46 protein-coding genes (2 of these 46 cut by a window edge) are annotated in these 57,671 nt (G+C 67.4%); 18 read left to right on the top strand and 28 right to left on the bottom strand.

Annotated elements, in window-relative coordinates:
* From ACW6W5_RS10215 to ACW6W5_RS10190, 6 genes are all read left to right on the top strand, one after another.
* A protein-coding gene (locus ACW6W5_RS10215) for a TonB-dependent receptor (RefSeq protein ID WP_152151702.1) crosses the window boundary here: on the top strand, positions 1-975 show its 3' portion. It extends 1,221 nt beyond the left edge of the window; the window shows 975 of its 2,196 coding nt (coding positions 1,222-2,196); the start codon falls outside the window, past its left edge; its stop codon occupies positions 973-975.
* A gap of 115 nt (positions 976-1,090) precedes the next feature.
* Positions 1,091-1,525, top strand: a complete 435-nt coding sequence (locus tag ACW6W5_RS10210) for a MarR family winged helix-turn-helix transcriptional regulator (protein ID WP_152151700.1) — start codon at positions 1,091-1,093, stop codon at positions 1,523-1,525.
* Entirely contained in the window at positions 1,522-2,763 is a 1,242-nt protein-coding gene (locus ACW6W5_RS10205) for an MFS transporter (protein ID WP_226956596.1), read from the top strand. Before ACW6W5_RS10210 ends, ACW6W5_RS10205 begins: the two co-directional genes overlap by 4 nt.
* A 100-nt stretch (positions 2,764-2,863) precedes the next feature.
* Entirely contained in the window at positions 2,864-3,430 is a 567-nt protein-coding gene (locus ACW6W5_RS10200) for a TetR/AcrR family transcriptional regulator (protein ID WP_121041399.1), read from the top strand.
* Positions 3,427-5,112, top strand: a complete 1,686-nt coding sequence (locus tag ACW6W5_RS10195) for an MFS transporter (RefSeq protein WP_152151698.1) — start codon at positions 3,427-3,429, stop codon at positions 5,110-5,112. Before ACW6W5_RS10200 ends, ACW6W5_RS10195 begins: the two co-directional genes overlap by 4 nt.
* Before the next feature lie 8 nt (positions 5,113-5,120).
* Positions 5,121-6,305 (top strand): HlyD family secretion protein, encoded by a 1,185-nt coding sequence (locus ACW6W5_RS10190; protein WP_152151696.1) that lies wholly within the window; start codon positions 5,121-5,123, stop codon positions 6,303-6,305.
* A 268-nt stretch (positions 6,306-6,573) separates the two neighbouring features.
* Here the strand turns inward: ACW6W5_RS10190 and ACW6W5_RS10185 are convergent, their stop codons facing one another.
* From ACW6W5_RS10185 to creB, 7 genes are all read right to left on the bottom strand, one after another.
* Complete coding sequence (locus ACW6W5_RS10185) at positions 6,574-7,059, bottom strand: Fur family transcriptional regulator (RefSeq protein WP_019184450.1); 486 nt, start codon at positions 7,057-7,059, stop codon at positions 6,574-6,576.
* Positions 7,060-7,075: 16 nt separating this feature from the next.
* Positions 7,076-8,479, bottom strand: a complete 1,404-nt coding sequence (gltX, locus tag ACW6W5_RS10180) for a glutamate--tRNA ligase (RefSeq protein WP_152151694.1) — start codon at positions 8,477-8,479, stop codon at positions 7,076-7,078.
* A 119-nt stretch (positions 8,480-8,598) separates the two neighbouring features.
* Positions 8,599-10,185, bottom strand: a complete 1,587-nt coding sequence (locus ACW6W5_RS10175; RefSeq protein WP_152151851.1) for a M28 family metallopeptidase — start codon at positions 10,183-10,185, stop codon at positions 8,599-8,601.
* Between the two features lie 100 nt (positions 10,186-10,285).
* Complete coding sequence (locus ACW6W5_RS10170; protein WP_152151692.1) at positions 10,286-10,717, bottom strand: hypothetical protein; 432 nt, start codon at positions 10,715-10,717, stop codon at positions 10,286-10,288.
* Positions 10,718-10,726: 9 nt separating this feature from the next.
* Positions 10,727-12,046, bottom strand: a complete 1,320-nt coding sequence (gene creD / locus ACW6W5_RS10165; protein WP_121041389.1) for a cell envelope integrity protein CreD — start codon at positions 12,044-12,046, stop codon at positions 10,727-10,729.
* Between the two features lie 92 nt (positions 12,047-12,138).
* Positions 12,139-13,596, bottom strand: a complete 1,458-nt coding sequence (gene creC, locus ACW6W5_RS10160) for a two-component system sensor histidine kinase CreC (protein ID WP_152151690.1) — start codon at positions 13,594-13,596, stop codon at positions 12,139-12,141.
* 2 nt (positions 13,597-13,598) lie between these two features.
* Positions 13,599-14,288, bottom strand: a complete 690-nt coding sequence (creB, locus tag ACW6W5_RS10155; protein ID WP_121041385.1) for a two-component system response regulator CreB — start codon at positions 14,286-14,288, stop codon at positions 13,599-13,601.
* Positions 14,289-14,333: 45 nt separating this feature from the next.
* Between creB and ACW6W5_RS10150 the strand changes: the two genes are divergently transcribed.
* The 4 genes from ACW6W5_RS10150 (at position 14,334) to ACW6W5_RS10135 (ending at position 20,105) form a co-directional block, all read left to right on the top strand.
* Entirely contained in the window at positions 14,334-15,191 is an 858-nt protein-coding gene (locus tag ACW6W5_RS10150) for a 23S rRNA (adenine(2030)-N(6))-methyltransferase RlmJ (RefSeq protein WP_121041383.1), read from the top strand.
* A 126-nt stretch (positions 15,192-15,317) separates the two neighbouring features.
* Positions 15,318-15,863 (top strand): GNAT family N-acetyltransferase, encoded by a 546-nt coding sequence (locus tag ACW6W5_RS10145; protein WP_019184458.1) that lies wholly within the window; start codon positions 15,318-15,320, stop codon positions 15,861-15,863.
* Positions 15,864-15,941: 78 nt separating this feature from the next.
* Positions 15,942-19,409, top strand: a complete 3,468-nt coding sequence (gene mfd, locus ACW6W5_RS10140; protein ID WP_152151688.1) for a transcription-repair coupling factor — start codon at positions 15,942-15,944, stop codon at positions 19,407-19,409.
* 114 nt (positions 19,410-19,523) lie between these two features.
* A complete protein-coding gene (locus ACW6W5_RS10135; protein ID WP_152151686.1) occupies positions 19,524-20,105 on the top strand; it encodes an HD-GYP domain-containing protein in 582 nt (193 codons plus the stop codon).
* An 84-nt stretch (positions 20,106-20,189) separates the two neighbouring features.
* On the opposite strand, the gene ACW6W5_RS10130 is transcribed toward ACW6W5_RS10135, so the two are convergent.
* Positions 20,190-22,283 (bottom strand): M13 family metallopeptidase, encoded by a 2,094-nt coding sequence (locus tag ACW6W5_RS10130; RefSeq protein ID WP_152151684.1) that lies wholly within the window; start codon positions 22,281-22,283, stop codon positions 20,190-20,192.
* Between the two features lie 174 nt (positions 22,284-22,457).
* Here ACW6W5_RS10130 and ACW6W5_RS10125 point away from each other — a divergent pair, with 174 nt between their 5' ends.
* Positions 22,458-22,880, top strand: a complete 423-nt coding sequence (locus ACW6W5_RS10125) for a hypothetical protein (RefSeq protein WP_152151682.1) — start codon at positions 22,458-22,460, stop codon at positions 22,878-22,880.
* Between the two features lie 95 nt (positions 22,881-22,975).
* On the opposite strand, the gene gpmA is transcribed toward ACW6W5_RS10125, so the two are convergent.
* On the bottom strand, positions 22,976-23,725 hold the full coding sequence (gene gpmA / locus ACW6W5_RS10120; protein ID WP_038689579.1) for a 2,3-diphosphoglycerate-dependent phosphoglycerate mutase: 750 nt from the start codon (positions 23,723-23,725) through the stop codon (positions 22,976-22,978).
* Between the two features lie 87 nt (positions 23,726-23,812).
* On the bottom strand, positions 23,813-24,829 hold the full coding sequence (locus ACW6W5_RS10115) for a cation diffusion facilitator family transporter (protein ID WP_152151680.1): 1,017 nt from the start codon (positions 24,827-24,829) through the stop codon (positions 23,813-23,815).
* Between the two features lie 143 nt (positions 24,830-24,972).
* On the opposite strand from ACW6W5_RS10115, the gene ACW6W5_RS10110 reads away from it, so the two are divergent.
* A complete protein-coding gene (locus tag ACW6W5_RS10110) occupies positions 24,973-26,397 on the top strand; it encodes a diguanylate cyclase (RefSeq protein ID WP_152151678.1) in 1,425 nt (474 codons plus the stop codon).
* 131 nt (positions 26,398-26,528) lie between these two features.
* On the top strand, positions 26,529-27,662 hold the full coding sequence (locus ACW6W5_RS10105; protein WP_152151676.1) for a metallophosphoesterase: 1,134 nt from the start codon (positions 26,529-26,531) through the stop codon (positions 27,660-27,662).
* Between the two features lie 47 nt (positions 27,663-27,709).
* On the opposite strand, the gene ACW6W5_RS10100 is transcribed toward ACW6W5_RS10105, so the two are convergent.
* The 4 genes from ACW6W5_RS10100 to ACW6W5_RS10085 form a co-directional block, all read right to left on the bottom strand.
* Positions 27,710-27,985: a hypothetical protein gene (locus ACW6W5_RS10100; RefSeq protein ID WP_152151674.1), complete on the bottom strand. Its 276-nt coding sequence runs from the start codon at positions 27,983-27,985 to the stop codon at positions 27,710-27,712.
* A gap of 69 nt (positions 27,986-28,054) precedes the next feature.
* A complete protein-coding gene (locus ACW6W5_RS10095) occupies positions 28,055-30,748 on the bottom strand; it encodes a protein kinase domain-containing protein (RefSeq protein WP_193222757.1) in 2,694 nt (897 codons plus the stop codon).
* Entirely contained in the window at positions 30,745-31,347 is a 603-nt protein-coding gene (locus ACW6W5_RS10090; RefSeq protein WP_121041365.1) for an ECF-type sigma factor, read from the bottom strand. The genes ACW6W5_RS10095 and ACW6W5_RS10090 overlap by 4 nt, the downstream gene beginning before the upstream one ends.
* A gap of 81 nt (positions 31,348-31,428) precedes the next feature.
* Positions 31,429-33,402 (bottom strand): oleate hydratase, encoded by a 1,974-nt coding sequence (locus tag ACW6W5_RS10085; protein WP_152151670.1) that lies wholly within the window; start codon positions 33,400-33,402, stop codon positions 31,429-31,431.
* Between the two features lie 219 nt (positions 33,403-33,621).
* Between ACW6W5_RS10085 and ACW6W5_RS10080 the strand changes: the two genes are divergently transcribed.
* From ACW6W5_RS10080 to ACW6W5_RS10070, 3 genes are all read left to right on the top strand, one after another.
* A complete protein-coding gene (locus ACW6W5_RS10080; protein WP_152151668.1) occupies positions 33,622-34,008 on the top strand; it encodes a BlaI/MecI/CopY family transcriptional regulator in 387 nt (128 codons plus the stop codon).
* Positions 34,005-35,504 (top strand): M23/M56 family metallopeptidase, encoded by a 1,500-nt coding sequence (locus ACW6W5_RS10075; RefSeq protein WP_152151666.1) that lies wholly within the window; start codon positions 34,005-34,007, stop codon positions 35,502-35,504. The genes ACW6W5_RS10080 and ACW6W5_RS10075 overlap by 4 nt, the downstream gene beginning before the upstream one ends.
* 114 nt (positions 35,505-35,618) lie before the next feature.
* A complete protein-coding gene (locus ACW6W5_RS10070) occupies positions 35,619-37,793 on the top strand; it encodes a TonB-dependent receptor plug domain-containing protein (RefSeq protein ID WP_152151664.1) in 2,175 nt (724 codons plus the stop codon).
* Here ACW6W5_RS10070 and ACW6W5_RS10065 read toward each other — a convergent pair whose 3' ends face one another.
* Together ACW6W5_RS10065 and ACW6W5_RS10060 are read right to left on the bottom strand one after the other, a co-directional pair.
* Positions 37,794-38,927, bottom strand: a complete 1,134-nt coding sequence (locus tag ACW6W5_RS10065) for a fatty acid desaturase family protein (RefSeq protein WP_121041355.1) — start codon at positions 38,925-38,927, stop codon at positions 37,794-37,796. It lies immediately after the preceding gene.
* A gap of 2 nt (positions 38,928-38,929) precedes the next feature.
* Positions 38,930-40,003, bottom strand: coding sequence for a ferredoxin reductase (locus ACW6W5_RS10060; RefSeq protein ID WP_152151662.1), 1,074 nt, complete (start codon positions 40,001-40,003; stop codon positions 38,930-38,932).
* 93 nt (positions 40,004-40,096) lie between these two features.
* On the opposite strand from ACW6W5_RS10060, the gene fabR reads away from it, so the two are divergent.
* Positions 40,097-40,759 carry an HTH-type transcriptional repressor FabR gene (fabR, locus tag ACW6W5_RS10055; RefSeq protein ID WP_026069985.1) on the top strand — a complete coding sequence of 221 codons (663 nt, stop codon included), beginning with the start codon at positions 40,097-40,099 and terminating at the stop codon, positions 40,757-40,759.
* A gap of 100 nt (positions 40,760-40,859) precedes the next feature.
* Here fabR and ACW6W5_RS10050 read toward each other — a convergent pair whose 3' ends face one another.
* From ACW6W5_RS10050 to ACW6W5_RS10000, 11 genes are all read right to left on the bottom strand, one after another.
* Complete coding sequence (locus ACW6W5_RS10050) at positions 40,860-41,222, bottom strand: glycine zipper 2TM domain-containing protein (protein ID WP_102789149.1); 363 nt, start codon at positions 41,220-41,222, stop codon at positions 40,860-40,862.
* A gap of 128 nt (positions 41,223-41,350) precedes the next feature.
* Positions 41,351-42,307: a transaldolase gene (locus ACW6W5_RS10045; RefSeq protein ID WP_458233643.1), complete on the bottom strand. Its 957-nt coding sequence runs from the start codon at positions 42,305-42,307 to the stop codon at positions 41,351-41,353.
* A gap of 16 nt (positions 42,308-42,323) precedes the next feature.
* Entirely contained in the window at positions 42,324-43,514 is a 1,191-nt protein-coding gene (locus ACW6W5_RS10040; RefSeq protein WP_121043526.1) for a CaiB/BaiF CoA transferase family protein, read from the bottom strand.
* A gap of 137 nt (positions 43,515-43,651) precedes the next feature.
* Positions 43,652-45,517: a glycoside hydrolase family 127 protein gene (locus ACW6W5_RS10035; protein WP_226956698.1), complete on the bottom strand. Its 1,866-nt coding sequence runs from the start codon at positions 45,515-45,517 to the stop codon at positions 43,652-43,654.
* Positions 45,514-47,703 (bottom strand): formylglycine-generating enzyme family protein, encoded by a 2,190-nt coding sequence (locus ACW6W5_RS10030; protein WP_152154054.1) that lies wholly within the window; start codon positions 47,701-47,703, stop codon positions 45,514-45,516. The genes ACW6W5_RS10035 and ACW6W5_RS10030 overlap by 4 nt, the downstream gene beginning before the upstream one ends.
* Positions 47,704-47,740: 37 nt before the next feature.
* On the bottom strand, positions 47,741-48,694 hold the full coding sequence (locus tag ACW6W5_RS10025) for a ribokinase (RefSeq protein ID WP_152154052.1): 954 nt from the start codon (positions 48,692-48,694) through the stop codon (positions 47,741-47,743).
* Positions 48,691-49,992 carry a serine hydrolase domain-containing protein gene (locus ACW6W5_RS10020; protein WP_193222862.1) on the bottom strand — a complete coding sequence of 434 codons (1,302 nt, stop codon included), beginning with the start codon at positions 49,990-49,992 and terminating at the stop codon, positions 48,691-48,693. Before ACW6W5_RS10020 ends, ACW6W5_RS10025 begins: the two co-directional genes overlap by 4 nt.
* A gap of 99 nt (positions 49,993-50,091) precedes the next feature.
* Complete coding sequence (locus tag ACW6W5_RS10015) at positions 50,092-52,266, bottom strand: TonB-dependent receptor (protein WP_152154048.1); 2,175 nt, start codon at positions 52,264-52,266, stop codon at positions 50,092-50,094.
* A gap of 244 nt (positions 52,267-52,510) precedes the next feature.
* Positions 52,511-53,392, bottom strand: coding sequence for a LysR family transcriptional regulator (locus ACW6W5_RS10010; RefSeq protein ID WP_102789143.1), 882 nt, complete (start codon positions 53,390-53,392; stop codon positions 52,511-52,513).
* A gap of 93 nt (positions 53,393-53,485) precedes the next feature.
* Entirely contained in the window at positions 53,486-55,933 is a 2,448-nt protein-coding gene (locus ACW6W5_RS10005) for a sodium:solute symporter (protein WP_121043514.1), read from the bottom strand.
* A gap of 85 nt (positions 55,934-56,018) precedes the next feature.
* Positions 56,019-56,876 carry an HpcH/HpaI aldolase/citrate lyase family protein gene (locus ACW6W5_RS10000; RefSeq protein WP_152154046.1) on the bottom strand — a complete coding sequence of 286 codons (858 nt, stop codon included), beginning with the start codon at positions 56,874-56,876 and terminating at the stop codon, positions 56,019-56,021.
* 311 nt (positions 56,877-57,187) lie between these two features.
* On the opposite strand from ACW6W5_RS10000, the gene ACW6W5_RS09995 reads away from it, so the two are divergent.
* On the top strand, positions 57,188-57,583 hold the full coding sequence (locus ACW6W5_RS09995) for a barstar family protein (RefSeq protein WP_152154044.1): 396 nt from the start codon (positions 57,188-57,190) through the stop codon (positions 57,581-57,583).
* A 64-nt stretch (positions 57,584-57,647) separates the two neighbouring features.
* Here ACW6W5_RS09995 and ACW6W5_RS09990 read toward each other — a convergent pair whose 3' ends face one another.
* A protein-coding gene (locus tag ACW6W5_RS09990) for an ArsR/SmtB family transcription factor (RefSeq protein ID WP_152154042.1) crosses the window boundary here: on the bottom strand, positions 57,648-57,671 show its end. 573 nt of this gene lie beyond the right edge of the window; the window shows 24 of its 597 coding nt (coding positions 574-597); its start codon lies beyond the right edge, outside the window; it ends in the stop codon at positions 57,648-57,650.

The raw sequence follows: 57,671 nt of genomic DNA, 5'->3' as shown, positions 1-57,671 counted from the left end.
TTCGTGCCGGATACCGCGACCAAGAACATCGGCCTGTTCGTATTGCAGGAAAAGCAGTTCGGCCCGTTCAAGCTGGAGCTCGGCGGCCGCCATGACCAGGTCAAGCTGGACCCGACCGGTGATTACCGCGCCCGCACGTTCGGCGCCACCAATCTCTCCGCCGCCGGTATCTGGACGCTCAACGACGCCGTCGACCTGCGCTTCGGCATCGACAGCTCCGAGCGCGCCCCGACCAACGAAGAGCTCTACGCCGCCGGCGCGCACATCGCCACCCGCTCGCTGGAGATCGGCGATGCGAACCTGAAGACCGAACGCGGCCAGCGCGTCGAGCTGGGCATCCACACCCACAGCGAGCGCGTCGATTTCTCCGCCTCCATCTACCAGACCAGGTTCAAGGACTTCATCTACCTGGCCGACACCGGCGTGGTCGAATCGCTGCCGGTCCGCCTGTGGACCCAGCAGGACGCCACCTTCAAGGGGGCCGAAGCCGAAGCGCTGTTCCATCTCTTTGAAGGCAACGCTGGCGATTGGGACCTGCGCGTGTTCGGCGATTACGTCAACGCCGAACTGGATGGCAGCGGCAGCCGCAGCGTCGACATCGCCGTCCCGCACGGCGACCACAACCACAACTACACGGTGGATCTGGCCAACACCGGCTACCTGCCACGCATCGCCCCGGGCCGGGTCGGCGCGGACCTGCGCTGGGCCAAGGATGGCTGGCGCGCCTCGGTCGGTGCCGTGCGCTACAGCAGCCAGAAGGACGTCGCCCAGAATGAAGAGCCGAGCAACGGCTACACCCTGGTCGACGCCCACGTCGCCTACCGCTGGGACCGGACCGACAGCAACAGCTACGAAGTCTTCCTGGACGGCAGCAACCTGACCAACCGCGAGGTCCGCCCGCACACCTCCCTGCTGCGCGACTACTCCCCGCTGCCGGGCCGCGGCGTGGCATTCGGGATCCGCGCGTACTTCTGATCGATTCACTGGGTGGTTGCTTGACCCGAGGGGGCCGAAAGGCCCCCTTTTTTTGTGCTTGACGAACTACGTGCATATGCACGTATCATCCAGCCACCCACCCCGGCACACGCCCATGGACCCGCTGACCCAGAGCCCCTGCACCTGCTTCCGCCTGCGTCGCGCGGCACGCCGGCTCTCGCAGATCTATGACGCCCACCTCGCCCCCGCCGGGCTCAGCCTCAACGCCTACTCCATCCTGCGTCGCGCCCCCGCACCGCGGCAACTGGGCGATCTGGCCGAGGCGCTTGGCATGGACCGCACCACGCTCACCCGCAACCTCAAACCGCTGCTCACCGCCGGCTGGCTTGAACAACGCCGCGGTGATGACGCCCGGCAACGCCTGATCGTCATCACCGCTGCCGGCAAGGCCTGCCTTCGTCGCGCGCGCCCCCTGTGGCAACGGGCGCAACAGGAAGTGGAAACCACCTTCGGGCCCACGCCGACCGCCCGGCTCAACGCCCTGCTCGACCAACTCGACCACGCCCTGCCCACCGGAGCCGACGCATGAGTACGTCAACCACTGCTACCCGCGCACCCGCCATGCACTGGGGCCTGCTGGTCGCCGCCTCCGCCATCCTCATGGTCACCATGGGCGTGCGCCAGACCTCCGGCCTCTACGTGGACCCGATCCACCGCGGCACCGGCGTGAGCATCGTCGAGATCAGCTTCGCACTGGCCGTCGGCCAATTCGTCTGGGGCGCGGTGCAACCCGTGTTCGGGGCCATCGCCGACCAGCGCGGCGCGTTGCCCGTGCTCATCTTCGGTGCCCTGCTGCTCGCGGCCGGGCTGCTGCTCGCACCGCTGCTGACCAGCCCGCTGGGCATGACCTTCACCCTCGGCCTGCTGATGGCCGCCGGTGCCGGCGCCGGCAGTTTCTCCGTGCTGATCGGCGCGACCGCCCACCGCCTGCCGGCCGAAAAGCGCTCGTTCGCCGCCGGCCTCATCAATGCCGGCGGCTCGCTGGGCCAGTTCGTGTTCGCGCCACTGGTCCAATGGATCATCGGCACCGCCGGCTGGGCGCGGGCCATGATCACCATGGCAGTGATCACTTTGCTCTCGGTGCCGCTGGCCTGGCCGCTGCGACGTCGCGCGGGCGACCATGCGCCCACCGCCGGCGCCACCGATGACGGCGGTCTGCCCGCACAGCTGCGCATCGCCGCACGCGATCGTAGCTATTGGTACCTGCATCTGGGCTTCTTCACCTGCGGCCTGCACATCGCCTTCCTGGTCACCCATCTCCCCGGCGAAATCGCGCTGTGCGGGCTCTCGCCCACCGTCGCCTCGTCCTCCATCGCGCTGATTGGCCTGTTCAACGTCGCCGGCAGCCTGATCATCGGCGCCCTCGGCCAGCGCTACCGTATGAAGTACCTGCTGTTCTGGATGTACGCCAGCCGCGCCGTGATGATCGGGGTCTACCTCGTTGCGCCGCCTACCCCGCTCACCTTCTACGTGTTCTCCGCCGCGCTCGGCTTTACCTGGCTGGCGACCGTTCCGCCCACCGCCGGGCTGGTCGGCAAGCTGTTCGGCCCGCGCTACCTCGGCACCCTGTTCGGCCTGACCCTGCTCTCGCACCAGTTGGGCGGTTTCTTTGGTGCATGGCTCGGCGGCCTGGCGCTGGCGCACACCGGCAACTACCTGTGGATGTGGTACGCCGACATGGGCCTGGCCGTGCTCGCCGCGCTGATCAATCTGCCCATCCGCGAAGCCCGGATGGGCGGCTGTCACGGCGTGCCCGCGCCGCGCTGAGCTCACCCGCCCTCGACATTGCCCAGCGCGCGCCAACCGCGGTGCGCTGAAAGCGACGCAGGCCCTTTCCCGCCGGACAGTTCTGTCCGATGATGCGCGTATGCCTACCCAACGTGCCGACGCGGCCGCCCGCCGCGCCCAGATCCTCGACGCTGCCGATGCCGTGTTCGGTCAGCATGGCGTGACCGCCCCGCTGGACCTGGTGGTCGAGCGTGCCCAGGTCGGCCGGGCCACGCTGTACCGCAACTTCCCTGACCGCGCCGCACTGGTCGAGGCGCTGCTCCAGCGCACGGTCAACCGCATTGCGCGGCAGGTGCAGACCCTCGGCGACCGCGACGACGCATTGTTCGACGTCCTCGAAGGCATGGCCAACCGCATCGTCCAATCGCCTGCCCTCTCCGATTACTGGCGCGCGGTCGATCCTGATCAGATCCCGATCCGCGCCGCCCGCGAAACGATCGTCGAACTGCTGCGCGAACCGATCGCCCGCGCGATCGCCGCCGGCCTGTGCCGCCCCGATCTGGAAACGACGGACATTTCACTCATCTCAGGCATGCTGGGAGCCGCGCTGCGTGGCAAGACGCGTGACGAACGCGCCCGGCTGGCCACGCGCGCCCTGCAATTGCTGCGTGGCGGATTGCGGGGGCCTGCCGACGGGGAGGGATGATGCCGCAGTACCTCAAGCCGGTTCCGGACTGGGAGGAGCACGAAAAACCGACCCTGCCGGGCTCGGCGTCGATGCCGTGGCATCCGCCGCACCGCCGCCTCGCCTACGCCCTGGTCGCGCTGCTGGTCGGCATCACCGGCGGCCTGGGCAATGCCCTGGTCAGCGCCAACCTGCCGTTCCTGCAGGGCCAGCTCGGGCTCACTCCGGCGCAGGGCAGCTGGCTGGTGGCCGCCTATGCGATGGTCAACGTGACCGCCAACCTGCTCGCCTTCAAGTTCCGCCAGCAATACGGCATCCGCCTGTTCGCCGAGATCGGGCTGGGCCTGTACGCCGCGCTGGCGGTGCTGCATCTGTTCGTCGGCACCTTCGAAACCACCGTGCTGATGCGCGCGGCCAGCGGCTTCGCCGGTGCCGCCTGCAGCACCCTGGGCACGCTGTACATGCTGCAGTCGCTGCCGCGCAAATACACCGGCAACCTGCTGGTGATCGGCGTGGGCATCTCCCAACTTGCGGTACCGATCGCGTGGCTGGTCTCGCCGGGCCTGGTCGACACCGGGCAGTGGCACAACCTGTATCTGTTCGAGGCCGGGCTGGCGCTGTGCGCGTTCGCCGCCGTGGTGGTGCTCAAGCTGCCGCCGGGGGCGCAGATCAAGGCGTTCGAACCGCTCGACTTCCTCACCTTCGCGCTGCTCGCCCCTGCCGTCGGCCTGCTGGTGGTCGTGCTGGCGCAGGGCTACACCCGCTGGTGGCTGGATACGCCGTGGCTGGGCTGGGCGCTGGTCGCCTCGATCGCGCTGTCCACCACCGGCTTCATCATCGAGCACTACCGCCGCAACCCGTTGCTGCAGACGCGTTGGCTGGCCAGCCTGCCGGTGATCCACTTCATCATCGGTGCGTTCCTGATCCGCTTCCTGACCACCGAGCAGTCCTATGGCGTGGTCGGCCTGATGCGTACGCTCGGGATGGGCCCGGACCAGATGCGCCCGTTGTTCGCGGTGATCCTGGCCGGCGTGATCACCGGCATGGCCGCCAGCTCGCTCACCTTCGGCCCGAAGCGACTCATTCCGCAGTTGTTGATGGCCATCCTGCTGCTGGGCAGCGCGGCCCTGCTCGACCAGAGCCGCACCAGCCTGGATCGCCCGCACGACTTCTTCGCCAGCCAGTTCCTGGCGTCCGTCGGCGCCGGCATGTTCATGGGGCCGCTGATCATGCTCGGCATCACCCAGGCGCTGAAGCAGGGCGTGGACCACATGATCACCTTCCTGGTCACGCTCTCCATCACCCAGACCCTGGGTGGCCTGGCCGGCTCGGCCGTGCTGGGCACGTACCAGCTGCACCGCGAGCAGGTGTACTCCGGTGCGCTGGTGAGCCAGCTGGATCCGGCTGACAACGTGGTTGCCCAGCGCTTGAAACAGCAACAGCAGCTTTACGCCAGGCTGATCACCGACCCGGTGCAGCGCAGCGCGCAGGGCACCGCGCAGCTGGCGCAGATCACCCGTCGCGAAGCCAACGTGCGCGCGTTCAATGACGTGTTCGCGCTCAGCGGCCGCGTGGCGCTGGTCTTCCTTGGCTGGTTGCTGCTGCTGGCGGTGCGCACCGCCGTGCTCAAGCAGTGGCGCAAACGCCACGCGCCGACACCTCCCCTTTCCGCGCCGACGCCCGCCAGCGTCGCGCCCCGATGAGCCCGCCCATGTCGACCCAACCCCCGCACGACGATACCGCCCCGGAAAACGTCAACCCACCGCCGCCGACCGACGCTGCGCCCGCCCCTGCGCCGCCACCCGCGGCCGCCCCCTCTGGCGTGCCCAAGTACCTCAAGCCGAGCCTGCGTGCGGTGATCATCATGATCGTGATCGCCCTGATCGGCATCGCGCTGATCCTGCGTGCCTGGTCACTGTGGCCGTTCGAGACCTCCCGGGTGACCACGGACAACGCCTACGTGCGCGGCCAGATCACCGTGCTCGCGCCGCAGGTCAACGGCTATGTCACCGAGGTGCTGGTCAAGGACTTCCAGCACGTCAAACAGGGCGAACCGCTGCTGCGCATCGACGACCGCATCTACCGCGAGAAGGTCGTCCAGGCCGAAGCCGACCTGGACAGCGCCAAGGCCGCGCTGGCCAACTCCGACCAATCCCAGGCGCAGAACCGCGCGCAGATCCAGGCCGCGCAGGCCAACCTGTCTGCTGGCCAGGCCGAGCTCTCGCGCTCGCGTACCGAACTCAAGCGCTACGAAGAACTCGCCGACCAGCAACTGGTCGCCCTCAACGACCGCGACAAGTTCCGCACCACCACGCAATCGGCGCAGGCCAGCGTGCTGCAGTCGCAGGCCCAGATCCGCATCGCCGAAGAAACCCTGACCTCCACCCAGGTCGCCCGCAAAGGCCTGGAAGCCCGCGTCGAGACCGCCCAGGCGCAGCTGGAACTGGCGAAGATCGACCTCGCCAACACGGTGATCCAGGCGCCGCGCGACGGTCAGGTCAGCGAAGCCTCGGTGCGCCTGGGCCAATACGTCACCGCCGGTTCGCAGCTGCTGTTCCTGGTGCCCGATGCCCTGTGGGTGATCGCCAACTTCAAGGAAGGCCAGACCTGGAAGATGCGCATCGGCCAACCGGCCACCTTCTCCGTGGATGCCTTCGATGGCCAGAAGCTGCACGGCCACATCGAACAGATCGCCCCGGCGACCGGCTCGGAGTTCAGTGTCCTGCGTCCGGACAACGCCAGTGGCAACTTCACCAAGGTCGTCCAGCGCCTGCCGATCCGCATTTCCATCGACCCCGATCAGCCGCTGTCACCGCGTCTGCGTCCTGGCATGTCGGTGATCGTCAGGGTGGATACCGCCGCCGAAGGGCGCGAGCCGGCCGATGCGAAGCCGTGACGCGCCTGCGCGCAGAACGCCAACGCCGTTCCCCACCCCAGTCCGAAACCGTCGGGAAGCGAGTTGGGCAGCCTGGAACGGGACCGTTGGAGCGGCATGGATGCCGCTCACGAGCCCCCAAGGATGGGTTTACGGCGCGTCCCGCTCCAGGTTGCCCGGCTCGCTTCCGCAGCGGGAAACAGAGTGGCTGCTTTCGCAGCAGAAACGAAAAAGCCGCGCAGATGCGCGGCTTTTCAACATCAACTGCGTACCGACCAACGGTCGGTACCTACCCCGCACAGCGCGCGCACAGGCCATGCACTTCCAGCGTCTGCGCCTGCGGCTGGAACCCCAGCTCCTTCGCCCGCTTCTCCAGCTGGCTGACAATCTCCTTGTCCTCCAGCTCCACCGCACTGTGGCAACTGTTGCAGATCAGGAACGGCACCGAATGCTGCGCACTGCTCGGATGGTGGCACGCCACGAACGCATTCACCGATTCCAGCTTGTGCACGAAGCCGTTGGCCATCAGGAAATCCAACGCGCGGTATACCGTCGGCGGAGCGTCGGCACCGACGCCCTTGCCGTTGCGCACCCACTCCAGCAACTCATACGCCTTGACCGGCTTGCCGGCCTCGGCGATCAGGCGCAGTACGTTCGCGCGGATCGGCGTCAGCCGCAGCCCGCGTTCCGAGCACACGCGTTCGACCACCTTCACGAAGTCGGAGGCGTCGTGAACGTGATGGTGCGGAGCGGTACAAGCGGTCTTTGCGGACATGCGCGGTCTCCTGTGGTCAGGCCGTCGGTACTTTAGTGAGTGCGACCTCGATGCGTTTCAAGGCCTCTTCACGCCCGGCCAGGAACACGGTCTGCGAGATGTCCGGGCTGACCTGGGTGCCGGTGATGGCCACGCGCAGCGGCTGCGCCACCTTGCCCATGCCGATCTCCAGCGCCGTGGCCACGTCGTGCAGTGCCGCCGAGACGCTCTCCACCGTCCATTCCCCGGCCGCGCCCAACAGCTCGCGGGCCTTGCCCAGCGCCAGTTCCGCGCCCGGCTTGAAGTGCTTGGCCACCGCGGCTTCGTCGTACTCGGTCAACGGCTGGTACCAGACCACCGCCTTCTCGGCCATTTCCTTCAGCGTCTGCACACGATCGCGCAGTGCCACCACCACGTCCGCCGGCGCCGGACCGGCGTTCAGATCCAGGCCCAGCTTGTTCAGCTGGTAGACCAGGTGCGGGGCGATGTCGGCCGGCGCTTCAGTCTTCAGGAAGTGCTGGTTGACCCAGCCCAGCTTGGCCATATCCAGGCGCGCGGCCTTGGAGTTGCAGTTGGTCACATCAAACAGATCGATCAGCTCCTGGCGGCTGAACAGCTCCTGGTCGCCATGCGACCAGCCCAGGCGGGCCAGATAGCTCAGCAGCGCGTCGGGCAGGTAGCCGGCGTCCTTGTACTGCATCACGTCGGCCGCGCCGGTGCGCTTGGACAGCTTGGCGCCCTGCTCGTCCAGGATCATCGGCATATGGCCGAACTTCGGCACGGGGGCGCCGATGCCCTCGTACAGATTGATCTGGCGCGGAGTGTTGTTGATGTGGTCGTCGCCGCGGATGACCTCGCTGATGCGCATGTCCCAATCGTCCACCACCACCGCGAAGTTGTAGGTGGGGAAACCATCCGGGCGGAAGATCACCATGTCGTCCAGCTCGCTGTTGGCGATCTCGATGCGGCCCTTGATCAGGTCATCGAACACCACCGTGCCATCGAGCGGATTCTTGAAGCGGATCACGCGGTTCGGGTCGTCCTTGTACGGCAGGCCCAGGTCACGCGCAGCGCCGTTGTAACGCGGCTTTTCCTGCTTGGCCATGGCGGCCTCGCGCATCGCGTCCAGTTCTTCCCTGGTCTCGTAGGCGTAGTACGCCTTGCCATCGGCGACCAGCTGCTCGGCCACTTCCAGATAGCGGGCCACGCGCTGGGTCTGGTAGATCGGGCCTTCGTCATAGCCCAGGCCCAGCCACTCCATCGCCTCCAGGATCGCGTCGATCGCGCCCTGGGTGCTGCGCTCGCGGTCGGTGTCTTCGATGCGCAGCACGAATTCGCCGCCACGGTGACGGGCCTCCAGCCAGCAGTACAGCGCCGTGCGGGCGCCACCAATGTGCAGGTAGCCGGTGGGACTGGGGGCAAAACGGGTGCGGCAGGTCATGGAGGGCTCAGGGCGGGAAACGGAATCCCGGCAATTTTACCCCGCCCCGGCCGCAAACCGGGCACTCCCTGCCCGGCATGGCGTGGGCAGCCCTTTCCAGGCCGCCCACGCGGTAGCCCTCAGGGCGTCAGCAACGGCTTGCGCGGCAGCTTTTCATCGCGCATGGCCGCGTTGTAGACGAACGAGGCCACGATGGCGGCGGCCTGCTTCAGGTCTTCCGGCTCGGCGTGGTCCCACGTGTCCAGGTTGCTGTGGTGGACGTTGGTGAAGTAGTCCAGGCGGTCCTGGATGAACTGGAACCCGGGCAGGCCGACGCGATCGAATGCGATGTGGTCGGTGCTGCCGGTGTTGCGGGTGGCCACGGTGGTGGCGCCCACATCGTGGAATGGGGCCAGCCACGCTTCGAAGATCGGCACCACGGCCAGGTTCTCCTGCGCGTAGATGCCGCGGAAGCGGCCCGAGCCGTTGTCCATGTTGAAGTACGCCGAGAACTTGTCGTAATCACGCTGGCGCTGCAGGGCGCCGGTCGGCTCACGCATCGAGGCCGGCAGCGTGAGCTGCGCCGGGTCGGTCGGCTCGGGGTAGCGCGCGAAGTGCTTGGACACGTAATCCTGGGAGCCGATCAGGCCCTGCTCCTCGCCACTCCACAGCGCCACGCGGATGGTGCGCTTGGGCTTGGCACCCACCGCCTTGAGGATGCGCATGGCTTCCATCATCACCGCCACGCCGGCAGCGTTGTCGGCCGCACCGGTGCCGGTGTGCCAGGAATCCATGTGCGCGCCGAGCATCACGATCTCATCGGCCTTGCCACTGCCGCGGATCTCGGCCAGCGTGTTGTAGCCGGGCTGGTCCTGCGTATCGGTGAAGCGGGCTTCGACATTCACGCGCAGCTTGACCGCGTGCTTCTGGTCGACCGCCCGCACCAGCTGGTTGTAGTGCTCGGCCATCATCGCCAGCTCGGGCACGCCGACCGGTTCACCGGCCTTGCGCGAGCCACCGCCACCGACACGGATGATGCCGTTGTCCCAGCCGCTGATGCTGATCGTGGCCAGCACGCCCTGCTCGGCGAAGAAGGCGTTGGTGGCGCGGGTCAGTTCCTGCTTCTCCAGATATTCCTTGGCCTTCTTGGCACGGTCGGCCTTGGCATCGGCGACGTCCTTGGGCACCGCGAACACCTGCAGCTCCGCCAGGCCGGCATCATCGTGGCGATGCGAATCGGACTTGGTGGCCCGTTCGTAATCGCGTGCATCGTTGAGCAGCAGGATCCTGCCGGCGAGCTTGCCCTTGTACTGATCCAGGTCGGCGAGCTTCTTGATCTCGACCTTGATCACCTCGCCCTCGACCGGGCCGTTGGTGCCCGGGGTCCAGGCCTTCGGCAGCGCATACAGCGGCGCCACGCGCGGGCTCAGCAGTTCCACGCTGGCGTTGCTGAACTCCCAGCCGCGGCCGAACGCATCGAAGGCTTCGTCATGGACGTTGACCAGGCCCCACTCATTGAACTTGCTGCGGGTCCAGGCGTTGGCCTCGCCCATCGCGGGCGAATTGGTCAGGCGCGGGCCGATCTGCTCGGTCAGGTGGCTGAAGGTCGCCATCACCTGCGACCGGTGGAAGGCTTCCTGGCGGATGCGGCTGACCATGTCCAGGTCCACCGTTTCCTTCGTCTGTGCATCGGCGACGCCGCTCAATGCCAATGCCACGCTCAACATGCCCCACTTGAACACGATTACCCCTGCCTCTCGGCCAGACCACGAACAATCCCCGAGTCTATCGAGGGTGGCCCGCGCGCCCCCGGGCCAAGAGTCATGGTCATTCCATCCAGCCGTACCAGAGCTGGCCACGGCCAGGCAGGATCAGCAACCAGCGGCTGCGGTCTTCCGAGGCGCTGGCGTAGACCGCTGCATGCGCCGGCCAGCCCGCAGGCAACCCGCGGATGCCGACCTCACGCAACGCCTGTGCACCCTCACGCCACGGCCGATAGTCGCCACACCAGTGCGGCAGCGGCAGGCGCCCGCGCGCCTGCCGTGCCTGTTCCAGAAAGCGCAGCCCGTGCACGGTGATCGCCTCGCAGGTGGCCGGTGCCAAGCCGAAACGCAGCAGCCCCGGCGCTGCCGGCACCCCAGGCAGTGCCCTCAGCGGTGACGGCCATCCCGAGGCCTCGCCCTCCAGCAGCGAGGCCACCTCCAGCCGGGCGGGCAGCGCCCGGCGCACACGTTCGTGCAGACAGCGGTGCAAGCTCATGTCCGTTCCTCAGCTCAGCCGCGCGCCGAGTTCGTACCAATCGACCCGGCGGGTCACCCACATCACCGCGGCCAGCACGCCGAACAGCAGCAGCGAGCCCATCAGCAGCGCGTTGTTCTCCGAGATCAGCAGCCCATACAGCGCGCCATACAGGGCACTGAGCATCACCGCAAAGCCCAGGCCGCGTTTCCAGCTCTTCAATACGCCGGACAGATACACGGTCTGGATGCCGATGCACGCCAGTGCCGAGAGCGCATAGGCCTGCCAGAACGCGATGTGCTCGGAGAGGCTGAGCAGCAGCAGGAAGAAGATCGCCAGCGCCAGGCCGACCATCAGGTACTGCAGCGGGTGGATGCGCAGCTGCTTGATCAGCTCGAACAGGATGAAGCCGACGAAGGTGAGCAGGATGAAGAGGATGCCGTACTTGCTGGCGCGGTCGGCCTGGGTATACACATCGACCGGATTGACCAGCTCCACGCTCACCGCTTCAGCGTCGATGTCCGGGCGGTTGCGCAGCTGGTGCTGGGCACGCGAGGCCAGCGAAGACACCGCCCACTGGGCGTCGAAACCCTGCGCGTCCACCTTGCGTTCGTTGGGCAGGAAGCTGCCGCCGAACAGCGGGTGCGGCCACGGCGAGCGCAGCGCGATGCGGCTGTCATCGCCCACCGGCACCACCGACAGCGACCGGGTGCCATCCAGCACCAGCTCCAGCTCGACCTTGCTGCCCTTGAGCACGCCACCCCGTTCATCCGCCAGGCCCGGCAAGCCGACATGCAGGCCGGTGCCGATGCCACTGACGCCGCCGGCATCGGGCAACAGCGTCACGGCGTTGCCATCCACACGCAGGTTCGGCGAACCGACCAGGCCACGCACATCGGCGATGCCCACGGTCAGGAAGGGCGTGCCATACACGCGGCCTGCTTTCACCGGGTAGTCGTCATCGGCGAACGCGGCGCTGATCGTGGCCTTCCAGCTATAGACCGGCACGCGGAACAGGCCGACACGGCGCTCGTCCGGCTGCATCACGCCGTCCACCGTGAGCGTGGCCGGCATCTGCAGCCACTGGCCCTGCTCGACCTGCTTTTCCTTCTTCTTGGTGCCGGCCGCATCCACCACCTCGACCTCGCGGGTCTCGGTCCACGGCACCACCCGGATCGGGCCGGTCAGAATCTGCGCGCCGGCGCGGCTCTGCGCCACGCGCTGGTAAGCCTCGTCGCGGTACGCCTCACGCTCGCGGATCACGCCCTTGATCAGGCTCAGCGGAATCAGCAGCAACAGGATCAGCCCGCCGACAATGGCGAACCGCAACAGCATCTTCAGGGATTTCATGACCCGTCCTCGGTTGGGAGGGGGCCAGCTTCCCGCGCGCCGGTGTGCGGGGTTTGTGCCGAGTTTGAAGTCTATGTGAAGTGCGGCGGCGGTCAGCGCCGCGGCGGTACCGAAGGCAGCCGCAAGGGCAGCCACAACACCGCCTGCGCACCGCCGCCATCGCGGTTGCGCAGGCTCACACGGCCGCCGTGCAGGCGAGCCACTTCCTGCACGAACGACAGGCCCAGGCCGGAGCTGCGCTGGCCGGTGCCGGGCCGTGCCAGCGAATAGAAGCGCTCGAACACGCGATCAAGCGCGTAGTCCGGCACGCCACTGCCGCGGTCGGCCACGGTCAGTGCGATGCCCTCACCTTCCGCACCAGCACCGAGCGTGATAGTGCTGCCGGCCGGTGAGAAGGCCACGGCATTCTCCAGCAGATTGTTGAGTGCCTGGCGCAGCAGATAGCCATCGCCCTGCACGCTCTCGGCCTGCGCCTCCACCGCGATCGTGACCCCGGCGGCCTGCGCACGCACCGCCACCGCGTCGGCGGCGGACTCCAGCAACGCCGCCAGTGCAAGCCGCTCGTGCTTCTGCAGCCAGCCGTACTGCTCCACCTCGGCCAGCGCCAACAGCTTGTCGATGGTTTCGGTGAGGCGCTGCGCCTGGCCTTCGATACTGCGGGCGAAATGCGCCCGATCCGCGTCCGGCAACGGTTCCTGCAGCAGTTCGGCCGCGCCGCGGATCGCGGCCAGCGGGCTCTTCATTTCATGGGTCAACGACTGCACATACTGCTCGACGTAGGCCTTGCCTTCCAGCTTGCGACGCATGGTTTCCAGCGCCTGGCCCAGATCGCCGATCTCATCGCGGCGCGGCTTCGGCGGCGGCACCGGCTCACCGGCGCTGACCGCCTTGGCATAGCGGTTGAGCCGGTTCACGCCGTGCATCAGCCACGCGGTCATCAGCAGGCCGATCAGCGCCGAGAGACCGATCAGCCAGGCACCGCGCTTCATGATGGCGCGCTGGCTGGCGGCGATGAAGGGATCGATGCTGCGGTTGGGTTGGGCCAGGCTGAGCACACCGATCAAGCGGCGCCCATCGGCCGGATCGAAGATCGGCGCGGCCACGTGCATCACCGAGTGGGTGTCGTCACCGGGGGTTTCCGGACTGGAGCGCGCGCCGTACTCGCCGCGCAGCGTCCGGTAGACATCGTTCCAGCGTGAGTTGTCGCGCCCCACATCGCGGCCGGTCGAGTCGTACACCACGATGCCCTTGGCATCGGTGATGGTGACCTGGTAATCCAGCGTGCGCTTGGGAAAACGCCACACCATCGCTTTCGGGTCGCGGCGCTTGGCACGCGCCAGATCGGCGACGAAGCGGCCGTCGCGGATGTGCCCGGCCTTGAGGTCTGCCGCGGCCATTTCCGCCAGCACGTTGGCTGCATCGACCAGCGTGGACTCCATCGCCTGGCGCACGCCGGGCTTCACTTCGTTGACGAAAATGCGCATCACGAAGAACGCGGCGATACCCACGATCAGGAAGAAGCCCAGGAACAGTTTCAGGCCCAGCCGCATGCCTACACCTCCAGTGCGTAGCCCAGGCCACGGTGGGTACGGATCGGGTCGGTCTCGGCACCGGCGGCACGCAGCTTCGCGCGCAGGGTTTTGACGTGGGTATCCACCGTGCGGTCGGCGCTGTCGGCGTCGCTGTCCCAGCCGCGGTCCATCAGCTGGGCGCGGCTGAGGATCGCGCCGGGGCGCTGCAGCAGGGCGGCCATCAGTGCGTATTCGTAGCGGGTCAGGTCCAGCGGCTGGTCACCGAAGCGGATCCGGCTGCCCTCGCGGTCGATCGAGAAGCGCCCGAGCTGCTGCCAGCCGGTGGTGTCGGCAGGGGCCGCGGACCGGCGCAGGCGCGCGCGCACCCGCGCCACCAGCTCGCGCGGCGAGAAGGGTTTGGCCATATAGTCGTCCGCCCCCAGCTCCAGGCCGAGCACCCGGTCGAACTCGTCATTGCGGGCGGTCAGGAAGATCACCGGCACCTCGCTGAAGGTGCGCAGCGTGCGACAGACCTCGAAGCCGCTCATGTCCGGCAGGCCCACATCCAGCACCACCACATCGAAGGCGTGCTGGCGCAGCCGGGCCAGCGCCTCACCGCCGAGCAGGCAATGCTGGGCGCCGTAGCCTTCACTGCGCAGTGCATACAGAACGGTATCGGCGATGGCGGTTTCGTCCTCGACCACCAGGACGTTGTGCAGGGGGTGGCTCATGCGCGCAGCATAGCCGCTGGGCCCGCCGCCCCGTACACTGCGCCGATGAATTACCGCCACGCCTTCCATGCCGGCAACCATGCCGATGTGCTCAAGCACATCGTGCAGCTTGCCCTGCTCGACACCTTCAAGCGCAAGGACAGCCCGTTCTTCGTGCTGGACACCCACGGCGGCGCTGGCCGCTACCTGCTGGCCAGCGAGGAAAGCCGCAAGACGCTGGAGGCCGAAGACGGCGTGATGCGCCTGATGGCCCAGCCGCAGCTGCCCGCGGTGGTGGAGCGCTACCTCAAGGCGGTCCAGGCCGACAACCCGGTCGGGGCGATGATCAGCTACCCCGGCTCGCCGCTGCTGACCGCCCAGACCCTGCGCGAGCAGGACCGCATGGCCGTGTGCGAAGTGCAGGATGCCGAAGCCACGGCGCTGAAGGCACTGTTCGCCCATGACAGCCGGGTGGCCGTGTATCACGCCGATGGCTATGCCCAGAACAGGAAGCTGCTGCCGCCCAAGGCCAACGGCGTGAAGATCGGCCGTGGGCTGGTCCTGATCGACCCGCCCTACGAGGGGCAGGACGCCGAATACCAGGCCATCCTGGCCTCGGTGACCGAGATCCTGGGCCGTTGGCCGCAGGCCAGCTTTGCGATCTGGTTCCCGATCAAGCAGCGCCGGACCATCCTGCACTTCCTGCGCAAGGCGTGTGCCCTGCCGGTGAAATCGGTGCTGACCGCCGAGCTGCTGATCCGCCCGGACGACTCCCCGCTGCGGCTCAATGGCAGCGGCATGCTGCTGCTGAACCCGCCGTGGCAGTTCGACCAGGTCCTGGCCCCGGCCATGCCGGCGCTCAAGCAGCACCTGGGCGAGGCCGGCGCCTCGACCCGCCTGCAGTGGCTCAAGCAGGCCGAATGACCCCCTGAATCCAGGCCGGAACCCCGGCCTGGCCGGCGCCTCCCGTCCGGCGCGGCGTGAGTGATCCGTTCACGGAACGCTGCCCCCGGGATGCGAGAATCCGAAGACCACCAAGGAATCACCGGTATGGCTACCCGTAACCGCATGCCGCCCTGGCACGAGATTTTCAAGGCACCCAGTGGCCACGAGCTGCTGATCCGCCCCATCCGGCCGGAAGACGGCCCGCCGCTGCATGCCGCCTTCAGTCTGTTCGGTCCCGAAGAAATCCGCGACCGCTTCCTGCAGTCGGTGACCGAACTGTCGCCGGAAACGACGCAGCGCCTGACCCATCCCAATCCCAAGAGCGAAATCACCCTGGTCGCAGCCGAGTCGCTGCCTGCCGGTGAAGCCGTGGTGGGTGCGGTCGCGCGTGCCTCGATCATCCCCGGCACCCGCGAGGCCGAGTACGCGATCCTCGTCAGCCGCTTCCTGGTCGGCCAGGGCCTGGGCCGGCAATTGATGCGCAAGCTGGTCAAGTGGGCGCGCGGCAAGTACCTGGATCGTCTGTACGGCGATGTTGCCGAAGAGAACGAGCCGATGAAGCAGCTGGCCGCCTCGCTGGGCTTCCAGCCGATCCCGCACCCGAACGGTACGCCGGGCCTGGTGCGCATGGTGCTTGAACTCGACAGCTGATGACGGGCGGCCGGGCACTGCCCGGCCGCCGCCGGATGACGCGGCCGCCAGGCTGCGGTCTGCTAAAATCGACGGTTCATGTCACGCACTTCCTATCCCGTTCCGCCGCTGCCACGTCCTGGACAGCTCCGCGCCTGGTGGCGCGCTCCCGCTTCGGCCACAGCGCTGGCGTGGTACATCGCCCGCGCGGCGCAGTCGCACGACGGGCCGTTGCTGGTGGTCGCGCGCGACAACCATGGCGCGAACCAGATCGAAGCCGATCTGCACACCTTGCTCGGCACTGCCGGCGACGTGCCGATCGTGGCCTTCCCGGACTGGGAAACCCTGCCCTACGACGCCTTCAGCCCGCACCCGGACATCATTTCCCAGCGGCTGGCCGCGCTGCATGCCCTGCCTGCGCTCAAGCGCGGCATCGTGGTGGTGCCGGTGCAGACGCTGCTGCAGCAGTTGGCACCGCTCAAGTACGTCATCGGCGGCAGCTTCGACCTGACGGTCGGCCAGCGCCTGGATCTGGACGCGGAAAAGCGCCGCCTGGAATCGGCCGGTTACCGCAACGTGCCGCAGGTGATGGACCCGGGTGATTTCGCCGTGCGTGGCGGCCTGCTCGACGTCTACCCGATGGGAGCCGAGGCGCCGCTGCGGGTGGAACTGCTCGACGAGGATATCGATTCGATCCGCGCCTTCGATCCGGAGTCCCAGCGCTCGCTGGACAAGGTCGAAGCGGTGCACATGCTGCCCGGCCGTGAAGTGCCGCTGGATGATCTCAGCGTCTCGCGCGTGCTCAACACGCTGCGCGAGCGCTTCGATGTGGATACCCGGCGCAGCGCGCTTTACCAGGATCTCAAGGCCGGTATCGCGCCGGCCGGCATCGAGTACTACCTGCCGCTGTTCTTCGACAAGACCGCGACCCTGCTCGATTACCTCCAGCCCAACGTGCTGCCGGTGCTGGCGCCGAACGTGTTCGATGCTGCGGCCGCCTTCTGGGCGCAGACGCAGAACCGCTACGAGCAGCGCCGTCATGATGTCGAGCGCCCGCTGCTGGCGCCGGAAGAGCTGTACGCCAGCCCCGAACAACTGCGCGCCACGCTCAACGGCCTGGCCCGCGTCGAAGTCTGGCCACTGGATCACGACCGCATCGGCGATGCACAGCCGCTGGGCGACCAGCCACTGCCGCCACTGCCGGTGGCCGCCCGCGATGCGCCGGCTGCCGAGGCACTGAAATCCTTCATCGGTCATTACCCGGGCCGGGTGCTGATCGCCGCCGATTCCGCCGGCCGCCGCGAAGCCCTGCTGGAAGTGCTGCTCGCCGCCGAGCTGAAGCCGCCGGTGGTCGCCGATCTGCCCGGCTTCCTGGCCGACGACAGCGTGCGCTTCGGCATCACCGTGGCGCCGCTGGAAGACGGTTTCGCGCTGGAAAGCCCGCCGATCGCGGTGCTGACCGAACGTCAGCTGTTCCCCGAGCGCGCCGGCCAGCAGCGCCGCAGCCGCCGGGCCGGACGCGAGCCGGAAGCGATCATCCGCGACCTCGGCGAGCTCAGCGAAGGTTCGCCGATCGTGCATGAAGACCACGGTGTCGGTCGCTACCGCGGCCTGATCGTGCTCGATGCCGGCGGCATGCCCGGCGAGTTCCTGGAAATCGAATACGCCAAGGGCGACCGCCTGTATGTGCCGGTTGCCCAGCTGCACCTGATCAGCCGCTATTCCGGTGCCTCGCCGGAAACCGCCCCGCTGCATTCGCTCGGTGGCGAGCAGTGGACCAAGGCCAAGCGCAAGGCGGCCGAAAAGGTCCGCGACGTCGCCGCCGAGCTGCTGGAAATCCAGGCGCGTCGGCGTGCCCGTGCCGGCCTGGCGCTGCATGTGGACCGCGCGATGTACGAGCCGTTCGCGGCCGGGTTCCCGTTCGAGGAAACCCCTGATCAGCTGGCCGCGATCGACGCGACCCTGCGCGATCTGGCCAGCAGCCAGCCGATGGACCGCGTGGTCTGCGGCGATGTCGGCTTCGGCAAGACCGAGGTCGCCGTGCGCGCCGCGTTCGCCGCCGCCAGCGCCGGCAAGCAGGTCGCCGTGCTGGTGCCGACTACCCTGCTGGCCGAACAGCATTACCGCAATTTCCGCGATCGCTTCGCCGATTGGCCGCTCAGGGTGGAGGTGCTGTCGCGCTTCAAATCCACCAAGGAGATCAAGGCCGAACTGGAGAAGGTCGCCGCCGGCACCATCGACGTCATCATCGGTACCCATCGCCTGCTGCAGCCGGACGTGAAGTTCAAGGACCTCGGTCTGGTCGTGGTCGATGAGGAGCAGCGCTTCGGTGTGCGCCAGAAGGAAGCGCTCAAGGCGATGCGCGCCAACGTGCACCTGTTGACCCTGACCGCCACGCCGATTCCCCGCACGCTCAACATGGCCATGGCCGGGCTGCGTGATCTATCGATCATCGCCACGCCGCCGCCGAACCGGCTGGCGGTCAAGACCTTCATCACCGCCTGGGACAACGCCCTGCTGCGCGAAGCGTTCCAGCGCGAACTGGCCCGTGGTGGCCAGCTGTACTTCCTGCACAACGACGTGGAGAGCATCGGCCGCATGCAACGCGAGCTGGCCGAGCTGGTGCCCGAAGCACGCATCGGCATCGCCCATGGGCAGATGCCCGAGCGCGAGCTGGAGCGGGTGATGCTGGACTTCCAGAAGCAGCGCTTCAATGTGCTGCTGTCGACCACGATCATCGAATCGGGCATCGACATTCCCAACGCCAATACCATCATCATCAACCGCGCCGACCGCTTCGGCCTGGCCCAGCTGCACCAGCTGCGCGGCCGCGTGGGTCGCTCGCACCACCGGGCGTACGCCTACCTGGTGGTGCCGGACAAGCGCGCGATGACGCCCGATGCCGAGAAGCGTCTGGAGGCCATCGCCTCGATGGACGAACTCGGGGCCGGCTTCACCCTGGCCACCCACGATCTGGAAATCCGCGGTGCCGGCGAGCTGCTTGGCGAGGACCAGAGCGGCCAGATGGCCGAGGTCGGCTTCAGCCTGTACACCGAGCTGCTGGAACGTGCGGTGCGCAGCATCCGCCTGGGCAAACTGCCGGACCTGGATGCGGGCGAAGAAGCGCGCGGTGCCGAGGTCGAACTGCATGTACCGGCCTTGATCCCGGATGACTACCTGCCCGACGTGCATACCCGCCTGACCCTGTACAAGCGCATCAGCAGTGCGCGTGACAGTGCTGAGCTGCGCGAACTGCAGGTGGAGATGATCGACCGCTTCGGGCTGTTGCCGGACCCGGCCAAGCACCTGTTCGCGATCGCCGAGCTCAAGCTGCAGGCCAATGTGCTGGGCATCCGCAAGCTGGAGCTGGGCGAGAACGGCGGGCGCATCGTGTTCAATCCCAAGCCGGAGATCGACCCGATGGCGGTCATCCAGCTGATCCAGAAGCAGCCCAAGCTGTACGCGATGGACGGGCCGGACAAGCTGCGCATCAAGCACCCGTTGCCGCTGCCGGAAGACCGCTTCAGCGCCGCCAAGGCCCTGTTGCTGACCCTCTCACCGCGCTGATTTCACGCCTGGCGTCGGTCGCCAGGCGCTATCGTTCAAGGGGCAGGCGCCACGTGGCGGCCTGCCCGACCCCGGCACTGACGGCCGGCCATCCGACCCCACGTGACCGCCCCCATGTTCGACGACACCCCTTCGCAGGTCTGCTCCATCGATGCGCTGTCGATGTCGTTGCAGATGCGCGACCAGTACACCCGTTTCCACTGCGACCGGGTCGGCCTGCTCGGCGATCAGCTGGGGCGCCTGTGCGATCTGGACGACACGCAGCGCGCGCATCTGGCGCTGGCCGCGCGCTTCCATGACATCGGCAAGATCGGCATTCCGGACAACGTGCTGTTGTATCCCGCGCGCCTGGACGACGCTCAGCGCGCGATCATGCGCACCCACCCCGAACGTGGTGAGCGTATCTTCGCCACCACCGGGCGCAGTGATGCCGCCGAGGTGGCGCGGTTGATCCGCAGCCATCACGAGGCCTTCGATGGCAGTGGTTATCCGGATGGCCTGAAAGGCAGCGACATTCCGCTGGGCGCACGCGTGCTCACCAGCGTCGATGGGTACGACGCCATGACCACCACCCGCCCGTACCGCGGCCCGATGCCGCATGCCAAGGCGATGGGCATCCTCGCCGAGCAGCAGGGTGGCCTGGTCGACCCGCAGGTGTTCGGCCTGTTCACCCGGATGATGGCCTCCGCTACGTAGTCTCCGCTTGGGTTTGCCGCGAGCGTGCTGGAAAAGAAAAACCCGGCGTCCGCCGGGTTTTTCATGTCACTCAACCGCGTGCGATCACCAGATCACAACGCGCTTGTCGTCGGCCCGCACCATCGCATCGCCGGCCTTGCACTCGAACGCCTGCGCGTACGCGGGCATGTTCGAGGGCGCGCCATTGGCACGGAAGTTGGCCGGAGCGTGCGGATCGGTGTTCAGGCGCACGCGCAGCTCGCCTTCGTTGAAGTTGCGGCGCCACACTGTGGCCCAGTTCATGAAGAAGCGCTGGTCCTGCGTGTGGCCGTCCACCGCTACGTTGGCCTTCGGGTCTTCCTTCAGCGCCATCTGCAGCGCGTCGTAGGCCACGGTCAGGCCACCGAGGTCGCCGATGTTCTCGCCCAGGGTCAGCTTGCCCTTCACGTTCACGCCCGGCAGCGACTCATAGCCGTCGAACTGCGCGACCAGCTGGTCGGTCCGCTGGGTGAAGGCCGCACGGTCGCTGTCGGTCCACCAGTTGTCGAAGTTGCCGTTGGCGGCGAACTGGCTGCCCGAGTCGTCATAGCCGTGCATCATTTCGTGGCCGATGACCGCGCCGATGCCGCCGTAGTTCAGCGCCGGATCGGCCTTGGCGTCGAAGAACGGCGCTTGCAGGATCGCCGCCGGGAAGACGATCTCGTTCTTGGTGGCGTTGTAGTAGGCGTTGACGGTCTGCGGGGTCATGCCCCACTCGGTCTTGTCGACCGGCTTGCCGATCTTGTTGAGCATGAAGCGGTAGTTGAACGTGCGCGCGGCCTGCATGTTGCCCAGGTAGCTGTCGCCGTTGGTTTCCAGGCCCGACCAGTCACGCCACTTGTCCGGGTAGCCGATCTTCGGGGTGAAGCTGGCCCACTTCTCCAGTGCCTTCTTGCGGGTGTCTTCGCTCATCCACTCCAGCTTCTCCAGGCGCGCCTTCAGCGCCACCGAGAGGTTCTCCACCAGGTGCTGCATCTGCACCTTGGAGTCGGCCGGGAACACCGCGTCGACATACATCTGGCCCAGGCCTTCGCCGATGGCGCCGTTGACCGACTCCAGCACACGCTTCCAGCGCGGCTGCATTTCCTTCTGGCCACGCAGGGTGGTGCTGTAGAAATCGAAGTTGGCCTTTTCGAAGGCGCTGCTCAGGTACGGCGAAGCGTCATCGATGGTGTGGAAGCGCAGGTAGGCCTGCCAGGTGGCGGCCGGCACGTCGGCCAGCATCTTGTCCACTTCGCCGAAGAAGCCCGGCTGGGCCATCGAGAACTTCTGCGCGGCCGGCACCTTCAGGGTATCGAACAGGGCGGTCCAGCTGAAGTTCGGGGTCAGCTTGTCCGCATCAGCAGCGCTGACCGGGTTGTAACGCTTGGCCGGGTCACGCATGTCGATGCGCGACATCGAGGCCTGGGCCAGACGCGTTTCGAACTCCATCACGGCCTTGGCCTGGGACTTGGCCTGCTCGGCATCGACGCCGGACAGGGTCAGCACCTGGGCGATGTAGGCAACGTACGCGTCGCGGATCTTGGCCTGCGAATCGTCGAAGTAGTAGCCCTTCTCCGGCAGGCCGAGGCCGCCCTGGCCGACATAGGCGATGACGTTGGCCGAATCTTTGTAATCGGCATTGGCGAACAGCGAGAACAGCACGCCCTGGCCCACCGCCTGGCTGTCGCGCAGGTACTGGGTGATGGCGGCGGTGTCGTTCAGCGCGGCGATCTTGTCCAGCTGCGGCTGCAGCGGGGTGATGCCGGCGGCGTCGATCTTGGCCTCGTCCGAACCGGTCTTCCAGATGTCGCCGATCTTGGCTTCCACCGTGCCGGCCTTGGCCTGGCTGGCGGCGGCCTGCTGGACCAGCGCGTGCTGCACTTCCAGCGAGCGCTCGCGCAGGATTTCGAAGCTGCCCCAGGTGGTCTGGTCGTTCGGGACCGGATTGGCCTTGAGCCACTTGCTGTTCACGAACCCGTTGAGGTCGGTACAGGCGGCGATGGCGGTGTCCAGATCGGCAGTGTTGAGCGAGATCAGCGCGGTCTTGATCTGCGACTGATCAAACGCCGGCGTGGCATCGGCGGTGGCGGCAGGCGCGGTATCGGTCTTGCCACAGGAGGCCAGCGACACGGCGATGGCGGCGGTCAGACCCAGCGGGACCAGCTTGGAAAATTTCATTCGACTCTCCGGCTACAGATGGATGCATCACCCGGACCACGGGCAATCGGGCAGCGTAGCGCGGGACGGGCCGGTGCGGACCGGCCAAAGGTCACACACCGGGAGCGACGAGACGCCTTGCTCGTAGAGCAGCAGGAGCTCTATGGTGAGAAATCGTTAAAAATGTGAGTTGCAATGAATAAATACAGGCTTGTAAAACAAGAGAATGAGTGGGGATGCGGCGTCGCTTGCGTGGCTTCTCTTCTTGGAATTGAGTACGACGCAGCCCTCAAACGGCTTGAGCACCATAAGGACGGGAAACTGGACGAAGCGCCGCTTGGACTAGATGTTCATGAAATCATCTGGTCCCTTGCAGACCACGATCTCTGGTACATCGCAGATTGGCGTAGACCTGCGCAGTTCCCAGCAGGATCGATCGTCTGCATCCGAGGCGAAGCGCCCTACCAATCTGATCACTATTTGCTGATGACGCCCCAAGGCTGGATGGACCCATGGCACAACACCAGCAAGAACGTCTCCGCAATCAAAGCTGATTATCGGGATGCCCTCCCCATTGGCACAGAGTTTATTGTTGCACTGATGCCACGAGAACCGTGAAGCCCCACTGGAACACAGGGAGCGAACCTGTGGTGGAGCGCCCGATATCAAAGGGCGAACAAAACGAAAGGCCGGCATTTGCCGGCCTTTCGCTCTTACTTCGCTTTACCCTGGTTCGCCACGGCCTCGGCGGCCTTGCGTGCCGCTTCCGGGTCGCCTAGGTAGCGGAACGACTGCACCGTCAGGTCGTCGTTGAGTTCGAACAGCAGCGGGATGCCGGTCGGGATGTTGAGCTCCAGGATCGCTTCCTGCGAAACATTGTTGAGGTACTTGTACAGCGCGCGCAGCGAATTGCCGTGCGCGGTGACCAGTACGGTCTTGCCGTCCTTGAGCTGGGGGGCGATCGCATCGAACCAGTACGGCAACACGCGGTCCAGCGTGGTGGCCAGCGATTCGGTGCCCGGCAGCGCGTTGCGGTCCAGGCCCGCATAGCGGCGGTCGTGGATCGGGTGGCCCGGGTCCTCGATGTCCATCGCCGGCGGCGGGATGTCGTAGGAACGGCGCCAGATCTTGACCTGGTCCTCGCCGTGCTTGGCGGCGGTCTCGGCCTTGTCCAGGCCCTGCAGGCCGCCGTAATGGCGCTCGTTCAAGCGCCAGCTCTTGCTGACCGGCAGCCAGTCCTGGTCCAGTTCGGCCAGGGCACCCTGCAGGGTGTGGATGGCGCGCTTGAGCACCGAGGTATGCGCGACATCGAACTGCAGCCCTTCTTCACGCATCAGGCGGCCGGCGGCGGCAGCCTCGCGGCGGCCCTGTTCGGTCAGTTCCACGTCCACCCAGCCGGTGAAGCGGTTGTCCAGGTTCCACTGGCTCTGGCCGTGGCGCAACAGTACGAGTTTCCGGGTCACTGCAGTATCTCCGACAGATGGCAAGGCAGACCCGCATTGTAGCGGCAACCCTGCCCTGCCCGTCCGCCGTGGGGCCGCCGGTAGACCTCAGGGATACGGATGCCCGTGATGGCCCTGCGCGTCCGGTGCAGCGCGGTGGCTGTCGTGGCTGTCGTGCGCATGGGCCGCGTGGTCGTGCCCCGCATGGTCATCGGCGTGCCGGTCGCGGGGGCTGCCGACGCTGCAGGGATCGCCGCAGTGGTCGGCCTCGATCTGCAGGGTCACATGGTCGATGCCGTACTGCTCGTGCAACCGGGTGCCCAGCTCGCGACGCAGGCGGTCCGCATTCACACCGGTGCCCATCACCACGTGCGCGGTCAGTGCCGGGGTGCTGGACGCCAGCGCCCAGACGTGCAGGTCGTGCACGTCCACCACCCCATCGTGGGCACACAGGGTGCCGCGTACCGCCGCGACATCCATGCCCTTGGGCACGCCTTCCAGCAGCACGTTGATCGCCTCGCGCATCAACACCCAGGTGCGCGGCAGTACCCACAGGCCGATCAGCACGGCCAGGATCGGATCGATCGGCTTCCAGCCGGTCCAGCGGATCAGCAACGCGCCGAGGATCACCGCTACCGAGCCGAGCATGTCCGCCCAGACTTCCAGGTACGCGCCTTTGACGTTGAGGCTCTCGCCGCTGCCGGCGCGCAGCAGGCGCATCGAGATGAGATTGATCACCAGCCCGAACACCGCGATCACCAGCATGCCGGTGGAGGCGATCTCCTGCGGCGCGCGGAAGCGCTGCACCGCCTCCCACAGAATGTAGCCGGCGACCACGAACAGCATGCCGCCGTTGATCATCGCGCCGATGGCTTCCAGCCGCGCATAGCCGTAGGTGCGCTTGGCATCGGGCGGGCGCCGGCTGAGCCGGACCGCGACCAGCGCGACCATCAGCGCGAGCGTATCGGTGGCCATGTGCGCGGCATCGGACAACAGTGCCAGGCTGTTGGTCCAGAACGCGCCGGCCACCTCCACCAGCAGGAAGGTGGTGGTCAGCCCCAGCGCCCACCACAGCGGCTTTTCGTGGCGGATCTCGCTGGGCAGATGGTCGTGGTCGTGACCCATGAAAGCTCTCCTGGACAATGCCGGCAGGGTAAGCAGCGCCTCGCGCGGAGACTATTACACTTACCGCAGCGTTCAGTTTGCAACTCAATAACACCAGCGCCCGGCCGCTACCTCTCGACGGCCTGTGTGGCGGGAAGACAATCGTGCATAACGTTCCAAATCTTGATGAGGCCAGCCAACCGCTGGCGCTGGCCTGGGCACAGACACTGGCGCAGACGCCGGCCGCTGCGGCGACACTGCTGGCGAGCCTGTCGGCGGAGAGCCCGCCCGGGCTGGCCCACCACTTCTACGACGTGCTGCTCGAAGACCCGCGCGCGAGCCGGTTCCTCTCGCACGACCAGGTGCGGCTGCGCCTGAAACCGGCGATGCAGCGGTGGCTGCAGCAGATCCTTACCGCCACGCCGGACAGCATCAACGCGCTGGTCGCCGCACAGCGCGTGATTGGTGACGTGCATGCCCGTGTGGGCATTCCGGTGGATCTGGTGGCCCGCGGCGCGCGTGTACTCAAGCATCGCCTGTTCGACCGCATCATCGCGCAGGCCGACGACAGTGCGACCGCGTTCGCGGCGATCCACTGCCTCAGCGCCTCGATGGATATCGCCCTGGAAGGCATGACGCTGGCCTACACGCATGCACGCGAGCGCTCTTCACGGACCGATGCGGCGTATCGCCTGTTCTCGCTGGTGCAGAACGTCAGCACCGAGCGCGAACGGCAACGCGCCCTGCTGCTGGACTGGGAGAACGCGCTGCTCTACGCGATGGCCAGCCAGAATGCCGAGGCCGAGCTCACCGGGCTGGCGCAATCGGAGTTCGGCCTGTGGTTCACCCACAAGGGCATTCCGAGTTTCGGCGAGAGCAGCGAGACCGGCCAGGTCGGTGCACTGGTCGCCGCGGTCGATACGCAGTTGCAGGAAGCGCTTGCGCATGCCGATTTCGCGGCGCGCTTCGGGGCATTGCAGGGTATCCGCGAGCGGCTGGCGCAGATCCGCACATTGATGGGCATGTTGTTCGAACGGATCGGCGAGCTCGATGCGGGCAGCGATGCACTGACCAACCTGCTCAACCGTCGCTTCCTGCCGACCGTGCTGCGCCGGGAAATCGAACTGGCCAATTCCACGCAGACGCCGTTCTCGGTGCTGCTGCTGGATCTGGACCATTTCAAGGCGATCAACGATGCGCACGGCCATGACGGCGGCGACCGCGCCCTGCAGCACGTGGCCGCCCTGCTCGGCCAGCTTACCCGCGGCAGCGACTACCTGTTCCGTTATGGCGGTGAGGAATTCGTGGTGGTGCTGGTGGCCGCCACCGCCGCCCAGGCCGAGGTGATCGCCGAGAACCTGCGCAAGCACATCGCGCAGAGCCCGGTGCAACTGGCCAGTGGCCAGCGCCTGGCGCTGACCACCAGCATCGGCGTGGCCGCGCATGATGGTCATCCCGACTACGAGCGGCTGATGGCGCGCGCCGATGCGGCGATGTACCAGGCCAAGAAGCGGGGCCGGGACCGGGTAGTGCTGGCCAGCGATGACCTGCCCGATGCCCCCGGGCGAAAGGCGCTGCAGCGCGGGTGACCCTGTGTGGCCGACGGCAGCGCCGGCCCATCCGCCCGTTGCGGCATGCATGGCTGACCAATGGCGCATGCCCGGCGCGCTCCGTGCGGCGTAGCATCGCGGCATTGCCGTCCGCCACAGGAATTCCCCCGATGTCGATCCTCCGCGCCCTGACCCGCCCTGGCCTGTTGCTGCTCCAGTCAGCGCTGCTGATGACACCGCTGCTGGCCACGGCACGCGAGGTGGCGGCGCCGGCCGAGCATGTGGATGCCGATGGACCGTACGTGTTTCGTACCGCCAAGGGGCTGGAAGCGGCCTGGGTGTGCAAGGACCACGTGATCCGCCGCGAGCTGCCGGCACGCGGCGAGGCCACCGAGGTCGCCCCCGAGTGCGGCTATCCGCACCCCCTGACCGTGCTGCCGCCGCGCACGGCGGAGATCGCCAGATTCCCGGCCACGCCGCGGATCGTCGCGCTGTCGGACATCCACGGCCAGTACGGCCTGCTCGTGACGCTGCTGCGCGCCCACCACGTGATCGACAGCGAAGACCGCTGGTCGCTGGGCGACGCCACGCTGGTGGTGGCCGGCGATGTATTCGACCGCGGCCCGCAGGTCACCGAAGCATTCTGGCTGCTGTACAGCCTGCAGCAGCAGGCCGCGGCAGCCGGTGGTGCGGTGCACTTCGTGCTCGGCAATCACGAGACGATGGTGCTCTACAACGACCTGCGCTACGTCAACCCGAAGTACCTCAAGACCGCGCAGCTGCTCGGCCGTTCCTACCCCGCGCTGTACGGTCCGGATTCGACGATCGGCCAGTGGCTGCGCACCCGTCCGGTGCTGCTGCGCATCGGGGACACCCTGTTCCTGCACGGCGGCATCGCACCGGAAAACCTGGACCTGGTGCGCAACATGGCTACCACCAACGCCGGCTACCAGGCCGCAGTCGGGCTGCCCAAGGCGCAGGTCAAGGCTGCACCGGACACTGCCCGGCTGTTCGATGGCAAGACCAGCCCGATCTGGTACCGCGGCTACTTCGATGGCCGCATGGATACCGCCCAGGTCGAGACGCTGCTCAAACAGCTCGACCTCGCCCGCATCGTGGTCGGCCACACTTCGATGCCGCATGTCAGCAGCTTCCATGGCGACCGCATCATCGCCATCGACAGCAGCATCAAGAACGGTGAGAACGGCGAGCTGCTGTTCATCGAGAACGGCGCGCTCAGTCGCGGCCTGCTGGATGGCTCGCGGGTACCGCTGGCCGAAGGCCGGCTCGGCGAAAGCGACTGACCCGGCCGTTCTGACCCGGCCGTTCTGGCCGGTCAGTCCGCCGCAGCTCACCGTGGCGTGTAGATGCGCGAGACCATCCAGCCGCCGTGACTGCGGAAGCGGCCGCTGTCGCCGGTCAAGGCGAAACGCACTGCAATGACCGCGGCGCGCCCGCGGGAGCAATGCCAGTCGCGCGCGTTGCGGTAGGCCTTGCGGAAGGCACGGACCGGGCCGCGTGCCTGCGTGGTGTCCCGTTCGGCGTCAGCCGGGTTCAGGGCATCGGTGGAGGCTGCTGGCGGACGCGCTGCAGCGCGGGTGGCGTCCGGATGGAGAGGGTTTGACATGGTGTCCCTTCGATCAACGAGGCCCGGAATCGGCCTCCTGATCGATAAACCGTGAAGACCATCACAAAACTATCGCCCCCCGGACAGACCCGCTTCGCGGTCCGCCATGCGCTGTTCCAACCCCTTGATACGACTCAAGAATTCCGACGTCGGCGCCAGCTCCTTCAGGTGCGGCCGGGCCCGCGCGATCTGGGCGCGGGCGCCAGCCCCATCGCCGTTGGCGAACATTGCCTCGGCCAGCGGGATACGCCACTTGGCGGTGGCCGTGGAATCGGCCCCGTAGAAACCAGCGAATGTGTCCACCAACTGGGCTGACAGCGGCACTGCCGCGGGATCGTCACGGCGCTGGGCAAGCAGTGCCTGCTGCATCTGCAGGCGCAGCCCCAGCCACGGGGGCAGGCTCGGATGGGCCTGGCCGAACGCGGCGAGGGCCCGGGCGGCCTCGGCATGCTGTCCGGCCCGGGTCAGCCATTCAATCTCGACCAGGCGCAGCACCAGCAGCTGCGGCGACTCGGGCGGGAGTTCGCGCCGCCACAGGGCGGCCACCTGCTGCAGCGGTGCCTGCGCCTCGGCCGTGCGGTCGGTCCGCAGCAGCAACCGCGCCAGCACCATGTCCACGTCGAGTGTGTCGGCGTGCTCGGGCCCGAGCAGCGCCCGATAGCGCGCCAGCGCAGCGCGGTAGTTCTGTTCGGCCTGCACGTAGTCGCCGCGGGCTTCCTCCATCAGGCCGTGGGCATACTGTTTGACCGCGTAGGCGCGGCTGTCCACGCCATCCACCGCGGCGCTGGTCTGCAGGCTGTTGCGGAAGTGCTGGTCGGCCGCCTGGTAGCGGCCAAGATCGAGATACTGTCCGGCCAGCGCGGCTTCGGCCGCGGCGGTGTAGCTGCTGCCTGCGCCGAACATCTGCCGGGTCAGCGCGAAGCCGCGCTCGGCCAGCGCCAGCGCTTCATCGATACGGCCCTGGTTGAGCAGCGTCGAGGACAGCGCGCGCAGGACCCGCTGGTACTCGGCCCCCTGCACACCCTGCTCGCGCGATGCCTCGGCCAAACCCTCGCGCAGGATCGCTTCGGCCTTGTCCAGCTCACCCTGGCTCCGGTACAGATCGCCGAGGTTGGCCATCGCCGCCAGGCCGCCGCGCTGAAGCGGCGCACCGTTTCCACGCCGGCTCAACGCCAGCGCGGAGCGGAAGGATTGTTCTGCCGCCGCCGGCTGCTCCAGCTGCGCCTGGGCCAGGCCCCGGGCGTTCAAGGCCTTCACCCGCACCGCCGGGGCATCATCCTGCTCAAGCAGGCCCAACGCGTCCTCTGCACTGCCCAGCGCCTCCTTCTCACGCCCAGCGCTGAGCAGCTGCACCGCCAGGCTGGCGCGGGCGTCGGCGATCTCATGCGGCGCGGCGCGCGTGTGCACCAGCCCCGCCACGCTGTCCCGCAGCAGGGCCTGCGCATCCTGCGGTTGGCCAAGGTTCTGGTAGGCGCGCCCCAATGCAGCCTGCATCCGCGCGCGCAGCGCGGGCGACACGGTGCGGTCCTGCTCGAGCCGGCGTGCGCCCAGATCGAGCACCTCACGCGCGGTCATCGGCGTGCCGTGGCGCAGCCCGGGATCGGCCGCATCGAAGGCGGCCACCAGCACGTCGGCGATGCCGGCGGCAGCCACCGCATTCTGCTCGGCCTGCCGACGCGCCTCGCTCAAGCGCAGCACGAAGGCCAGCACCATCACCGCCACCAGCGTGACGATCACACTGGCGCGCCATTGCCGCCGCAGCAGCAGGCGCGCACGATGCCAGCGGCTGGGCCGACGCGCACGCACCGGGCGGCGTGCCAGATACCGTTCAATATCCTCGGCCAGTGCGTCGGCAGAAGCATAACGTTCGGCCGGATCCGCAGCAGCGGCCTTGGTCGCGACCGCCAGCAGGTCGGGGGGCACGCCGCGCGCCGGCGGCGGCGTGGCCTGCAGCAGTGCCTCCAGCATCACGCCCAGACTGTAGACATCGCCCACCACACTGGCCGGGCGCCCTGCCAGGCGCTCGGGACTGGCATAGGCCGGGGTGAGGAAGGCCGCGGCATCGTTGGCGTCACCGAGCAGATGCGCGATGCCGAAATCCAGCAGGACCGGCTGGCCGTCGGGGCGTACCAGTACGTTGCCGGGCTTGAGGTCGCAGTGCACCACGGATTGGGAATGTGCGGCCTGTACCGCGCCGCAGATCTGCACGAACAGGCGCAGGCGTGCGGCCAGATCCAGCGCCAGGGTGCGACAGGCGTCGTCCAGCGGTTCACCCTGCACGTATTCCATCACCAGGTAGGGCTGGCCGCCCTCGGCCACGCCCACGTCATACAGCCGGGCGATATGGGGGTGCTGCAGGTCGGCCAGGATCTGGCTTTCACTGGCCAGCCGCGTGGCCAGTACCGGGTCGTAGGCGCGGCGGATCAGCTTGATCGCCACCTCGCGCCGGTACAGCGCATCGGCACGTTCGGCCAGCAACACCACCCCCATGCCGCCGACGGCCAGCAACCGGCTCAGGCGCCACGGGCCAAGCCGTTGCCCGACCAGCGTGGCCGGATCATCCATCGCGGCCATCACGGCGGCAAGCGCATGCTCGACCCGTCCCAGGTCGGCGGTCTGCGCGCGCAGCAGTTGCAGCGTTTCGTCGATCGCGGCCGGGTCATCGCACAGCTCACCCAGCACCGGGCGCCAGCGCGCCTCGGGGAGGTCGCAGACCGCGTCGAACAGCCCGCGCACCGTCCGCCAGCGGTCTGGGCCGGTCATGCGCGCGTGGCCGGCCCGGCCAGGTGCCGGTTCAACCACGCCTTGGCAAACCGCAGATCGCGATCGACCGTGGGCACCGACACATCCAGCGCCTGGGCGATCTCTTCGCGGCTCATTCCCCCGAAGTACATCCATTCCACCGTGCGTGCGGCGCGCTCATCCAAGGTGGCCAGTTGCTCCAGCGCGCGGTTCAGGGCCAATACTTCGAAGGCATCGTGATCGGGGCTGGCTTCCTGGTCGGCATACGACAGGGTCAGGTTGATCGCACCTCCGCCCCGCTTGGAAGCGGTCATCGCGCGTGCGTGATCCACCAGCACGCTGCGCATCTTCAGTGCCGCCAACGATAGGAAATGCACGCGATCGCGGTAGCCGATCTCCCCACCGATCATCCGCATCAGCGCCTCGTGCACGAGCACGGTCGGCTGCAGCACGCCATCCCGGGCAGTGCCCAGCCGCGCCACGGCCATGCCACGCAGCTGCGCATACAGCAGCGCGAGCAGTTGATCGCGGGCGGCGATGTCCTGCTGCTCGCTCCAGCGGCGCAGCAGGCGGGTGACATCCTGGCGCTCGGCCGCTGGAGGTGTCGCGTCAAAAGACATGTGGGGCGGGTCCGTGCATCTCAGCAGGCGATCAGCCTGCAGTATCGCCGATCCCCATCCGCATGGGGCGGCGGTGCCGGGCTACGTCCCGCGCTTGGCCAGGTTCTCGCGCAGCGTTTCCAGCCGCGTGGAGAGATCCTTCAACGCGCTGCCGCCCTTGCCGACCAGCCAGGACACCTCCTCTTCCAGGAAGCCGGTACGGCTGTGCTCGGTGTCCGGCAACGGCGGCAGGATGTACGCGAAGTAGGTCTTGTCGAGCACCCGCCGCAGCAGTCGCTCGCCCGGGAAGGGTGCGTTGTTGTTGAGCGCACGCGCCGCCTTGATCAGGTTGCGGATGTCGTACTGGGTCGGGCTCAGGTCCGGCACCTGCTTGGGCAGGTCCAGCAGCGTATACACCGCCACGCGGGCGGTGCGCACCGAACTTTCCATGGTGAACACCACATCGTTGTGGGTCTCCACGAACTGCCCCAGCAGGCCCAGGTTGGTGCAGCCCCTGGGCACGACGTGCGGGCGGTCGCCGGCCGCGCGTGGCATGAACTGCGCCGTGATGTACGGCATCAGCGCGGTGCGCACCTTGGTGTTGGCGGCGATCTCATCCAGCTGATCGACGATGCCCAGGTGGTAGCTCAGCTCGGCCAGGATCTCGCGGCCGGTACAGGCTGGCATCGGCTTGGCCACGTGGTCGCCGTTCTGGTCCATCAGCAGCGCATACACCCACACCACCAGCACATCCTTGGGCTGGTCGAGGAAGTGCGGCTGGCGGTTGACGGTGAAGCTCAGCACCCAGGCGGAGTCGGTGAAGGTGATCACGCCGCCAGTCACGGTCCTGCCCGAATACGGGTCGTTGACCGAGAGTTCCTTGATCTTGTCCACCAGTGGCGAGGGGCGGCAGGTCAGCGTGGCCGACTCCCACATCGAGCGGTCGATGTCACCGTGGAATTTCTCCGGTTTGCCGAAGATCGGCGACTGTGCGGCAAGGTTGCGCCACAGTGCCCAGTCACTGTCCTGCCCCGGTGTTTCGCGCGGACGCTGCAGTACCGGCACCGTGTCCATGTCGCCATAGGCGGTGCCCTCGGTCATCGAGCCGGTCAGCGCGAACACCAGGTCGCCCTCGGCCACCGGCAGCAGCGTATCGTTGCCCGCCACACGGCAGCGCAAGCCGGTGACGGTGCGGGTATCGCCTGCCACGCGCATGTCCAGATCGTACACGCGGGTACCGAAGGTGACCTGCACCCCCTGGTCGCGCAGCATCTTCACCAGCGGTTTGACGAAACTCTCGTACTGGTTGTATTTCGGGAACACCAGCGCGGACATGTCGTTCAAGCCGTCGATGGCGTCCAGGAAGCGGTGCATGTACAGCTTCATTTCCAGCAGGCTCTGCCAGTTCTCGAAGGCGAACATCGAACGCCAGAAGAACCAGAAATTACTCTGCAGGAAGCCCTCGCTGAAGTAGTCCTCGATGGTCACATCGTCGAGGTCTTCCTTGCGCTTGAGCAGCAGCTTGACCAGTTCCCACTGCTGCGGCTTGCTCAGCCCGAACGTGGAGAAGTCCTGGATCTTCCCCTGCTGGTGCATCAGCCGGGCCTTGGAGTAGTTCGGGTCGTTGTCGTTCACCACCCGGTACTCGTCCAGCACGCTGTAGCCGGCAGGCAGTTCCAGCGCCGGCACGTCCTGGAACATGTCCCAGAAATTGTCGTAGTTCCAGTTCATCTCGCGGCCGCCGCGAACCAGGTAGCCCTGCTCGGGGTCGCCGGCCCCATCGAGCGAACCGCCTTCGATGTCCAGGCTGTCGATCAGGGTGATGTTCGCCGCCGGCATGCCGCCATCGCGGATCAGATAGAACGCCGCGGCCAGGCCGGCAATACCGGTGCCGATGATCCACGCCTTGCGGTTTGCCACGCCGGCCGGTGCGACCGGGCGATTACGCATGTAGGCGCCCATCATGTCCGGCGGCGGCAGTGTGTTCTCGGGCCGGTTGGACCAGTAGGCCCCCGTGGCATCGGGTTCTTTATCGATCACCGGTGCCCGGTGCACGCCCTGTTGCTCGACAGCCATATCACCACTCCTTTTTCGACGGACCCACAGGAGGCACCGGTGGCCCGGTGCCTGGCAGCACGGATTCCTTACCGCACGGCCCCCTCCTGGCACCGCGCTGCACATTCGGATGGTACGCACCCCACCTGTGACGGCATTGATCCGCATCAATGACACCGCTGTTGCATCCAGTGCGACAGATGTCGCACACTTGCGACACCTCGCCACATCGGGATTGCCATGTCTGCGCCGCCTACCCCTTCCAATGCCGAACTGGAACTGCTCAAAGCGCTGTGGCGCCAAGGCGCCTGCAGTGCGCGCGAAGTCCACAACGGCGCCGCCGCGGCGCTGGACTGGTCCTACTCGTCCACCCGCAAGACGCTCGAACGCATGGTCGACAAAGGGCTGGTGGAAGAAACCGTCGAGCACGGGCTGAACATGTACCGCGCCAAGGTCGGCAAGGTGGCCACACTGGCCGCACTCAGCACGGACTTCGCGCGCCGGGTGCTCGAGATCGATGGCGCATTGCCTGCGCAGGCCTTCGCCGACAGCCGCCTGCTCAGCGAACAGGAACTGCAGCAGCTCGATGCGCTGCTGCGTGCCCCCGCCAAGGACGATCCGGCATGAGTGTCCTGACGCTGGGCTTCTGGGGCGCGCATGCCGTTGGCGCCCTAGCGGGCGGCTGGGTGGCGTGGTCTGCCGGGCAACGTGTCCACCGCCGTCTGGGTCTCTCCCACGCCGCGTATGGCTATTGGATGGGGGTGTGGTTGCTGGCGGTGATGCCGGTCCTGCTGTCGGTGGGTGTGGCGCTGTGGGCCCCCGCACCGCTCGTCTCGTTGCCCCCGGCACTGGTGCTGCCGCTGCCTGCCGCGCTGGACCTCGGGGCTGCCGGTGCGGCGGAAGGGGGCCTGGTGAGCTCCCCGTGGGCAGGGCCGGCCACCAGCACGTGGCTGGCCGCGCTGTATGTCACCGGCCTGGGTATCGCATTGCTGCGCGTGCTGGTCGGCACGTGGGCGACCGGCCGGCTGTGCCGGGCGACCCTGCCGATCGCACCGGGGGCCTGGCCAGGCCCGCGCAGCCGTGCGTCGGCGCAGCGGCTGCGATCGGCCGGCATCGTCTGCCGGGTCAGCGCGCTGCCGGTGAGTCCGTTCGCGGTGCGCTGGCCGCGGCCGTTGATCGTGCTGCCCCTCTCGGCCGTGGAGCAGCTGGAGGATCGCGCCCTCAGCCTGATCCTGGGCCATGAGGCGGCGCACCTGACGCGCCGCGATCCGCAGCGCGCCGGCCTGATGGCGATACTCAACGCCCTGCTGTGGTTCGACCCGTTCCTGCGCCGCCTCACCGCGCGCGTGCAGCTGGCGGCCGAGCTGCGATGTGATGCGCAGGCCCTCGCGGGGGATGCACATGGCGGGCGTGACTTCGCCACGGCGTATGTGCGCACGTTGCGCCTTTCCGCAGCGGCCCACGCGCCCACCACCGCCCTGACCCACCGCGATCTGGCCGGGCATGAAATCCGCATCCGGCACATGCTGCATGGCGATGCTGCGCGGCCGCTGTCGGGATCGGGACGCGCGCTCCTGCTGGGCAGCGCATTGCTGATCGGCGCCTTGTTGGTGGTCATGCAGGCCAGTGCAGCGCGTCCCTTGCCAGGCACCGCCGTCAGTAGCACGCCGAAAGAGATCGCGGCGATGGAGGCCGCACTGCCGCTGCCGCCGTTGAGCGATACCCCCATCGAGGTGCAGTTCCAGTCACCGCTGGCCACACCGAGGATCACCGGACATTTCGGCGATACCGGCAGCATCCGGCAGCGACCGCATCGCGGCACCGATTTCGGCGCCCGCCCGGGCACGCCGGTCCTCGCGCCGGCGGACGGCCGCATCGTGGCGGCAACCACCGCCTACCCGGACGGTCCGCAGTACGGCACGGCGGTGGTCATCGACCACGGTCAGGGCTGGCAGACCTTGTACGCGCACCTGCAGGGCGCCGATGTGGTGGTCGGCCAGCAGGTGCACGCCGGCGAGCAGATCGCGCGGGTCGGCAGCACCGGGCGCGTGACCGGACCGCACCTGCATCTGGAAATGCTCCGCCACGGTGAGCGCGTCGATCCGCAGGCGCACCTGCCATGACCGGCTGACCCGCTCCACATCCCAGCCCCACTGCTGCATTTCGTTTTCCTGGCCACAGGAGGGGCGCGTGTTGCCCGGCGAAATGTCCACGCCACCTTTCTGCACGGACTGCCCATGTCATCCACGTTCCGCATCGTCCTCGCCTTGTCCCCGCTGTGCGCCGCGTTCTCCAGCGCTGCGCAGTCGCTGCCCGCACCGTCATCAGCACCGCCCCCCACCGAGCTGGAGGCCGTGCAGGTGCAAGGACCGGCGTACGACGCGCGCCGCGATGACACGGCCACCCGGATCGTGTTCGGCACGGACACGTTGCGCCAGTTTGGTGATATCGGCCTGGTCGATGCGCTCAAGCGCCTGCCCGGCATCACCGTGGGCACCGGCGCGCCCGGTCGCAGCGGTGCGGTGTCACTGCGCGGCCTCGGCGCGGGCTATACCCAGATCCTGCTCAACGGCCAGAAGGCACCGGCCGGGTTCGATCTGGATTCGCTCACGCCGGAGATGGTCGAACGCGTGGAGATCCTCCGTGCACCGACGGCCGACCAGCGCGCCGAGGCCATTGCCGGCTCGATCAACATCGTACTGGCCGCCGGCGCGCGCAAAGATACCGAACAGCTGTCGCTGGCCTGGGGCCGCAGCAACGGCCAGAACACGCCGTCGGTCAGCTGGCAGCGCAATCGGCGCGCCGGCCACCGCAGCAGTTCGGTCACCGCCACCGCATCGCGCCGCGAGTTCCTGGTCGAGGAAACCGGCACCGAACGTGTGTGGGATCGGCAGGGAACCCCCATCGCGCTGCGCGACACCACCCTGCGTGCGGGCGGGAACCGCGATGTGCTCTCGCTTGCACCCAGCCTGGAAACCACTCTGGAAAATGGCGACATCCTTGCCCTGCAGGGCGTCGCCGATGCCAGCCGCTTCAACCGCACCACCGCTATCGACTGGACCACCCCACTGGGCGAGCCGCTGCGGCGCGCCCGCTACCAGCAGCGCACCCGTATCGAGGTCGCGCAGGCCACCGGCAGTGCCACCTGGACCCGCACCTTCGAGCAGGGCAGCGCGTTCACCACCAAACTGCGTCTGGGCGGCAACCGCGAGCGTTACACCTATCGCGAACAGGGCTACGCGCAGCAAGGGCAGCAGAACCTGGAGGACCACACCGATGCACGACTGACCGTGCGCGAGCTCAACAGCACCGGCAAATACACGCTTCCCGGCCGCGGGCGGCATGCGCTGCAGCTCGGCTGGGAGGCCAGCGAGGATCGTCGCGACGAGGCGCGGGTACAACACCTGCTGCCGGTCGGCGACGACGCTGGCTGGATCAGCGATCTGGCGTTCGACGCACGCATCCGGCGGCTGGCCGTGTACGCCCAGGACGACCTCACCCTCAGCGAGCGCTGGTCGCTGTATGCCGGCGCACGCTGGGAGCAGATCGAGACGCGCAGTGACGGCAGCGGTTTCAGCGGCATCCATCGGCGTGACCAGGTGCTGTCGCCGGTGCTGCAGTCGCTCTGGAAGATTCCCGGCACCCGGCGCGATCAGCTGCGCGTTGCACTCACCCGTACCTATCGCTCGCCCACCCTGGCCGCGCTCATCCCCCGCCCGTACACCTCAACCAACAACCGCCCGCTCAACCCTGACGAACGTGGCAACCCGGCCCTGCGTCCGGAGTTGGCGACCGGGGTGGACCTGTCCTACGAAACCGCCGGCAAGGGGGGCGCGCAGCTCAGCGTCGGCGGTTACGTGCGTCGGATCAGCGATGTGATCCGCACCGAGACGCACCTGCAGGAGGGGCGCTGGGTTGCGTCACCGGTGAACGGTGGCGCCGCGACGACCTGGGGAGTAGAGCTGGATACCGCGTTGCGGCTTCCGCAGCTGATCACGGGCGCGCCGGATGTGTCGGTCCGCTTCAATGCAACCGCCAACGATTCGCGTGTGGAGGATGTCCCCGGCCCGGACAACCGGCTGGATGAACAAGTGCGTTTCAGCGGCACCCTGGGCGCGGACTACCCGCTCCGCACCGGCTGGACGGTGGGCGGCAGTTATACCTACCGCACCGGCGGCACCGTGCAGGTCAGCCCCGGCCAGTTCGAGATCAGCGCGTATGGGCGCGAGCTGGATCTGTATTCGCTGTGGTCGATCGGCGCCCGCAGCAAACTGCGGCTGAGCATCAACAACGCGCTGCACCGGACGTTGCGCACCGGGCAGCGGCGGATCAGCGAGGACGGCATCGAGCAGCTGCAGCGGCAACGCAACGCATCACCGCTGCTGCGCCTGCAGCTTGAACTCCCGCTGTGATCAGCCCGGCTGGCGGCTGGCCTCGCCCACCGCCGGCAGCGCACGCACGCGGCCGGGCTTGCTCGGGAACGCATGGCGGACGATGCGCCACATCACCTGGCCGAACTGCCGCGGCAACGAGCCGGTGTTGTAGTGCTGGCCGTAGCGCGCGCAGATCTCCTTCACCTCGACCGCGATCGCGGCATAGCGGTTGGCCGGGATATCCGGATAGAAGTGGTGCTCGATCTGGTGGCTGAGGTTGCCGGACATGACGTTCATCAGCTTGCCACCGGTCAGGTTGGATGAGCCGCGCAGCTGGCGCAGATACCAATGGCCACGGGTCTCATCACGCACGCATTCCTTCGGGAAGGTTTCGGCCTCGGCGGTGAAGTGGCCGCAGAAGATGATCACGTAGGTCCACACGTTGCGGATCAGGTTGGCCGCCACATTGCCCAGCAGCACCGGCAGGAAGAACGGACCGGCCAGTGCCGGGAACAGCAGGTAGTCCTTGAACATCTGCTTGCCCATCTTGCGGCCGACCGGGCGGAACTGCCTGCCCAGTTGCTTGAGCGTCATCTTGCCGGCAAACACGCGGCCCAGGCGCAGGTCCTGGATCGCGATGCCCCATTCGAACAGCAGCGCGAACACCACCGCGACCACCGGCTGCATCAGGTAGAACGGGCGCCAGCGCTGCTCGGGGAAAATGCGCAGCAGGCCGTAGCCGATATCGTCGTCCAGCCCGCGCACGTTGGTGTAGGTGTGGTGGCGGAAGTTGTGGGTCTTGCGCCAGGCGTCGGCGGTGCCGACGATGTCCCACTCATAGGTGCTGCCCTGCAGCTGCGGATCGCCCATCCAGTCGTACTGGCCATGGATGACGTTGTGCGCCAGCTCCATGTTTTCCAGGATCTTGGACAGCGCCAGCATCACCACGCCGGCGATCCACGCCGGGATCAGCACGCTGTGCACGAAGGCACCGAGGAACAGCAACGCGCGGCCGGCCACGCCGGTCCAGCGTACGGCGGCCACGACGCGGCGGATGTAACGCGCATCGCGCGCACCGAGCGTGGCCAGCTGGCGCGCGCGCAGTGCATCGAGTTCAGCGCCGAAGGCCTGCAGTTCGGCCGGGGAGAGCGCGCGGTTGTGCACGGAAGACATGGTCACAGCTCCAGGATCAGGTCGGTGCTGGCGCTGTTCACGCACAGCTTTACTTGCGTGGCCGGTTCGGCCGCATGCTCGCCGGTCAGGGTGTGGCGGGTGACGCCGGACACCTTGCCGCAGACACAGGTATTGCAGATGCCCATGCGGCAGCCGCTGGCCGGGCGCAGCCCTTCGGCTTCCAGCGCCTGCAGCAGCGAAGTGCCGCGTGGCAGGGCAAGCGTGCGGCCGCTGCGGCGCAGTTCGACCTGCACCGTGCCCTCTTCGGCATCCGGCAGCACCGGCGGCGTGAACGCCTCGGACTGCAGCGACGCGACCTGGCCGTGCAGGCGCGCCTGCGCTGCATCGACGAAGCCACCCGGGCCGCACACCAGGGTGCGGGCGGTGCTCAGATCGCCCAGCGCCGCGAAGGCGAATGCATCCACGCGCGACGCCGGTGCGGTCGGGTCGCGGGTCAGTGCGATGTGCAGCGTGAACGAGGGATGGCGCGCCGCCAGCGCGGCCAGCTCGGCGGCGAAACACACTTCCTCACGCCGGCGTGCCCAGTACACCAGGTCCACCTGGCCCGGCATGCCGACAGCATCGAGCTGGCGCAGCAGCGCGCGCATCGGGGTGATGCCGCTGCCAGCGGCCAGCAGCAACAGCCGCTCGCCGGAGGCCTGCGGCAAGGTCATGTCACCGAACGCCTGGCCCAGCTCAAAGACGTCACCGATCGCCGCGGCATGGGCCAGATGCTGGCTGACGGCACCGCCGGCGATGGCCTTGACGGTGATCGCCAAGCGGCCGTCGGCCAGCACGGTCGGGCTGTAACTGCGCGACAGGCGGCGGCCATCGACTTCGACGCCGAGGGTGACGTGCTGGCCCGGCAGCAGGCCACGGAAATGGCGGTTGGGCGTGAGCACCAGGGTGACCGCATCCGCGCTCTCGGCGGTGCGCGACAGCAGCCGGGCCAAGGGGCGGCGCAGCGTCCACAGCGGGTGCAGACGGGTGCCCCAGAAGTCGAACAGCGCTTCGGGGACCCAGCGGCGGGGGCTGGCGACGTGACGGCGGGCGGAAATGCGCGGGACGGTGCTCATGCTGCGCACTATACGGCCGAGCATACGACTGTGTATACAGTTGTATATGGCCGGGACGGGCTATGATTCAGGGACTTGACCGCGCTGCCCCTGATGACCTCCCCAGACCTGCCCCTGCCCGCCTCCGACGACGCCCATCCCGCGCGCAAAGCCTCGATCTCACGTGAGGATCTGCTGGCCGCGGCATTGGCCCTGATCGGCCCGCACCGCAGCGTCTCCACGCTGAGCCTGCGCGAGGTCGCGCGTGAAGCCGGGATCGCCCCGAACTCGTTCTACCGGCAGTTCCGCGACATGGACGAGCTGACCGTGGCCCTGATCGACCTGGCCGGGCGCTCGCTGCGCACCATCATCGGCGAGGCGCGCCAGCGCGCCGCCTCCTCCGACCGCAGCGTGATCCGCCTCTCGGTGGAGACCTTCATGGAGCAGCTGCGCGCCGACGACCGCCTGCTCCATGTCCTGCTGCGCGAAGGCACCGCCGGCTCGGACGCGTTCAAGCATGCGGTGGATCGCGAACTGAATTACTTCGAAGACGAACTGCGGGTCGACCTGATCCGCCTGGCGGCCGCCGACGGCGCGCGCCTGCACGAACCGGCGTTGGCCTCCAAGGCGATTACCCGGCTGGTGTTCGCGATGGGCGCCACTGCAGTGGATCTGCCACCGGAGAAGGATCCGGAACTGATCGAGCAGCTGACCCAGATGCTGCGGATGATCATCACCGGGGCGCGCACGTTGGCGGGCAGTCCGCCGCTGCGCTGATCCGGCCATCCGGCCGCGCACAAAAAAATGACGACCCACCGGGCCGTCATTTCGTGATCCTGTTGCCCACATCAACGGCAACGCAGTGTGCGGCGCTTGATCAGCGGTACTGACGCTCGCAGCGACGCTCAACCACGCGATCACCGTTTTTGGACTGCTGGTTGCCCTGGATCTGGCGACCTGCGGCGCCACCGGCCACCGCACCGGCGACCGTGGCCAGCTTCTTGCCGTTGCCGCCGCCGACTTGGTTGCCGAGCAGCCCCCCGACCACGGCGCCGGTCGCGGTGCCGGTGATGCGGTTGGGGTCCTTGGAATTACGCTGGACCTCGACGTTGTGGCACACCACCTTGCTGCCGTCGTTGAAGCGGCGTCCCTCGTCCTTGGGGCCATAGGTCTGGGCGCCGGCGACGGCCGATACGGCGAGCAGACTGCCCAGGCACAACACGCGGAAGCTCGTCTTCATGGTCGATCCCTGTTTATGGAACATGGCCCGAGTGTCTGCCTGCCGGCGGCAAGCCCGAGTGAAGTTGCGTCCACGCCACGTCAACGCCAGCGGCGGCGTTCAGGCCGCAGCCATGCAACCGCCCGCGCTTACAACCGCTCGCGGATCGTCTGCCGCAACGCCTCCAGATCCTTGGCGAACGCATCGATACCGCTCGCCAGCTTCTCCGTGGCCATCGGATCGGCCGCCAGATCCGCCGCAAACCGCGCCCCATCGATCGGCGTCACCTGCACAGACTCGGCCGCACCGGCCACCAGCCTGCGCGGCAGCGCACCGTGATCGGCGTCCAGCTTTTCCAGCAGATCCGGTGAAATCGTCAGGCGATCGCAGCCTGCCAGCGCCTCGATCTGCGCCGTCGAACGGAACGACGCGCCCATCACCACCGTCGGCGAACCGCGGCGCTTGAACTCGGCATACACGCCGCGCACGAACACCACGCCCGGGTCTTCATCGATGGTCGCCGGCGCCTGCCCGTTGGCCACGTACCAATCCAGGATGCGGCCCACGAACGGCGAGATCAGGAACGCCCCGGCTTCACTGCACGCCAAGGCCTGGGTCGGATTGAAGATCAGCGTCAGGTTGCAGTCGATCCCTTCGGCCTGCAGCTGGCGCGCCGCTTCCACGCCTTCCCAGGTTGCCGCGATCTTGATCAGCACCTTGCTGCGCGGCACGCCGGCCGCCTCGTACATCGCGATGAACTGGCGCGCCTTGGCCACCGTGGCCGCGGTGTCATGCGCCTGGTCGGCATCGACCTCGGTCGAGACCCGGCCCGGCACCAGCGTGCTGAGCAGGGTGCCCACGCCCACGGTCAGCCGATCGGCCACCGCGTGCACGATGGTCTCGCGTTCGCCCGCCTGCCCGCGGCCCCAGGCCAGCGCGCGCTCGATGAGATCGGCGTATACCGGCAGGTCCAGCGCTTTCTTCACCAGGGTGGGGTTGGTCGTGCAGTCGACCGGCTTCAAGCGCTTGATCGCCTCGTAGTCGCCGGTATCGGCAACCACCACGGACAGATCACGCAGCTGGGAGAGTCTGGACAGCGACGTCATGGCGGAGTCCTTGGCATCAATCATCAGAGCACGCGTCGAGCAGCGCGCTGACCGCTGCCGTGTCCTGGTCGAACACCGGCGCGGCGAACGGCTCCGGGCCGGGTGTGCGGCCGAATACGATCGGCCGGGTGATGCCGCGGTAGCTGCCCAGCAGCGGGTGCGGCAGCGACGTGATCATCTGCTCTGCCTGCACCTGTGGATGCTCGAACATGTCCTCGACCTGGCGCGCCGCTGCGCACGGCACTTCTTCGCCGAACAACGCTTCCCACGCCAGCGCGCTGCGCGTGGCCAGTGCGGCGTGCAACTGCGGCAGCAGCACCTCGGCCTGCGCGGCGCGCTTGCGCACGGTGTCGTACCGCGCGTCGGCCGCCAATTCTGGTCGCCCGATCCGTTCGCACAATGCCTGCCAGAAGCGCGGGGTATTGGCCGAGATGTACAGATATCCGTCCGCGGTGGGATGGATGCCGGTGACACCGCCCGAGCGCATATCGCGGCCCACCGCCGCCGGCTCGCCCTCGGCCCAGACCATCCGCGCCGACTGCATCGTCAGCGCACTGCGCAGCAGCGACACGCCCACGAACTGGCCCTCGCCGCTGCGTTCGCGCTCGTAAAGCGCCGATGACACACCGGCCGCCACCAGCGCGGCAGCGTAGTAATCGACCACCGAGCCGTACAGGATCTCCGGGGCGCCGCCCGTCTTGCCCTGCATCGTGCACATGCCGGTCATGGTCTGCAGCACCTGGTCGTACCCTGCCTTCTCCTTCAGCGGCCCCTGCTCGCCGTAGCCGGTGACCGAGCAATACACCAGGCGCGGGTTGAGCTTGTGCAGACTCTCGAAATCGATGCCCAGGCGTACCGGCACGCTCGGCCGGAAGTTGTGCACCAGCACGTCCGCCTCGCGCACCAGGCGCATCAGCACCGCGCGCTGGTCAGGCTGCTTCAGGTCCAGCACCACGCCGCGCTTGGAGCGGTTCACACCGAGGAATGCGCGGCTCTCGGCCTCCAGCGTGGAGGGATAGCGCCGCAGGTTGTCGCCGACCGGCGGCTCCACCTTGATCACCTCCGCGCCCTGGTCGGCCAGCAGCGTGCAGCCGTAGGGACCGGCGATGTACGCGCTCAGGTCCAGCACACGAATGCCGCTCAACGGTCCGGTGGCACCTTCCCGCTGGGCGATGGCGAATGGAGAACTGGGGTTGCTTCCGGTCATGGTCAATACACTCGATACCTTGAGGGAAGTTTCCTCCTGGCCAACGGGAAGAAACAGATCGTGTGGGTATGTTCTGGGTGGACAAAAAGCACGCTGCGGCGTCGGCGGCACCACCGCCGCCGAACCCCGCCGAGACGTCAGCCCGAAGGCGCCAGCGACAGCCAGCTCAACCGCCAGCTGCCGTGATCGCGCCCACCACACCGGTAGTAGGGTTCGAACGTCAGCGGGCCGCGGCACTCCAGCTGCACGGTGATCGGTGCGCCCTCGCCCGTGTCTTCGCCCACCTGCAGCCATTGCGAGGGGGGCCGGTCCGGCAAGCGCACCGTCTCATCGGTTTTGTACCCGTCGATCAGGCCGGTGGCATACACCAGCGGCCCGTAGCTCAGCCCCACGTACTCCCAGCGCAGGACCTCCTGCGCCACCGGCGAGCCATCCGGCGCGCGCGATTCCTGCACGTTGATGTTGGCGGCCCGGTGCAGGCGAGGCTGCATCGGCAGCTGCACGCAGATCGTGTCGCCGGACTGCCAGGTCCGCTGCAGGTGCACGAACCCGTCCGCGCCCGCCTCGGCTGCCTCGGGCTGCCCATTGACCTCGATCCGTGCACCCATTGCCCAGCCCGGTATGCGCACGCCGATACTGAACTCGGCGACGCATTCGGGCAGCACGGTGATCGTCACCGTACCGTCGAAGGGGAATCGGGTCGCCTGCAGCAGGGTCACCGCACCGGCCTGCGCGTGCAGCAGCGTGGCCTCGCCCGGCCCGTACAGGTTGACCCGCAGCCCACCATCGGTCGCGATGCCATAGGCCACCTGTGGCAGCTCTTCCACGGCCATCGCGCCGCTGGATTTGCAGCAGCGCCAGTAGGTGGTGTGCACGCGCCGGCCGTTGGGATAGGTGTAGTAGCACCAGTCCTCACCATTGGCGGCCATCGCCGCCAGCAAGTCGTTGTAGGCGGTGCGCTCCAGTTCGTCGGCATAGCGCGCGTGGCCGGTGATGGCCAGCAGCTCACGGTTGAGCTGCATCCACGCCAGTACCGAGCAGGTTTCCACATAGGCCTGAGGGAAGAAGGTGCGCGGCGCGTTGAATACCTCGCGCGACCGGTGCGCCACGCCACCCCACGGCCCGCCGCCCAGCGTGAGGTGCTGCTCGCGGATGTTGTGCCAGAGATGATCGAGCGCCTGGCGATGGTCGTCATGCCCGGTGGCCTTGTACAGCTTGGCCAGCCCGACCAGGTTCCAGCTGAGCTGATACGCCTTCCCTGTCGCGATGAAGGCCGCATCCTCGCCGGCCAGTGCCTTGTCCAGCAGCGCCAACCTCGGGTTGCTGTTGGCCTGCGCCAGGATGCACTCGGCCAGCGCCAGATAGCGCGGCTCGCCGGTGACCAGATAGAGATCGGCGGCTGGATCCAGCAGTACCGTGGCGGACATGCCGTGGTGGTTGCCCAGCGTGGTGATGTCGATGCCCGATTGCAGTGCCTGCCAGCACAGGTCGGCGATCCGGCACGCGGCCTGCAGGTAGGCCGCGTTGCCAAGCGCGCGCCACGTTTCCAGGAACCCAAGGATCAGATAGCTGTGCGTCCAGATGTCCCAGGTGCGCAGCGCCGGCTCGCCGTTCCAGCTCTCCGGCTTGGGCGGCTGCGGCACGGTGAAGCGACGCTCAGGCGCATAGTTGCCCAGGTAGCCGTCATCGTCCTGCTGGCTGATCAACCAGTCGGCGACGCGGCGCAACGAGGTCTCGAGCTGCGGCTGCCCACCCTGCGCCACCGCGCGCGCCGTGGCCGAGAGCCACTTGCCGGCGTGCTCGCCATACCAGTCGCCCTCGTGGTTCTGGTGCTTGTGCGCCTGGCTGAAGATGCTGATCGGCGCGCTGTGCTCATCCACGACGAACGTGCTCAATCGCCCACTGCGGTTGGCTGCCAAGGCATCGCCCAGCACACCCTGCAAGGTGACCTGTTGCGGCGGGACCAGCGTCATGCCGCGGGCGGCGGAATGCAGGCGGTTCATGCCGCATCCACCACGCAACGGAAGCCGACCGTGCCGGCGCGATCCTTGGACGGGCCCATCAGCAGGTACTTGCCGTGCTGATCCAGGCGGTAGGCCTGCGGAAAGTACCAGTGCGAGGTCTGCGGCTGATAGCTGCTGCCGCCACGCAGTACGGCCGCGCGGGTGTGCGCATCGCTGAACTCATCGGTCCACTGCCACACATTGCCGACCAGATCCTCCACACCGAACGGGCTGGCTCCCTGCGGATGCGCATCCACATCCGCCGGCGGGGTGAGGCGACGGCCACGATTGACCCGCGGCACGCATGTGGCATCCCACGCGTTGCCCCACGGGTACAGGCGCTCATCGGTGCCCTGCGCGGCGTACTGCCATTCCCACGCATGCGGCAGCCGCTTGCCGGCCCACGCCGCGTACGCGCGCGCGTCCTCGATGGAGACCCAGGTGACGGGCTTGTTGTCCCAGCCCGCACGCGGCGCGCCGTCCTTCCAGTCCGCCAGGAAGTTGTGGTCATCGGCCGGCCGGTAGCCGCTGACATCGAGGAAGCGCTTGAACGCGGCGTTGGTGACCGGGTGGCGATCGATGTGGAACGCAGGCAGCGCCATGCGCCGGCGATGGTGGCGGCGCGCGCAGTCTTCCCACGGGTACTGCACATCCAGGCCGGCCCAGGTGAAGCCTTCGATCTCGATACCGCCCACCTGGAACAGGAACTCGCCGGCGGGGATCGTGACCATCCCACTCGGCGCCTCGGCCTGGGGGGGCGTGCTGGCGATCGTCAGCAGCGCCTGCGGAGCGGCCTTCCACGCGGCGGAGTAGCTGTTGAGGGGCTGCTGTGTGCGCTCGGCGGTCGCGGCCAGGAAATCGTCCAGACCCTCGACTGCGGTATCTGCAGCCACACTCAGGATCGCGCCGAAGCCGCGCGCTTCCATCGGCAGCTCGATGTACGCCGCGCCGTCAATGATCCGCGGCGTCAACACGCGCCCATGCCACGCATCGTAGTAACGCGTGCCTTGCGCATGCGCCAGCGCGATCTGCTCGCCGTCCACGGCGTACTCGTTGCGGTTGATCAACGTGTGCAGCGCTATCCCCTCGCCCGGGAACCGGCTGGCGAAGATGCCGCCCTGCAGGCAGACCTGGTACGGCTCCCAGTCCATCGAGACCACCAGCTGCGGGAACTGCCGGTACAGCGTGGCGATCCGGCGCAGCGCTTCACCATCGCGCGGGGTGAACTGGTTCCAGACGCCCCAGATGTTCTCCCAGGCGTTGTAGCCGATGCCGTTGAAGAAGCAGTACTGCAGGTCGTGATTACGGTTTCGACCCCAGCGGTTCTCGTAGTTGACCATATGGCGGGGCTCCAGCCACTTCCACTTGGAAACCGGCGGCACCGGGCCCTCGGGCGCCTTTTTGCCCCAGCTCTGCACGTTCCAGATCAACTGCTCTTCGGAACTGATGGTGGATTCGGGCTGCACCACCACTGGATTGCCGCGTGCATCGCAGGCATCGAAGAACGCCCGCGGCACACCGTTGAACGTGTCACCGTTGATACCATCGGCACCGACCGCCTTGACGATCTCGGCCAGCCCATCCCAGTGCGTCACGCCCGGGTCGCGGGTGCCGTGGTCCCACGGCTTGGCCGGCAGGAACACTTTGACGCCGCGCTTCTGGAAGGCCTGCACCGCTGTCTTCAATCCCGCCAGGCCGCCGGGCATGTCGTGCGCCAGATCGAACTGGTTGCGGTCATCGATGCCGATGTTGGGGTAGATGTACCAGATCAACACCGAATCCAGCCCGCCGAACCGTGCGGTCAGATCGTCCAGATACCGATCAACGGTGTACTGCCCGGTGGCCGCATCGAAGAAGTAGCGGTCTTCGACCATCATCTGCGCATGTACGAAGTTGCGCTGCGCCCACTGCAGCTCTGGACGACGGTAGTTCACATCCGTGTAGCCGATCCGGACCAGGTGCTCGCGGCGCCAGTCCTTGAGTTCTTCCAGCCAATCACCCGCGCTGGCATTGGCATCGATCATCCAGCTGCCGATATCGGCAAAGGGCCACGCCGGCGCCTTGCCGGGCGTCGGCAGGTAACGCCCGGTGGTCACGTGCGAGAACTTGTACTCGGTGCGGATCGCCTCACGCCCGTAGTCGGCTGCATCGGTGTCGTAGTCGGGGCTCTGATACGGCGTGGTCATGGGCAAGGCATCCAGCAGGAAACGGAAAGGAGGTACATCAGCGCGCGCACCCTGCCGCCAGCGCGGCATGGGCGGCGGCATCGGGAACGCGCGTGGGATCGGCCAGCAGCGCCTGCACCTCGGCGCGGGTGGGAATGCTCGCCTGTGCGCCCAGGCGGGTGCAGGCCAACGCGGAGGCAGCGGTCGCTGCAAGCAACGCCTCGGCCATCGGTTGATGATCCGCCAGCGCAGCGATCAGGGCGCCACAGAAGGTGTCGCCGGCCGCGGTGGTGTCCAGGGGGTCGATACGGAACCCCGGCTGCAGCAGCACCTCGCCGTTCACCCGGGCCAGGCAGCCACGCGCACCCAGGGTTACGATCACGCAGGGCACCGCCACGCGCGCCAGCCCCGTGGCCAGGTCCGGGGGATGGCCGGCCACCACGTCCAGCTCACCTTCGTTGACGATCAGCACATCCAGCAGCGCGAGCAGCGCATCGGACAGCACCTGTGCCGGCGCCGCGTTGAGCGCGACCTTGAGCCCGGCCGCACGGGCGCGGCGGGCGTAGGCGGTGATGGTGGGCACGGGCGTTTCCAGCTGCAGCAGCAGCCAGCCCACGCCCTCCAGCGCCGGCAGGTGCTCCTCGCGAAGCCCCAGGTTGGCGCCGGGCGCGACGGTGATCGCGTTCTCGGCGGTGTCGGCCAGGCAGATGAAGGCGGTGCCGGTGGGCAGCGCAGGATCGCGCACGGTCGACAGGGCCACACCGGCGTCGCGCAGGGACGCCTCGATCGGTGCGGCGAAATCATCCTCGCCCACAGCCAGCAGCATCCGTGTCGGCACACCGCCGGCCCGCGCGCAGGCCACGGCCTGGTTGGCGCCTTTGCCACCGGGGAACGTGCTGAAGCCACGGCCCAGCACCGTTTCACCGGGCGCCGGCACATGCGTGGCGCGCACCACGAAATCGAGATTGGCCGAGCCGGCGACAAGGACGGTGGAACGTGCCGCACTACTCATGGGTCTATCGCCTCATCAACGCGGTTGTAGAACGTCGTACTGATGCGCGGCAGATCGTCATTGCCGCCGGGCAGATGCTGCAGCATCAGGATCGCGACCAGGCGGCGTGCCGGGTCGATCGTGTAATAGGTCGAGGCCGCGCCCGACCAGCCGAACGCGCCCACCGAAGCGGTGCGTCCTTTCAGGGCCGGATCCAGCAACACCGAACCGCCCAGGCCGAAGCCCTCGGCATCGCTGAACTCGGTCACTGGGCGGGGCAAGGCGGTGTGCACCAGCTGGTTCTGCATCATCAGGGCCACGGTGGACGGTCGAAGCAACTGCACCTCGCCGCAGCGGCCGCCGTCCAGCAGCATCTGCGCGAACCGGCCATAGTCGCCGGCCGTGGAATACAGACCACCGGCACCGCTTGGATACGGCCGGAGCGCACTGCCGGGCACCCGCGCATGCACCTCATCGGCGAGCACCAGATCACCGTGCCCGCCCATGGTGGTCAGCGCCACCACGCGTGCGCGATCGCGCACCGGCACCACGAACCCGGTGTCGCGCATGTCCAGCGGGCGGAAGATGCGCTGTTGCATGAACTGCTCGAACGGCAGGCCACCCACCACTTCCACCAGTCGCGAGAGGACCTCGATGGAGGTGCTGTCGTAACGGAAGCGCGTGCCCGGCTCGGTCGCCAGTGGCACGCGGGCCAGGCGCGTGGTGTAGGTGGCCAGGCTGTCCGCGGCCTGCACCTGCTGGTGTTCCAGCAGCTCGGTGACGGCTTCGAATCCCTCCCCACCCGCTGCGAAACCGGCGGTATGGGTAAGCAGGTGCCGCACGGTCAGCGTCTGCCTCGCCGGCCGCAGCTGTGGCGCCGCGGCGGTGCCCCCGGTGAAGACCTGCAGGCCTGAGAACTCAGGGAGATGGCGCGCCACCGGATCATCCAGATCCAGCCGACCCTCTTCCACCAGCATCAAGGCGGCCACCGAGGCCACCGTTTTGGTCATCGAGTAGATGCGGAAAATGCTGTCACGCTGCATGGGCGTGGCATGCGCCAGATCCTGCCAACCGTAGCCGGCGTCATGCACGATGCGGCCGTTGTGAATCACCAGCGCGACCGCGCCGGTGTAGCCCTGGCGGCCGGTCGATTCGCGGAGTAGAGCATCGACCGCCGGCAGCCGTGGCGGTGAGGCGGGACGTTCCGGCGACGACGCCGCGGCCTGTCCCACCGCCAGCATCAGCCACGCGAGCACGGCCAGGCGTGCCCGGGGGCGGCAATGACGGGCGTGGGCCGGTCCGTGCGATGGCCAGTACATCCGCTCTCCTGCTGTCAGTGGCGGTAACGTCATGACAGGGTAAGGCAATAAAAACGGACCGGCGCTGCAGTGGTTCGCAGCACCGGTCCGCGGTGACGGTCAGAACGTGAAGGTATGGGTCAGCGACACCATGCGGCCACGGCCGGAGAAGAAGTTCTGCCAACCCGGCAACTGCGACCAGGTCAGCACGTACTGCTTGTCCAGCAGGTTCTCGATGCCCAGCGACAGCTTGCCGTAGGTGCCGGTGTCGTAGTTCATGCTGAGATCCCACAACGCGTAGCCGTAGGTATCCTCGTCATTGCGGTACACCGCGCCGTTGGACGGATTGACGAAGGTTTCGCGCAGGTCGCGGCTAAAGGTACGGCTCACGCCCAGCGTCGCATCGAAACGATCATTCGGTGTCCAGGTCAGCGAGGCATTGACCTTGTCCGGAGAGATGTCGAGGATGCCCATCTCCTTGTTCAGGCCCGAGCCGTCGTAGTACTGGGTCTGGCCGCGGATCCGCGAGTACAGCAGCGTCGCCTTCCACTGGTCGTTGAAGGTCCAGGCGCTGTTCATCTCAATGCCTTCGATCCGGGTCGGTGCACGGGTGAGGATGAAGTCCTCGGTCACCTTGTCCACCGTCAGCGAAGACCCGAATTCGGAGGTCGAGCGGTAGCCCGAGATGCCGACCTGAGCCTGCTCGCCGCGCCAGTTGAAGCCCACTTCCTTGTTCTTGGTGATCAGCGGCTGCAGATCGGCGATGCATGCCACTGCCTTGCACGGGCTGTTGGCCTGGATATTGCGCAGCGGGATGCCCACGTTGGCAATACCGAAGCCTTCCGAGTACGAGGCGAACACCGACCACGCATCGGTGATGCGCCAGATCGCACCGAAGTTGGGCAGGTTGGCCTTGTAGTCGAGCTTGCCGCCCTGCACCGGGGTGAAGTCGCGGTAGGCGGTGGTGGTGTAACCGTCGATTTCCAACTCACCGTCTTCGCGGCGGATGCCGGCATCCAGCGTCACCGGGCCGATGTCCCAGCTCAGCTGCGCGTACGGCGCCAGGCTGGTGTACTTCATCGGCGGCACCCAGACCCGGTCGGTCAACGCCAGGCGCTGTTCGGCCGTGTCTTCCACCAGGTCCAGGCCGGTGCGCAGGCGCAGACCCTCTACCGCGAACAGGTCGCCGTAGGCATAAGCCACACGCAACCCCTTCTTCTCGGAGTTGATCTCCGACTGGTCCCAGATGCGGTCGGCTTCCGGCGGCGCCGGCTTGACCAGCTGGCGGTCGGCGCCGTTCTCCGGCACATAGCGCATCGTCTGCTTGGCCCAGTACAGGTCCACGCTCAGGTCACCGCCGAAGAAGTCGGCATGGGTGTACTTGGCAGCGAACTGTTCGAAATCGTTGAACTCGGCCAGCGAATCCTTGATCGAGCCCTTCTCGGCGGTATTGGTGCTCGGAATCGGGCACTCCACGGCGTCGTAGCGGCAGCCTTCGACCGGAATGTAGTTGTGCTTCCCACCGATATGGAAGTTGCTGTAGCTGGCCTGGATGCGCTGCATCTGGCCCTCGCCAAAGTTGTAGCCGCCCTTCAGAAAGAGGTTCTTGCTGTAGGAGTCGGACAGCGAGCCGGAGGTGTTCAACCCCACCCGGCGACCGTCGCCGTCGTAGGCGATGCCGCGGTCGATGTAGGCGCCGCTGATCAGGAAGTCCGCGGCGTCGCCCTTGAAGGTGTGGGTGATGCCGATCTTGGACTGCCCGCTGTCATCCTTGAACTGGGTGCCGTAGCGCGTGCTGACCGTTGTCTGGTGGCCCTCCACTTCAGGATTCTTGGAGAGATAGTTGATGACGCCACCGGCACCACCGATGCCCTCGGCGGCCGACGGGCCGTTGATCACTTCGATGCGGCCGATCACGCCCATGTCGGTGAACGTGCCGTTGCGGCTGCCTTCGCGCAGCGGGGAGCCCTGCGGCACACCGTCGAACAGGCGCAGCGCGACACGGCCGCGCAGGGTCTCGCCACTGTTGCTCATTGCCTGGGAGGATTCGGAGTAGCCCGGCACCATGCGTGCCAGCACGGCCGTGGCGTCTTCGGTCAGGTTGAGGGTGCGCTGCACCTGTTCCTGGTTCACGACGGTCACTGCACCGGGGACCTTCTCGATCGAGATCGGGGTCCGGCTGCCGGTCACGATCACCTGGTCCAGATCGGTGGGCGTCGTGCTCTGCGCCATGACAGGGCTGATGACACAGGCGAACAGTGCAGTGCTGATGGCCGCGGAAAGTGGCTTGATCATTCGTTTCTCCCCCCCAAAAAAGGAAATGCGGGACAGCCGGCCGGGGAGCCGTCGCCACCGATGACGCGCGTGGGCTTTCGCCCTTCCGCCGGTCGATGCGGTTCCCTTGCGGGTCTCCACGTCCTGTCCGGCAACGAGGCGAGAGCCTAGGCGCGGCGTCATGGCGATAGAACTGTGCTCAGGTATGTTCAAAGCCTAGGATTTGTTTCGCTTCGCACGGCGCACCGCGCGAAAACCCGTGGTGTCAGCGTTGCGGCTCGGTCAATGCGACACGCGCTTCCTCCAGCAGCACGTTCACCAGGCGGATGCGCACCGACGAACGCGACCAGACCACGCCAATCCGGCGCGGTTCGCTGCACTGCGGCAAGGGAATGCGCACGACATTCAATCCTTCCGGCCATGGCTTGGCCCAATCCGGCACCAGTGACACGCCGAGCCCGCGGTCGACCATGACCGCGATGGCGTTGAGTGCATTGAGCTCGAACCGCTCGCGCGGCACGATCCCGGCCTGTCGCAGGTAGTCATCGGCGAGGCGACCGCCCCATTCGTGGCGGTCGTAGCGGATCAACGGCTGCTCGCGCAGCAGCTCGTGCGGGTCACGGCTGCCTAGATGGGCCGGCGCCAGCACCACCAGCGGCTCCTCGCGCAGCTGCTGCCACTTGCAGGTCTTGGGCAGCGCGAAGGGGGCCTGCAGCACCATCGCCGCATCCAGATCGCCAGCCTCCACCGCCCGGTACAGATCGGCCGAGTAGCCCGGCTTGATGAAGACGTTGATCTGCGGGAACGTCGCCACCATCCGCGACAGGATGTCCGGCAGCAGGCCGGCCAGTGCGGTCGGGCACGCGCCCAACCGCAACTCGCCGGCCAGGTCGTTTTCGTTGGCCACGCTGCGCAGGTCGGCCACCTGGCGCAGCAGGTCGCGCGCCCGCTGCAGGATGCGCGCGCCGTCCTCGGTGACGCTGACGGTGCGCCCGGCGCGGGCGATCAGCGGCGCGCCGAGTTCACGTTCCAGCGTGCGGATCTGCTGGGCGACCGCGGCCGGGGTGATATGCAGCGAGCGGGCCGCGGCAGCCATCGAGCCGCGGTCCACCACCGTTACGAACGTACTCAGGAACTGGGTTTCCACGGATTACCTCTCAGCGCGTGAGCAACCTACACGAGCCACTGGCGCAATGCGATTGGACCAATGGCCCGTGCGCCGGCGCCTCAACGGTGCTGGTCATGGAGCTGCCGCTTCGGCCGGGGTATCGCGGTAGATGGTCAGCCCCTTCAGCGAGCGGGTGGGTGCCGGGAAGAACAGGCTGGCCACATAGCCGATCACGATGCACAGCAGGATCGAGATCGCCAGATAGAAGTACGGGTGCACCAGGTCCATGCTCCAGCAGACCAGCGTGATCAGGATCGAGCCGGCCACACCGATCGCCACGCCCGGCGCGTTGGCGCGGCGGGTGAACATCCCCAGCGTGTAGGCACCGGCAAAACCACCGCCGAGCAGGCCGGCCAGTTCGATGGAGACATCGAACAGCGAATGGATGTCATAGCGGCTCATCACCAGCGCGATGCCGATGCCGATCAGGCCCACGCCCACGCCGGACCATTCGGCCACGCGCACGGCGGTTTTCTCGTTCGGGTCCTTGACCAGTTTCTGGTAGAAATCCACCGAAACCAGGGTCGAGATCGAGTTGATGATGCTCGACAGGGTCGACATCGCCGCGGCGAAGATGCCGGCGATGATCAGCCCGGTGACACCGGCCGGCAGCTCGGCGGCGATGAACAGCGGGAAGGTCGCATCGATCGGCAGCAGGGGATTCAGGCGTTCGGGGTTGTTGCGGTAGTACATCCACAGGGCCGTACCGATGCCGTAGAACACGAAGCCGCCGGGAATCATGATGGCGGCAAATGCCCAGATCGATCGCCCGGCTTCCTTGTCCGAGCGCGTGGACAAGGTGCGCTGCATCAGCACCTGGTCCTTCGGGAAGGTCAGCACCACATCGAACACCACCAGGAAGATGAAGCCCCACACCGTGGCCTTGGTGAGGTCGAAGCTGAAATCGAACAGCTTGGTCTTGTCCTCCGCCGCGGCCGCACTCAGCAGCTGCGGCATGTCGCCGCCGGTCTGCAGGAAGATGAAGCCGATCGCGAACAGCGCGCCGCCGAACATCACGATCACCTGCACCACGTCGGTCCAGATCACCGCCTTGGAGCCGCCCACAGTGGAGTAGATGATCGTGAACACGCCCATCAGCATGATCGACCAGACCACGTCCACGCCGGTGATGGTGGAGATCGCCAGCGCCGGCAGGAACAGGATCACGCTCATGCGGCTGCCGATCTGCATCACGATGCACAGTGCGCTGGACAGCATGCGGATCGCCGGATGGAAGCGCGTTTCGAGGTAGGAGAACACGCTCATCAGGTCCAGCCGGCGCAGCAGCGGCACGATCCAGACCGCCACGAACATCAGGCCGACGACCGCGATCAGGTTGTTGGTCAGGTACTGCCAGTTGGTATCGAAGGCTTTGGCCGGGATGGCGATGAAGCTGATCGAACTGGTGTTGGTGGCATACAGGCTGATGCCGGCCGCCCAGAACGGAATCGAGCGCCCACCGACGAAGAAGTCCGCCGTGGAGGCGTTCTGGTCCTTGAGATAGAAGTAGAAGCCCATCCCAAGCATGGCCAGCAGATAGACGCCGATCACCGTCCAGTCCAGCCAGCGCAGCAGGTGCTTGCCGCCCTGCAGTTCGGCGTACTGGAGCTGGCTGCCGGTGGCGCCCGCGGTGGCCCAGGCCAGTCCGTTGCCCCACGCCGTGACGGCCTGCGGTGCTGCGGCAATCGGCGTGTCCAGTGTCGTCCATGCGTCGGTGATGGTGTGGAACGTACGCGCCTGGGTCACGCCGCTGCCGTCCTTCACCAGCATCAGCAGATGCGCCTGGCCCAGCGCGCGCATCGAGCCGGCCACGATCGTGCCGTCCGGCGACGCGACCTGCTGCCAGCTGGCGTCCGCATTGCGGCGCCACAGCTGGTCGCTGCCCGTGCCGGTGCCCAGGCCCAGGTACAGCGCGCCTTTCTGCGCCTGCAATGCGCTGGCAACCCCCTGCTGGGGCAGATCCTCCAGAGGCTGCCAGGCGGCGGTGCCTGCCGCCGCGGTGCGGCGGTAGAGCTGGGCGCTGCCAGCCGCATCGTTGCCCACCAGATACAGCGCGTCACCGAAGGTGGCCGCCCGCGCGTTGCGCAGCGGCGCGGGCAGCGCAATGGCCGCGCCGAACACCAGCGCGCCGTTGTTCAGGACCACCGGCTGGAGGCGGTCGCCGAGCGCATCCCGGCCCTGCAACAGATAGGTGCGCCCGGCTGCGCTGACGCTGCCCTCAAGCCCGCCGAGCTGCCCTGCGGCCGGCGCCGCCAACGCCTCCCACGCCTTGTTGTCGGCGCGCAGCTCCCAGGCACCGTCACGGCTGAGTGCCACCAGGCGCCCGTCCACATGTACCAGCCCGCCCGGCGCAATCTGCGCCGGCAGTGCCGGCAGGTTGCCGGCCGCCACCGTGGTCAGGCTCTCGGCGGCCACGGCGCCACTGCCGGCAAGCAGGACAGCGGCGGCAACCAGCCGCACGCTGCGCGCGCAGCGCCGGAGCACAGTGGAGAGGAACGCGGACGGTGCAGGCTTGTGCATGAAATTACCCGGAAGAAGTGCGGCAACGCCGAAGCCGGCAAGAGCGCAGGTAGGAGACAGTGGTCGATGCATCCCGATACCGCAATCAGGCAAGCGGGGGAGAAGATGCGGCCAGCAGGGCTTGAGCACGGCGCAGGTACGGCAGGTCGATCATCCGGCCTTCAAACAGGAACGCGCCGTGTCCCTGCCCTTCGGCACCGGCGGCGGCGGCAACAATCCGCTGCGCCTCCGCGAGCATCGCCGGCGGCACGCTGAAGGTGGCGTTGGCCAGGGCAACCTGGCGCGGGTGGATGCAGCTTTTGCCGATGAAGCCCAACTGCCGGGCCATCTGCGCCTCGGCCAGGAAACCGTCGCTGTCGGCCACGTCCGGAAACGCACCGTCGCAGGCGAACACCTGGGCTTCGGCGGCCGCCAACCGCAGCGCGAACAGCGTGGCATGCACGTTGCTCGGCTCCCGGTCGATGCCATTGGGCGAAAACAGGTCGCCCAGCCCCAGCTGCACTCCGGCCACGCGCGGGTGCGCGCCGGCCAGTTCGGCGGCGATGCGCAGGGCCTTGGGGGTTTCGATGTTGATCAGCAGCCCGATCGGGCGCGTCACGCCGTTGCGCTGCTCAGCCCGTTCCAGCCGGGCGATGGCCGCCAGCAGCTGAGCCACCGATTCAATCTTGGGAAGGTTGAGCAAGTCCACACCGGGGAGCGCCACCGCATCCAGGTCCGCGCCGAAATGGGCGCTGTCGGTCCCGTTGCTGCGCACGATCAACTGCTTGTCACCGGCGCCGCCCTGCACGCGGCGCAGGAAGCCGGCGACCTCGTCGCGGGCCTGGGCCTTGCCGGCCTCGGGCACCGAATCTTCCAGGTCGAACGAGAGCGCATCGGCCTCGCCGGCCATGGCCTTGTCGAACAATTCCGGCCGGGCGCCGGGGACGAACAGCTTGCTACGCATGGTTTTCCCTCATCAACCCGCGCAGTCTGCAGAATTGGAAGCCCTTTAAAAGTGCGGTCCCGGACATTCATTGGATAGCATTTGTTTCGACCGCCGAATGCGCTGCAGTGCACCACGAGAAGAAAAGCGTCGGACATCACCGTGTTGCAGGCACAATCGATTGCTGCAACCTGCCGGGGTGACCACCCACGTCGCGCCTCGGGCAGCCACCCAACCAACGCGTCACGAGGACTGTTGCCGATGCATGAACCCACTCTGCCACCGACAACCACCACCCGGTGCGCACCGCACCTGGACGCGCGGACCCGGGGATGACCGGTCCCCCCCTGGTGCTGGACGGAAGCGCCATCCACGACATCGCCGGCTTCTACGCTGAAATCAACCGCGTGTTCATGACCAACGAGGACTGGCAGCTGGCCCCAAGCCTGGATGCACTGGATGACCTGCTCTATGGCGGCTACGGCGCACTGGCCGGGCACGCATCCGCCACGGTGCGCTGGACGCACATCGCACACAGCCGCGCCGCGCTCGGGGTGGCGGCCACCCGCGCCTGGCTGCAGGAAAAACAGGCGCGGCCCGGCGTGTTCAGTGCCGCGAGAATCGCCACCCAGCTGGATGCGCTGGAACGCGGCGCCGGCCAGACCTATTTCGACCTCATCATGGACGTGTTCGCGGCCCACCCTACCCTGCACCTGCGCACGGACTGACCGGCTGTGCATCGCGCACGCGCGCTCTCGCCGCGGCACGCCCGACGATCGTGCCGAGCCGCCGTCAGTCCTTGCGTTTGTCCGGCAC

The sequence above is a fragment of the Stenotrophomonas sp. IS26 genome (genome assembly GCF_054188265.1).
This window is presented reverse-complemented; position numbering and strand designations above follow the sequence as displayed.

Coding starts and splice junctions, on each gene's coding strand:
- creD (WP_121041389.1), bottom strand. CDS start 12,046: ATGAAATCCCTGAAGATGCTGTTGCGGTTCGCCATTGTCGGCGGGCTG.
- ACW6W5_RS10035 (WP_226956698.1), bottom strand. CDS start 45,517: ATGAACCGCCTGCATTCCGCCGCCCGCGGCATGACGCTGGTCCCGCCG.
- ACW6W5_RS10015 (WP_152154048.1), bottom strand. CDS start 52,266: ATGATCAAGCCACTTTCCGCGGCCATCAGCACTGCACTGTTCGCCTGT.
- ACW6W5_RS10105 (WP_152151676.1), top strand. CDS start 26,529: ATGTCGATCCTCCGCGCCCTGACCCGCCCTGGCCTGTTGCTGCTCCAG.
- ACW6W5_RS10090 (WP_121041365.1), bottom strand. CDS start 31,347: ATGTCTTTTGACGCGACACCTCCAGCGGCCGAGCGCCAGGATGTCACC.
- ACW6W5_RS10065 (WP_121041355.1), bottom strand. CDS start 38,927: ATGTCTTCCGTGCACAACCGCGCGCTCTCCCCGGCCGAACTGCAGGCC.
- ACW6W5_RS10145 (WP_019184458.1), top strand. CDS start 15,318: ATGGCTACCCGTAACCGCATGCCGCCCTGGCACGAGATTTTCAAGGCA.
- gltX (WP_152151694.1), bottom strand. CDS start 8,479: ATGACCTGCCGCACCCGTTTTGCCCCCAGTCCCACCGGCTACCTGCAC.
- ACW6W5_RS10200 (WP_121041399.1), top strand. CDS start 2,864: ATGCCTACCCAACGTGCCGACGCGGCCGCCCGCCGCGCCCAGATCCTC.
- ACW6W5_RS10030 (WP_152154054.1), bottom strand. CDS start 47,703: ATGACCACGCCGTATCAGAGCCCCGACTACGACACCGATGCAGCCGAC.
- ACW6W5_RS10195 (WP_152151698.1), top strand. CDS start 3,427: ATGATGCCGCAGTACCTCAAGCCGGTTCCGGACTGGGAGGAGCACGAA.
- creC (WP_152151690.1), bottom strand. CDS start 13,596: ATGCGGCTGGGCCTGAAACTGTTCCTGGGCTTCTTCCTGATCGTGGGT.
- ACW6W5_RS10050 (WP_102789149.1), bottom strand. CDS start 41,222: ATGAAGACGAGCTTCCGCGTGTTGTGCCTGGGCAGTCTGCTCGCCGTA.
- ACW6W5_RS10085 (WP_152151670.1), bottom strand. CDS start 33,402: ATGGCTGTCGAGCAACAGGGCGTGCACCGGGCACCGGTGATCGATAAA.
- ACW6W5_RS10185 (WP_019184450.1), bottom strand. CDS start 7,059: ATGTCCGCAAAGACCGCTTGTACCGCTCCGCACCATCACGTTCACGAC.
- ACW6W5_RS10070 (WP_152151664.1), top strand. CDS start 35,619: ATGTCATCCACGTTCCGCATCGTCCTCGCCTTGTCCCCGCTGTGCGCC.
- ACW6W5_RS10060 (WP_152151662.1), bottom strand. CDS start 40,003: ATGAGCACCGTCCCGCGCATTTCCGCCCGCCGTCACGTCGCCAGCCCC.
- ACW6W5_RS10210 (WP_152151700.1), top strand. CDS start 1,091: ATGGACCCGCTGACCCAGAGCCCCTGCACCTGCTTCCGCCTGCGTCGC.
- ACW6W5_RS10130 (WP_152151684.1), bottom strand. CDS start 22,283: ATGAAATTTTCCAAGCTGGTCCCGCTGGGTCTGACCGCCGCCATCGCC.
- ACW6W5_RS10095 (WP_193222757.1), bottom strand. CDS start 30,748: ATGACCGGCCCAGACCGCTGGCGGACGGTGCGCGGGCTGTTCGACGCG.
- ACW6W5_RS10075 (WP_152151666.1), top strand. CDS start 34,005: ATGAGTGTCCTGACGCTGGGCTTCTGGGGCGCGCATGCCGTTGGCGCC.
- ACW6W5_RS10080 (WP_152151668.1), top strand. CDS start 33,622: ATGTCTGCGCCGCCTACCCCTTCCAATGCCGAACTGGAACTGCTCAAA.
- ACW6W5_RS10100 (WP_152151674.1), bottom strand. CDS start 27,985: ATGTCAAACCCTCTCCATCCGGACGCCACCCGCGCTGCAGCGCGTCCG.
- ACW6W5_RS10150 (WP_121041383.1), top strand. CDS start 14,334: ATGAATTACCGCCACGCCTTCCATGCCGGCAACCATGCCGATGTGCTC.
- ACW6W5_RS10045 (WP_458233643.1), bottom strand. CDS start 42,307: ATGACGTCGCTGTCCAGACTCTCCCAGCTGCGTGATCTGTCCGTGGTG.
- ACW6W5_RS10125 (WP_152151682.1), top strand. CDS start 22,458: ATGAATAAATACAGGCTTGTAAAACAAGAGAATGAGTGGGGATGCGGC.
- ACW6W5_RS10115 (WP_152151680.1), bottom strand. CDS start 24,829: ATGGGTCACGACCACGACCATCTGCCCAGCGAGATCCGCCACGAAAAG.
- ACW6W5_RS10170 (WP_152151692.1), bottom strand. CDS start 10,717: ATGAGCTTGCACCGCTGTCTGCACGAACGTGTGCGCCGGGCGCTGCCC.
- ACW6W5_RS10020 (WP_193222862.1), bottom strand. CDS start 49,992: ATGTACTGGCCATCGCACGGACCGGCCCACGCCCGTCATTGCCGCCCC.
- ACW6W5_RS10190 (WP_152151696.1), top strand. CDS start 5,121: ATGTCGACCCAACCCCCGCACGACGATACCGCCCCGGAAAACGTCAAC.
- ACW6W5_RS10175 (WP_152151851.1), bottom strand. CDS start 10,185: ATGTTGAGCGTGGCATTGGCATTGAGCGGCGTCGCCGATGCACAGACG.
- fabR (WP_026069985.1), top strand. CDS start 40,097: ATGACCTCCCCAGACCTGCCCCTGCCCGCCTCCGACGACGCCCATCCC.
- creB (WP_121041385.1), bottom strand. CDS start 14,288: ATGAGCCACCCCCTGCACAACGTCCTGGTGGTCGAGGACGAAACCGCC.
- ACW6W5_RS10025 (WP_152154052.1), bottom strand. CDS start 48,694: ATGAGTAGTGCGGCACGTTCCACCGTCCTTGTCGCCGGCTCGGCCAAT.
- ACW6W5_RS10135 (WP_152151686.1), top strand. CDS start 19,524: ATGTTCGACGACACCCCTTCGCAGGTCTGCTCCATCGATGCGCTGTCG.
- ACW6W5_RS10205 (WP_226956596.1), top strand. CDS start 1,522: ATGAGTACGTCAACCACTGCTACCCGCGCACCCGCCATGCACTGGGGC.
- ACW6W5_RS10005 (WP_121043514.1), bottom strand. CDS start 55,933: ATGCACAAGCCTGCACCGTCCGCGTTCCTCTCCACTGTGCTCCGGCGC.
- ACW6W5_RS10040 (WP_121043526.1), bottom strand. CDS start 43,514: ATGACCGGAAGCAACCCCAGTTCTCCATTCGCCATCGCCCAGCGGGAA.
- ACW6W5_RS09995 (WP_152154044.1), top strand. CDS start 57,188: ATGACCGGTCCCCCCCTGGTGCTGGACGGAAGCGCCATCCACGACATC.
- ACW6W5_RS10000 (WP_152154046.1), bottom strand. CDS start 56,876: ATGCGTAGCAAGCTGTTCGTCCCCGGCGCCCGGCCGGAATTGTTCGAC.
- mfd (WP_152151688.1), top strand. CDS start 15,942: ATGTCACGCACTTCCTATCCCGTTCCGCCGCTGCCACGTCCTGGACAG.